Source organism: Micromonospora sp. NPDC049171, assembly GCF_040648275.1.
GTDB lineage: Bacteria > Actinomycetota > Actinomycetes > Mycobacteriales > Micromonosporaceae > Micromonospora.
In genome coordinates this window covers 519,043-570,236 of sequence record NZ_JBEZDJ010000001.1, presented here as the reverse complement: position 1 = coordinate 570,236, position 51,194 = coordinate 519,043, and the positions used below count along the sequence as shown (strand labels likewise).

General features: G+C 72.5%; 39 protein-coding genes (1 of these 39 running past the window's edge). 13 read left to right on the top strand and 26 right to left on the bottom strand.

Features of this window, described 5'->3' with window-relative positions:
• On the top strand, nucleotides 1–669 hold a 669-nt coding region (locus AB0B14_RS02245), incomplete at its 5' end, for a tetratricopeptide repeat protein (protein WP_357520731.1).
• Between the two features lie 473 nt (nucleotides 670–1,142).
• Here AB0B14_RS02245 and AB0B14_RS02240 read toward each other — a convergent pair.
• The 4 genes from AB0B14_RS02240 to AB0B14_RS02225 all read right to left on the bottom strand — a co-directional run bounded on the left by AB0B14_RS02240 (nucleotide 1,143) and on the right by AB0B14_RS02225 (nucleotide 7,111).
• Entirely contained in the window at nucleotides 1,143–3,524 is a 2,382-nt protein-coding gene (locus tag AB0B14_RS02240) for a discoidin domain-containing protein (protein WP_357520729.1), read from the bottom strand.
• A gap of 159 nt (nucleotides 3,525–3,683) precedes the next feature.
• Nucleotides 3,684–4,919: a putative sulfate exporter family transporter gene (locus tag AB0B14_RS02235; protein WP_357520727.1), complete on the bottom strand. Its 1,236-nt coding sequence runs from the start codon at nucleotides 4,917–4,919 to the stop codon at nucleotides 3,684–3,686.
• Nucleotides 4,919–5,065, bottom strand: coding sequence for a hypothetical protein (locus tag AB0B14_RS02230; RefSeq protein WP_354822298.1), 147 nt, complete (start codon nucleotides 5,063–5,065; stop codon nucleotides 4,919–4,921). Before AB0B14_RS02230 ends, AB0B14_RS02235 begins: the two co-directional genes overlap by 1 nt.
• Nucleotides 5,066–5,257: 192 nt before the next feature.
• Nucleotides 5,258–7,111, bottom strand: a complete 1,854-nt coding sequence (locus tag AB0B14_RS02225; RefSeq protein ID WP_357063755.1) for an adenylyl cyclase — start codon at nucleotides 7,109–7,111, stop codon at nucleotides 5,258–5,260.
• A 175-nt stretch (nucleotides 7,112–7,286) separates the two neighbouring features.
• Here AB0B14_RS02225 and AB0B14_RS02220 point away from each other — a divergent pair, with 175 nt between their 5' ends.
• A complete protein-coding gene (locus AB0B14_RS02220; RefSeq protein ID WP_357520725.1) occupies nucleotides 7,287–7,745 on the top strand; it encodes a hypothetical protein in 459 nt (152 codons plus the stop codon).
• 150 nt (nucleotides 7,746–7,895) lie between these two features.
• On the opposite strand, the gene AB0B14_RS02215 is transcribed toward AB0B14_RS02220, so the two are convergent.
• A complete protein-coding gene (locus AB0B14_RS02215; RefSeq protein ID WP_357063760.1) occupies nucleotides 7,896–8,651 on the bottom strand; it encodes an alpha/beta fold hydrolase in 756 nt (251 codons plus the stop codon).
• A 59-nt stretch (nucleotides 8,652–8,710) separates the two neighbouring features.
• On the opposite strand from AB0B14_RS02215, the gene AB0B14_RS02210 reads away from it, so the two are divergent.
• The gene (locus AB0B14_RS02210) at nucleotides 8,711–11,752 is read left to right on the top strand and encodes a BTAD domain-containing putative transcriptional regulator (protein WP_357520723.1); all 3,042 of its coding nucleotides are present in this window, start codon (nucleotides 8,711–8,713) and stop codon (nucleotides 11,750–11,752) included.
• Nucleotides 11,753–11,759: 7 nt separating this feature from the next.
• Here AB0B14_RS02210 and AB0B14_RS02205 read toward each other — a convergent pair whose 3' ends face one another.
• The 13 genes from AB0B14_RS02205 to AB0B14_RS02145 form a co-directional block, all read right to left on the bottom strand.
• The gene (locus AB0B14_RS02205) at nucleotides 11,760–12,314 is read right to left on the bottom strand and encodes a dihydrofolate reductase family protein (RefSeq protein WP_357063767.1); all 555 of its coding nucleotides are present in this window, start codon (nucleotides 12,312–12,314) and stop codon (nucleotides 11,760–11,762) included.
• 61 nt (nucleotides 12,315–12,375) lie between these two features.
• Nucleotides 12,376–12,936 carry a hypothetical protein gene (locus AB0B14_RS02200; protein ID WP_357520721.1) on the bottom strand — a complete coding sequence of 187 codons (561 nt, stop codon included), beginning with the start codon at nucleotides 12,934–12,936 and terminating at the stop codon, nucleotides 12,376–12,378.
• Nucleotides 12,937–12,953: 17 nt separating this feature from the next.
• On the bottom strand, nucleotides 12,954–14,798 hold the full coding sequence (locus AB0B14_RS02195) for a prolyl oligopeptidase family serine peptidase (RefSeq protein WP_357520719.1): 1,845 nt from the start codon (nucleotides 14,796–14,798) through the stop codon (nucleotides 12,954–12,956).
• On the bottom strand, nucleotides 14,799–16,577 hold the full coding sequence (locus tag AB0B14_RS02190) for an N-acetylglutaminylglutamine amidotransferase (protein WP_357063776.1): 1,779 nt from the start codon (nucleotides 16,575–16,577) through the stop codon (nucleotides 14,799–14,801).
• Between the two features lie 99 nt (nucleotides 16,578–16,676).
• The gene (locus AB0B14_RS02185; protein WP_357520717.1) at nucleotides 16,677–19,346 is read right to left on the bottom strand and encodes a carboxylate--amine ligase/circularly permuted type 2 ATP-grasp protein; all 2,670 of its coding nucleotides are present in this window, start codon (nucleotides 19,344–19,346) and stop codon (nucleotides 16,677–16,679) included.
• Between the two features lie 81 nt (nucleotides 19,347–19,427).
• Nucleotides 19,428–20,063 carry an aminotransferase class IV gene (locus AB0B14_RS02180; RefSeq protein WP_357063782.1) on the bottom strand — a complete coding sequence of 212 codons (636 nt, stop codon included), beginning with the start codon at nucleotides 20,061–20,063 and terminating at the stop codon, nucleotides 19,428–19,430.
• 12 nt (nucleotides 20,064–20,075) lie between these two features.
• The gene (locus tag AB0B14_RS02175) at nucleotides 20,076–21,479 is read right to left on the bottom strand and encodes a cellulase family glycosylhydrolase (protein WP_357520715.1); all 1,404 of its coding nucleotides are present in this window, start codon (nucleotides 21,477–21,479) and stop codon (nucleotides 20,076–20,078) included.
• Nucleotides 21,480–21,630: 151 nt separating this feature from the next.
• Nucleotides 21,631–22,863 carry a VWA-like domain-containing protein gene (locus tag AB0B14_RS02170; protein ID WP_357063786.1) on the bottom strand — a complete coding sequence of 411 codons (1,233 nt, stop codon included), beginning with the start codon at nucleotides 22,861–22,863 and terminating at the stop codon, nucleotides 21,631–21,633.
• On the bottom strand, nucleotides 22,860–24,086 hold the full coding sequence (locus AB0B14_RS02165; protein WP_357520713.1) for a MoxR family ATPase: 1,227 nt from the start codon (nucleotides 24,084–24,086) through the stop codon (nucleotides 22,860–22,862). Before AB0B14_RS02165 ends, AB0B14_RS02170 begins: the two co-directional genes overlap by 4 nt.
• Before the next feature lie 56 nt (nucleotides 24,087–24,142).
• Nucleotides 24,143–25,510: a hypothetical protein gene (locus tag AB0B14_RS02160; protein WP_357520712.1), complete on the bottom strand. Its 1,368-nt coding sequence runs from the start codon at nucleotides 25,508–25,510 to the stop codon at nucleotides 24,143–24,145.
• A 189-nt stretch (nucleotides 25,511–25,699) separates the two neighbouring features.
• Nucleotides 25,700–26,302 carry a dihydrofolate reductase family protein gene (locus AB0B14_RS02155; protein WP_357520710.1) on the bottom strand — a complete coding sequence of 201 codons (603 nt, stop codon included), beginning with the start codon at nucleotides 26,300–26,302 and terminating at the stop codon, nucleotides 25,700–25,702.
• A 129-nt stretch (nucleotides 26,303–26,431) separates the two neighbouring features.
• A complete protein-coding gene (locus AB0B14_RS02150) occupies nucleotides 26,432–26,779 on the bottom strand; it encodes a DUF1801 domain-containing protein (protein ID WP_357063797.1) in 348 nt (115 codons plus the stop codon).
• Nucleotides 26,780–26,810: 31 nt separating this feature from the next.
• A complete protein-coding gene (locus tag AB0B14_RS02145) occupies nucleotides 26,811–28,079 on the bottom strand; it encodes an SGNH/GDSL hydrolase family protein (protein WP_357520708.1) in 1,269 nt (422 codons plus the stop codon).
• Between the two features lie 182 nt (nucleotides 28,080–28,261).
• On the opposite strand from AB0B14_RS02145, the gene AB0B14_RS02140 reads away from it, so the two are divergent.
• The gene (locus AB0B14_RS02140; protein WP_357520706.1) at nucleotides 28,262–31,531 is read left to right on the top strand and encodes a BTAD domain-containing putative transcriptional regulator; all 3,270 of its coding nucleotides are present in this window, start codon (nucleotides 28,262–28,264) and stop codon (nucleotides 31,529–31,531) included.
• 42 nt (nucleotides 31,532–31,573) lie between these two features.
• Here the strand turns inward: AB0B14_RS02140 and AB0B14_RS02135 are convergent, their stop codons facing one another.
• On the bottom strand, nucleotides 31,574–32,185 hold the full coding sequence (locus AB0B14_RS02135; protein WP_357063804.1) for a dihydrofolate reductase family protein: 612 nt from the start codon (nucleotides 32,183–32,185) through the stop codon (nucleotides 31,574–31,576).
• A 109-nt stretch (nucleotides 32,186–32,294) separates the two neighbouring features.
• Between AB0B14_RS02135 and AB0B14_RS02130 the strand changes: the two genes are divergently transcribed.
• Nucleotides 32,295–33,272 carry an aldo/keto reductase gene (locus AB0B14_RS02130; protein WP_357063807.1) on the top strand — a complete coding sequence of 326 codons (978 nt, stop codon included), beginning with the start codon at nucleotides 32,295–32,297 and terminating at the stop codon, nucleotides 33,270–33,272.
• 22 nt (nucleotides 33,273–33,294) lie between these two features.
• Here AB0B14_RS02130 and AB0B14_RS02125 read toward each other — a convergent pair whose 3' ends face one another.
• Nucleotides 33,295–34,038 (bottom strand): DUF2071 domain-containing protein, encoded by a 744-nt coding sequence (locus AB0B14_RS02125; protein ID WP_357520704.1) that lies wholly within the window; start codon nucleotides 34,036–34,038, stop codon nucleotides 33,295–33,297.
• A gap of 14 nt (nucleotides 34,039–34,052) precedes the next feature.
• Nucleotides 34,053–35,255, bottom strand: coding sequence for a winged helix DNA-binding domain-containing protein (locus AB0B14_RS02120; protein WP_357520702.1), 1,203 nt, complete (start codon nucleotides 35,253–35,255; stop codon nucleotides 34,053–34,055).
• Between the two features lie 245 nt (nucleotides 35,256–35,500).
• On the opposite strand from AB0B14_RS02120, the gene AB0B14_RS02115 reads away from it, so the two are divergent.
• From AB0B14_RS02115 to AB0B14_RS02105, 3 genes are all read left to right on the top strand, one after another.
• On the top strand, nucleotides 35,501–36,424 hold the full coding sequence (locus AB0B14_RS02115; RefSeq protein ID WP_357520700.1) for a sigma-70 family RNA polymerase sigma factor: 924 nt from the start codon (nucleotides 35,501–35,503) through the stop codon (nucleotides 36,422–36,424).
• Between the two features lie 113 nt (nucleotides 36,425–36,537).
• Nucleotides 36,538–37,422 carry an alpha/beta hydrolase gene (locus tag AB0B14_RS02110; RefSeq protein WP_357520698.1) on the top strand — a complete coding sequence of 295 codons (885 nt, stop codon included), beginning with the start codon at nucleotides 36,538–36,540 and terminating at the stop codon, nucleotides 37,420–37,422.
• A 111-nt stretch (nucleotides 37,423–37,533) separates the two neighbouring features.
• On the top strand, nucleotides 37,534–37,995 hold the full coding sequence (locus AB0B14_RS02105; RefSeq protein ID WP_357063820.1) for a DUF5709 domain-containing protein: 462 nt from the start codon (nucleotides 37,534–37,536) through the stop codon (nucleotides 37,993–37,995).
• Between the two features lie 54 nt (nucleotides 37,996–38,049).
• Here AB0B14_RS02105 and AB0B14_RS02100 read toward each other — a convergent pair whose 3' ends face one another.
• Together AB0B14_RS02100 and AB0B14_RS02095 are read right to left on the bottom strand one after the other, a co-directional pair.
• Nucleotides 38,050–39,630, bottom strand: a complete 1,581-nt coding sequence (locus AB0B14_RS02100) for a DHA2 family efflux MFS transporter permease subunit (RefSeq protein ID WP_357063823.1) — start codon at nucleotides 39,628–39,630, stop codon at nucleotides 38,050–38,052.
• 211 nt (nucleotides 39,631–39,841) lie between these two features.
• Nucleotides 39,842–40,690: a LysR family transcriptional regulator gene (locus AB0B14_RS02095; protein ID WP_357063826.1), complete on the bottom strand. Its 849-nt coding sequence runs from the start codon at nucleotides 40,688–40,690 to the stop codon at nucleotides 39,842–39,844.
• Between the two features lie 144 nt (nucleotides 40,691–40,834).
• Here AB0B14_RS02095 and AB0B14_RS02090 point away from each other — a divergent pair, with 144 nt between their 5' ends.
• Nucleotides 40,835–41,566 carry an SDR family oxidoreductase gene (locus tag AB0B14_RS02090; RefSeq protein ID WP_357063828.1) on the top strand — a complete coding sequence of 244 codons (732 nt, stop codon included), beginning with the start codon at nucleotides 40,835–40,837 and terminating at the stop codon, nucleotides 41,564–41,566.
• Between the two features lie 315 nt (nucleotides 41,567–41,881).
• Here the strand turns inward: AB0B14_RS02090 and AB0B14_RS02085 are convergent, their stop codons facing one another.
• Entirely contained in the window at nucleotides 41,882–43,132 is a 1,251-nt protein-coding gene (locus AB0B14_RS02085; protein WP_357520696.1) for a DUF222 domain-containing protein, read from the bottom strand.
• 204 nt (nucleotides 43,133–43,336) lie between these two features.
• Between AB0B14_RS02085 and AB0B14_RS02080 the strand changes: the two genes are divergently transcribed.
• Nucleotides 43,337–44,170: a helix-turn-helix transcriptional regulator gene (locus tag AB0B14_RS02080; RefSeq protein ID WP_357520694.1), complete on the top strand. Its 834-nt coding sequence runs from the start codon at nucleotides 43,337–43,339 to the stop codon at nucleotides 44,168–44,170.
• 164 nt (nucleotides 44,171–44,334) lie between these two features.
• Nucleotides 44,335–45,945, top strand: a complete 1,611-nt coding sequence (locus AB0B14_RS02075) for a ricin-type beta-trefoil lectin domain protein (protein WP_357063837.1) — start codon at nucleotides 44,335–44,337, stop codon at nucleotides 45,943–45,945.
• A 56-nt stretch (nucleotides 45,946–46,001) separates the two neighbouring features.
• On the opposite strand, the gene AB0B14_RS02070 is transcribed toward AB0B14_RS02075, so the two are convergent.
• Nucleotides 46,002–48,521 (bottom strand): ABC transporter permease, encoded by a 2,520-nt coding sequence (locus AB0B14_RS02070; protein WP_357520692.1) that lies wholly within the window; start codon nucleotides 48,519–48,521, stop codon nucleotides 46,002–46,004.
• An 8-nt stretch (nucleotides 48,522–48,529) separates the two neighbouring features.
• The gene (locus tag AB0B14_RS02065; RefSeq protein WP_357520690.1) at nucleotides 48,530–49,288 is read right to left on the bottom strand and encodes an ABC transporter ATP-binding protein; all 759 of its coding nucleotides are present in this window, start codon (nucleotides 49,286–49,288) and stop codon (nucleotides 48,530–48,532) included.
• Nucleotides 49,289–49,488: 200 nt separating this feature from the next.
• Between AB0B14_RS02065 and AB0B14_RS02060 the strand changes: the two genes are divergently transcribed.
• Entirely contained in the window at nucleotides 49,489–50,682 is a 1,194-nt protein-coding gene (locus tag AB0B14_RS02060; protein ID WP_357520688.1) for a histidine kinase, read from the top strand.
• Nucleotides 50,679–51,194, top strand: the 5' portion of a protein-coding gene (locus AB0B14_RS02055) for a response regulator transcription factor (protein WP_357063846.1). It continues 123 nt past the right edge of the window; the window shows 516 of its 639 coding nt (coding positions 1–516); its start codon is at nucleotides 50,679–50,681; its stop codon lies off the right edge, out of view. The genes AB0B14_RS02060 and AB0B14_RS02055 overlap by 4 nt, the downstream gene beginning before the upstream one ends.

The window sequence follows — 51,194 nt, the reverse complement described above, 5'->3', positions numbered from 1 at the left end:
ACGTCGCTGAACAACCTGTCGCTGCGGCTGGGTGAGGTAGGCCGACGCGACGAGGCACTGACAGCGATCGAGGAAGCTACGACCACCTACCGCCGACTGGCCGAGACCAACCCCGCCGCCTACCTCCCCAACCTCGCCGCCTCGCTGAACAACCTGTCGCTGCGGCTGGGTAAGGTGGGTCGCCGGGACGAGGGATTAACAGCGATCGAAGAAGCCGTCACGATCCGCCGCCGACTGGCCGAGACCAACCCCGCCGCCTACCTCCCCGACCTCGCCATGTCGCTGAACAACCTGTCGCTGCGGCTGGGTGAGGTAGGCCGACGCGACGAGGCACTGACAGCGATCGAGGAAGCTACGACCACCTACCGCCGACTGACCAAGGCCAACCCCGCCGCCTACCTCCCCAACCTCGCCATCTCGCTGAACAACCTGTCGGTGCAGTTAGGTGAGCTGGGCCGGCGCGACGAGGCACTGACAGCGATCGAGGAAGCCGTCACGATCCGCCGCCGATTGGCCGAGGCCAACCCCGCCGCCTACCTCCCCAACCTCGCCATCTCGCTGAACAACCTGTCGGTGCGGTTGGGTGAGCTGGGCCGCGATACCGAAGCGGAGCAAGCCATGCTGGAAGCGGATCAAATCAGGTCGAAGTTGGGGTCGATCACGGCATGAATTGTATCGACGGATGAAGTCGAGGCTACGCAAGTTACACATAGACGGCCGGGAGTTCGTTTGGAGGGTCGACTTCCGATCCGCATCTGGCCCTGACGGCCGCCTGATTCGCTGCGTGAGGCTCCGTGCGTGGGGTGCAGGAAAAGCGGGTCGCGCCCTACAGGTCGACTTGACCGAGCGGCCCACCGCTGCCCCTGACTATCGGTACGTCGAGACCGACGTGCACGGCAGCGGGGAGTCGTATCCGTACCCGACAGCTGCGGACGTACTCGAACTTGTCCGTTACGGCCTGGGCACGGGATGGACACCGGAGGCGGTGGGTGGGACGTTCAAAATCACCCCGGCGGCAGAACTTGAGCTTTCGCGATTTGTCATCACTGATCTTCTGTGCGTCGTCGACCAGCACCGATAGGGTCTGGGACTCGACGGGATGGGCAGCCGCCGATCGGCGTCCGGCGGCCGCCCGCGCCCGGTCAGCTCGCATACACCTCCAGGCCCGACAACTGCCCTGCCGGCCAGCCGGTGTTACCAGTCACGGTGATCCGCACGTACCGTGTCTGCGCGGCGCTAAAGGTAAGCGCCACCTGATTGCCACTAGCCGGGTCGAACGTCCGCCCCGCCGCCCCGACCAACGTCCCGAAGCTCCCCCCGTCGACGCTCCCCTGCACCGCGAGAGTCTGCGTCCGGCGGCCCCACGCTGACGACGGCGGCAGCTTCAGCACCACCCGCCCGACCGTGCGCGCGGAACCCAGGTCGACCTGCACCCACTGCGGAAATGCGCCGTTCGCACTCTCCCAGTAGCTGTTCGCGTCACCGTCGACCACGTTCCCCGACCCGTAGCTCTGGACGTGACTGCTCTCCGAGGTGGACCGACCCCGGGCGAGGTCGGAGTTGGCCGCGGCGTCCGTGGTGACCGTGACCGCGGCGGACGCGCCGGAGGTGTTGCCGGCCGCGTCGCGTGCGGTGACCGTGAAGGTGTACGCGGTGGACGCGCTCAACCCACTGACGGTAGCCGTGGTGCCGGTGACGGTGGCGACGACAGTGGCGCCCTGGCGCACCTGGTAACCGGTCACCCCGTTGTCGTCGGTGGACACCGTCCAGGACAGGGACACACTGCTCGACGTCTTGCCGGTCACCGTGAGGCCGCTCGGGGCGGTCGGCGGGTTGTCCGTGGTGGCGCTTGAGGCGTACACCTCGACCTGGGAGAGCTGGCCCGCCGCCCAGCCGGTGTTGCCGGCGATGCTCAGCCGGAGGTGGCGGGCCGTGGTGGTCGTGAGCGTGCGCGTCACGGTGTTGCCGGTCGCCGGGTCGAAGGCGAACGCGGAGGCCCCGGCGATGGTCGAGAAGGAGCTGCCGTCGACGCTGCCCTGCACGGTGATGGTCTGGGTGCGCGCGCCCCAGCCGGCGGGCAGCCGCAGCACGAGCTTGTTGACCGGGTGGCTGGCGCCGAGGTCGACCTGCCACCAGTGCGGGAACGAGCCGCCGCCGCTCTCCCAGTAGCTGCCGGCGTCGGAGTCGACAGCGTTCGACGCCGCGAACGAGCCGTTCTGGCTGCTCGCCGAGGTGGACTTGCCGGCGGCGAGGTTTCCGGTGGCCGGCGGTGAGGTGCCGACCATCGGTGACGTCGGGCGTACGGCGGTCAGCGCGAGCTGCCCCTTGAGCATGCGGCCACCGTCGGCGGTGATGCGCAGGTAGTAGTCGGAGGAGCAGGCCACGCCGTCCTCGTCCAGGGCGCGGATGTTCGCCCCGGCCGGGGTGGTGGCCTGCGTCTCGGACGTCTTGGCGATCTGGTTGCCCTCGTTGTACTCGTCGAACATGGACACGTAGAGGCCCTGGGAACCGAGCCGGACCATGTTGTAGATGTGCCGCCAGTAGAAGTCGCCGTGCCGGCGGTGCCCACCGGCCAGGTCACCGGGCATCACGCAGGGCAGGTAGTCGATGCCACGCGCGGCGCAGTCGGCCAGGTCGCCGATGTTGACGTTGTTGTAGTACGAGTCGAGCCCTTCCAGGGTGTCGGTCCGGTAGACCATCCACGGCGAGATCGCGTGGAACGCGTGGTAGACGTCGAGGAAGCCGGGGCGGGAGTCCTCCCTGCCCAGCCGCCACCAGGTGGGCACGCCGCCGATGACGTAGCAGCCCTGCGCCTTGAACCAGTTGATGACCTCCAGGCAGGGCCCCGGGGTGAAGGGGCGGCTCGACTCGCTGAAGCCGAAGCCCCAGATGCAGACGACAGGCTTGCCGTTCTGCCGGGCGTACGCGCTGGACGCGGTGTGCGTGGACATCTTCGTCGTCCAGTCGGTCTTGATGTCCGACTGCATCGTCAACCAGTCGGTGACGTCGTACATGATGTAGAACTTGCGGTTGTAGCGCTCGGCCGCCGCACGGACCTTCAGCGTCATGGCGTCGCGGGTCGGCCCCTCGTCGCCCGTCGGGTTGAACCGTTGCAGCGCGGCGGTGTCGCAGCCATACTCCTGCATCCACCGGAAGTGGGTGTCCACCGTCTGCTGGTCGTAGGAGGAGAAGAGGGTGGCCGGCGAGCCGTTGCCCAGGTTGGGGTACGCGGTGGGGTAGCTACGCGTGTACTCGCGCATGTCCGGCCAGGACACGATCGTGGTGTTCGCGGGCGAGGGCGGCTGGAACCGGTCGCGGCTCCAGTGCCACCAGCCACCGATCGGCGCGGAGTCGCCGGGCGCGCTGAACCAGCCCTGGTAGCCGACCGTCACCTTGCCGACCACGTCCCCGGGGGGACTGGCGGCCTGTGCGGGGCTGGCGAAGAACTCGGTGGCGGAGGAGGTGGCGGCGAGGGCGGACCCGGCCAACACCGACGTGACGAACCTGCGGCGGGAGACCGCCATGACGACCACTCCTTCGGGACGGAAGGCATTGACGGCCATCGTGGCAGGAGTGGTTGCCGCACCGCAAGAGTACGACTGATCGATGAAATTATTCGTCAGCGAAGCGGAAGGAGTCGAGCGCCCCGCCCCCGGGCATCAAGGGGCGGGGCGCGGGCCCGGTCAGACCGAGAAGTTGCGGAACAGCAGGGACGCCAGGGCGAGCGCCAACGCCAGGTTGAACACGGTGGCACTGGCGAAGACCGCCACCGGCCGCCAACCGGCCTCCCGCAGCGACGCGACCCGCACCTCCAGGCCGATGCTGACGAACGCCAGGATCAGGAACCAGACGCGCAGGTCGTTGACGATGGCGATGGTGGCCTTGCCGTCCGCACCGGCCCCGTCGAGATACCAGGTGGCGATGACCGAGGCGGCGATGAAGCCCAGGACGAACTTGGGAAACCGGATCCACAACTCGCGCAGGCCCGGCCGTTCCGCGCCGGGCCGCCGCTCCACCCGCAGGGTGAAGTACGCGGTGAGCGCGACCGCGACCACACCCATCAGGGCGTTCTGGGTGACCTTGACGATGCTGGCGATCTGGAGCGCCTCCTCGCCGGCGATCGCCCCGGCGGCGGTGACCGCGGCGGTGGTGTCGATGTTGCCGCCGATCCAGGCGCCGGCCACCGCGTCGGACAGCCCGAACACGTCGGCCAGCCAGGGCAGGATGAAGATGGACGGCAGCGCGAAGATGATGACCAGGCTCGCCGTGTAGGCCAACTGCTCCCGCCGGGCCCGGACCGCGCCGGCGGCGGCGATCGCCGCGCTGACCCCGCAGATCGACACCGCGGAGGCGAGCAGCGCGCGCAGCTTGTCGTCGAGGCCGAACTTGCCGGCCAGCCACCAGGTGAAGAAGAAGACGCCGCTGATCAGCAGGATCGCCTGGGCGACCGCCGGGCCGGCGGCACTGGCGATGACGGCCAGGTTGATCGACGCGCCGAGCAGCACGAGGCCGGTCTTGATGAAGAACTCGGTGCGGAACGCGGCGGCGATCCGGTCGCGCCAGCCGAGCAGCGTGACGGCGACGTTGCCCAGCAGGCCGAGCAGGATGGCGTAGACCGGGTACTCGATCGCCGCCCCGATGTCCTCGACGGCGGTGCCCTCGGCCCACCCGGGGACGTTCTGCTCCAGGTAGCGGGTGAGCGCGCCGAGACCGACAACGATCACCAGACCGAGCAGCGTCCAGGCCCAGAACCGGCCGTCACGCGCCGTGCCGGTGGGGCCGGCCTGGTCGACTGTCGTCGGTGGCCCACTGACCGGCGCGGGATCAGCCGTGCCGTCAGGCGTGCGGGTGCCGTCGGTCGTGCGGGGCTCGACAGCCGTCGCGGCCGGGTCGGCCGTGCGGGTCTCGTCCGTGGCCATCAAGGCACCAGCCCGGCGGGGATGGCACCGAGCAGGACCAGGGCGAGCAGGGCGAGGCCGAGGATCGTCGCCACCCAGTCCTCGTTGAACGCGAGCCGGGACTCCCCGGCTGTTGGCGGGGTGGGCGGTGGCTGATCGGTTGTCATGGCGTACCTCCATGGGGGTGGACCGATCCGGCCGGGCCGGATCGGTGGACAGCGCGTGGACGGGGGGTGTGGAGCGACGCCGGCCAATTTTCCTACCTAACCGATAGGAATACAAGGGTGTGCGCGTGGCGGGGACGACAGCGGGGGTCGGAGCCTCCTCGGCTCCGACCCCCGTCCGCTCCACCAGACCTGTTACGGGGCCGGGTACCGCGCGAGGTAGACCGGCGCGCCGACCTTGGTCATGTCGGCCGCCGCGCCGACACCGTTGACCACGTGGTCGATCGTGCCGGCACTGAGGTTGACGGTCATGACGTGGTGCAGCCGCACCCCCGGCCGGTTTGGGACCTCGAAGCCGTTCTCGGTGTGGATCGACGGGTTGTTCTGGTTGAAGACGTACACCCCGCCGCCGTGCAGGGTGTGGTGCCGCACCCGGTCACCCACCTTGTAACCGGCCCACCCCCGCACCGCGCCGTTCATCCAGTCGGCCTGCGTCGGCGGGTCGTACGGCAGCTCGTTCTGGTACAGGATCGTGGTGCCGTGCTCGCCGTTCCAGACCGTGTTGTAGCGCTGGAAGTGCTCGACGAACAGGCCGGTCGCGGTCACGTGGTCGCCGTTGATGACGGCGCCGTAGCGACCGGTGTTGGTGCGCCAGCGGTCGGTGTCGCCGTTGACGCCCTCGGTGAAGCCCTCCACGCCGTGGTCGCCGCGCCAGACCCAGGTGTGGTCGATCAGCACGTTGTCGCTGTTGACCTCCAACGCGGTGTTCGTCCGCCCGATGTGCGGGCCACCGACCCGGAAGTACACGTCGGACAGCGTGGTCGGGTTGGTCGGGCTGCTGGCATTGTGACCGTGCTGGCGACCCACCCGCAGCAGCACCGGCGACTCGACCAGACCGGCGTCGATCGTGACGCCCGCGACGATCACGCCGGGGACACCGTCGATGTCCAGCGGGATGGCGCCGTTCACCGCGGTGAGGGTGGCGTGCCCGATGCCGAGCACCACGGTGCCGGGCCGCCGGACCTCGATGCTGCGGGCGATGTCGTACGTGCCGGGGGTGAGCAGCAGGTGCTTCCCGCGCGCGAGCTGGGCGTTGATGACGCGTACCGGGTCGGTCGGCTTGGCAATGAAGAAGTCACCGATGTCGAGGGTCCGCCCCGGCGTCATGCCGTCGGCCCAGGAGATGCCCCGGCTGTCCCGCTGCGCGGCCGGCACCCGTACCTGGTAGCGGCCCTTGCCGTCGACGAAGAGGTACGGCTTCTCCCGGCTGAGCGGGGTGGTCTCCAGGGTCGTATAGGGCGGGTCGGGGAACGCGGCGTCGTCCGGCGCCCCCTCGACGCCGGCGAAGACCTGGTTCCACACCGCGTTGGACCAACCGGCGACCTCGCTGTTGCGGGTCAGCCACTGCTGCTGCGAGCCGTTGGTGGTGGCCGGCAGCCGCGAGTCGGCGATGAAGCCGCCACTGGCGTACTGCGGGCCGGCGGTGCAGTAGTCCATCAGCGACAGACCACCGCCGCCGATGTTCAACCGGCGCATCGACACCGCCTGGGACACCGCCCAGAAGTTCGCCGTCGACCGGCAGTCGTCCTGGCCGGCGGCGTTGATGGTGAGCGACAGGTTGGACAGGGTGCGCCAGAAGTTGACCAGGGCGAGGCAGTTGCCGGTGCCGCCGTCGGCCAGGCAGCGGTTGTAGACCTCGAGTTTGCCGTTGACGGTGACGTCGGTCGGCGAGGCACCCAGGCCGGAGACCTCGGTGTAGTAACCGACCTTGGCCTGCAACGGTTGCTCGGCCGTGCCGTACGTGCCCGGCTTGAACAGGTAGGCGTGCCGCTCGGTGCCCATCTCGTTGTCGACCTGCCGGGCGTGCGCCGCGTCCAGGGTCTGCTGGATCTCGCCGACCGGCATGCTCGGGTCGAAGATCGTCACGTTGGGCCCGAAGTCGGGTGCGCCGTGCGTGGGTCGGCCGGCGGTGGCGGCCGTGCTCGTCGTCACGACCGCGGTGGTCACCAGAAGGGCAAGCAGGAGGGTACGTCGGGACGGGCTTGTCATGTGGTTCGTCCTCTCCGCTGACCGGAGGCGTACTGCCGGCACAGCTGGGGGCGGTGAGAGCGCTCTCTGACGGGTAGACATGTTTCTACCCGTTGGATCGACCACACGCCATGACCGGGGACGGCGAAGTTCGGCAGGGGCGGGTGAGAATGGAGGCCGACGCGAGGAGACGCTGATGCCCATCGACTCGTTGCCCCACCTGGACGAACACTCCACTCTCATCGCGACGGACACCGACCGGGCCTGGCCCCACCTGACCGACGTCGTCGAGCGGTCCTTCTCACGGCCGGGGATGACCGGGTACGCCCGGCTGGTGAGCGCCGCCGACCCCGTCACGTCCGGGCCACGACCACTCGTCACCGGCTCGACGCTCCCCGGGTTCCGGGTGACCACCGCGATCCCCGGCCGACAGTTGACTCTCCGGGGCAGCCACCGCTTCTCCACCTACGCGCTGATCTTCCGCCTCGAACCAGCCGGGCCGGGCCGATCCCGGCTCCGAGCCGAGACGTGCGCCGTCTTCCCCGGCCTGACCGGCGGCCTCTACCGACACATCCTGCTGGCCTCGGGCGGTCACGCCATCGGCATCCGCCGAATGCTGGCCACAGTCCGCCGCAAATCCGAACAAACCCCATAACCCCCCACCCCACCCTCCGCCCCGCTCGGCCCCGCGCCCCCGCCCCCGCCCCGCTCGGTCGATCATGGAGTTGTGGTGGTGCACAAAAGGGTATCGGGCCGACAAGGTGGGCACCATAAGTCCATGATCGACGCTGCGTGGGGGGCCGTTCTACTCCTCGGTCAGGAACTCGTCGATCATCGGTGCCAGCCAGTCGGCGCGCTGCGGGATCGAGGTGTGCGTGGTGCCGGGCAGGATGGCCAGCCGGCACACCGGCAGACCGGTCAGGTCGCCGGGCACCGCGCCGCCGAGCAGTCGGAACATCAGCACCGCGTGCTCGGGCTGGACGATGTCCGAGTCGGCCAGCACGATCATGGTGGGCGCGGCCAGCGCACGGATCTGCTCGGGCGTCCACTGCGGCAGGTTCGCGTCCAGCACCTTCATCTTGGTGACCAGGTTGGCCCAGCCCGCCGGGTCCGGCGCGGTCCGCAGATACTCCTCGTGGAACTCCGAGCCGTGCAGGTGCTCGGGTTGCAGGTCCTGGATCCCGTCCAGCAGGCCGGGGTGCAGGCCGTCGTCGTCGAAGCTCACCGAGGCGAGCACCAACCGCCCGACCCGATCGGGGTGATCGGTGCCGAGGCGCAGCGCGACCGCCGCACCCATGCTCCAGCCGAACACGTCCGCCCGCGCGATGCCCAGCCGGTCGAGCAACTCCACCACGTCGGCGGCGAAGTGCTCCACGGTCAGCGGACGGTCCACGTCGGGAGTACGGCCGTGTGCCTGCAACTCGACGGCGATCACCTGTCGGGTCTTCGCCAGCAGCGGCAGGATCGTGCCGAACGAGGTGTCGATGCCGGAGAGGGCGCCGTGGATCAGCACCAGCGGGCGACCCGGACCGTTGCCGTGTGTTTCGGAGTAGATGTCCATGACCACACGGTGCGCCGACGCGCTTACGGTTGACTTCCGGTCGCCTTACCGGCGCTAAGATGTCGGCCGTGCAGTTCGGGGTGCTCGGGCCGCTCGCCGTGACCACGGACGACGGCGAGCCAGTGGTGGTGCCCGGCACAAAGGTGCGCGCGTTGTTGGCCGACCTGCTGACCAACCGCAACCAGGTGGTCTCGGCGGACCGCCTCGTCGACGACCTGTGGGGTGACGACTCCCCCGCCAACCCGCTCGGCGCGCTCCAGGTGCGGGTGTCCCAGTTGCGCAAGGCACTCAACGACGCCGAGCCGGGGGCCCGCGAGTTGGTCGAGTCCCGGCCGCCCGGCTACCTGCTGCGTACCGCCGCGGTCGACGCCGACCGGTTCGCCGAGCTGGCCCGCGGCAGCGACGTCGACAGGTTGACCGAGGCGCTCGGGCTGTGGCGCGGCGAGGCGTACGCCGACGTGGCCGACGCCGAGTTCGTCCGCGCCGAGGCGGCCCGCCTCGCCGAGCAGCGCCTCGTCGTGCACGAGCGGCTGGCCGAGGCCCGGTTGGCCCGCGGTGAGCACGACCTGGTCGCCGCCGACCTCGCCGAGCTGATCGCCCGGCATCCGCTGCGCGAGGGTCTGCGGGCGGTGCAGCTGCGCGCGCTGTACGCGGCCGGCCGCCAGTCCGAGGCGCTGGACAGCTACACCGACCTGCGGGAACGCCTCGCCGAGGAGTTGGGTCTCGACCCCGGCCCGGAGCTGGTCGCCGTGCACCGCCGGATCCTCGAACAGGACGCCGGCCTGAGCGCACCGCCGAAGGCCGCGCTCATCCGCAACAGCCTGCCGGCGCAGCTCGACGAGCTGGTCGGCCGAGCCGAGGCGCTGGCCGAGCTGCGGGCGCTGCTGCCCCGGCAGCGGCTGGTCACGCTCGTCGGGCCGGGTGGGGTCGGCAAGACCAGGCTGGCCACCGAGGCGGCCCGGACCCAGTCCTTTCCGGATGGTGTCCAGTTGGTGGAGCTGGCCCCGCTGCCGGCCGGTGACCCGGGCGTCGCCGAGCAGGTGCTCGCCGTGCTGGGCGCCCACGAGGCCGCCGGCACGAGCCGGTCGGCCGCCGATCGCCTGGTCACGGCCCTGCAACACCGGCAGGTGCTCCTCGTCCTGGACAACTGCGAACACGTGGTCGAGCCGGCCGCCGAGTTGGTCGCCCGGCTGCTGCGCGACGTGCCGGGGGTACGCGTGCTGGCCACCAGCAGAGAGCCGCTCGGGTTGACCGGTGAGCTGCTCTGGGACGTACCCCCGCTGCCCGTGCCGGGCGACGGTGACCTGGACACGGTCCGGCGCTCGGCGGCGGCCCGGTTGTTCGCCGCCCGCGCCGCCGCGCAACAGCGCGGTTTCCGGCTCGACGAGCAGACCGCGCCGGCGGTGGCCCAGCTCTGTCGCCGCCTCGACGGGCTGCCGCTGGCACTGGAGTTGGCCGCGACCCGGGTCCGCGCGCTGGGTGTGCGGGGCGTGGTGGAACGGCTCGACGACCGTTTCCGGTTGCTCACCACCGCGCAACGGGACGTGCCGACGCGACAGCGGACGCTGACCGCGGTGATCGGCTGGAGCTGGGACCTCCTGGACGCGACCGACCGGGAGGTGCTGGCCCGGTTGGCGGTGTTCCGCGACGGCTGCACCCCGCAGGCCGCCGAGCGGGTCTGCCGCACCGACCTGGACACTCTCGCGCGGCTGGTGGACCGGTCGCTGGTGGTGCTCGACGACTCCGGTGCGCAGCCGCGCTACCGGCTGCTCGAATCGGTCGCCGCGTTCGGCCTGGCCCGGCTGACCGACGCCGACGAGGTACGCGCGCGGCACGCCGACTACTACACCGAGCTGGCCGAACGCGCCGACCCCGAGCTGCGCGGCGCCGACCAGCAACGATGGTTGGCGCTGCTGGACGCGGAGACGGCCAACCTGCGTTCGGCGCTGGTCAACGGTGGCGGGCTGCGGTTGGCGGTCGCACTGAGCTGGTACTGGTATCTGCGCGGACGGCTCACCGAGGCACGGCGGGCCCTGGCCGTGGCCGGTGACCCGGTGCAGGAGGCCCGCGCGACCCCGTGGCGGGTCGGCTTCGCCCTGTCGCAGGGCGAGGCGATCGCACCGGACGACGTCCGCGCCGCGGTAGCTGTCGAACCGGACGGCCACGCCGCCTGGTTCGCGGCCAACGCCGTGATCGAGCACGGCAACCTGGCTTTGGCCTCGGAGCTGCTGCCCACCGCCGTCGTCGACAGGTGGACCGAAGCCGCAGTGCTCACCTCCCGGGCACACCTCGCGCACGCCAACGGTGACCAGGCCACCCTGGAGCGCACCGCGACCCGCAGCGCGGCCCTCTTCGCCGACCTCGGCGACCGGTGGGGCCGGCTCCGGGCCACCGAGTGGGTGGGTGGGCTCGCCGACATGCGCGGCGAGCACGAACGCGCCGTCGCACTGCACCGGGAGGGGCTGCGCTGGGCCGAGGAGTTGGCGCTCTGGCCGCAGGTCTGCGCCGAGCTGTCCTGGTTGGCGTGGCTCGCCGTGCAGACCCGCGACTACACCCAGGGCCGGGAGCTGGCCGAACGCGCGTACGCGCTGGCGGTGGAGCAGGGCTCGCCCGGTGCGCTGGTCTTCGCGGAGATGAGCCTCGGGATGGCCGCCCGCCGTGACGGCAAGCTCGACCTGGCCGTCACGCACCTCACCCGACTCGTCGACCTGGGCCGTGGCGAGACGCAGCCGGCGCTCTACCTGCCCATGGTCCTGGTCGAGTTGGGCTACGCGGTCGAGCAGGGCGGCGACCCGGACGCGGCGCTGGTCCTGCACATCGAGGCGTTCGAGGCCGCCGAGGCGATGGCGACGATGCGCGACGCGGTCGGCCCCCTGGAGGGGATGGCGGCGGCGGTGCCCTCCCCCGAGGTCGCCGCCCGGCTGCTGGGCGCCGCGGCCGCCGCCCGACTCGCCACGCAGTCCCCCGCCGCGCCGGCCGAACGCGACGACACCGACCGGACGACCGCACGACTGCGGGCCGAACTCGGGCCGGAACGGTTCGACGCGCTGCTCGCCGAGGGCGCGAAGCTGAGCCCGGGCGAGGCCCGGGCCCAGCTCTGACCGACGCTCAGGCGGTCGCCTTCGGCGCGTACGAGGCGACGATCACGCCGCTCTTGTGCACCCGGGTGTCGACCAGGTCGAACGAGGCCTTGAAGTCGGTGAGCGCCACCGTCAGGTTGGCACCGCCCTCCAGCACGGGGTGGATCCAGAACCGGACCTCGTCCACCAGGCCCGCCTTGATCAGCTGCGCGGTGACCGAGCCGAAGCCGTACTGGATGATGTTCTTGCCCTCCTGGGCCTTGAGCGCGGTGACCGCCTCGACCAGGTCACCCTGGAGCACCTCGGTGTTCTTCCAGGTGGGGTCGGTGAGGGTGGTGGAGGCGACGTACTTCTTGACGTTGTTGAAGTACGCGGCGCCCGTGGTCGGGTCGCTCTCGTCCATGTTCGGCCAGGCGGCGGACATGCCGTCGTAGGTGGCCCGTCCCATCAGCATCGCGTCGGCCTCGGTGGTCTGCGCCCCGGCGAGGCTGGCGGCCTCCTCGTCGAAGTACGGCGCGGTCCACATCGGGTTCTCGATGACGCCGTCGAGGGTGAGGTAGGTCGAGTTGATGAGCTTGCGCATCGGGATCTCCTGGGTTTTCGTCGTGTTCTCCGGTGACACCCAGAACTCTGCCGATCTCCACTTACGATTCGCTTGCAATGCCCTTACCGTCGCCCGGGTCGGTCAGTGGCAGGGGCAGCGCCGGCGTGGCCACCGTGGCACCGCCTGTCGAGTGCGCCGGCGCGGGGCGGTCCCCGGTGCGGCTGTGCAGGCGTCCCCGCCCGGCGGGCCCGGCCCGCCGGGTCACCTCGACGGTCACCATCCGCACCGGCGGCGGCGGCGCGGTGAACCGCCCGACTCCCCACCGCACCCAGAGCGGGATGCGGCCGGCGTCCGCCTCGGCGCGCAGCTTCTGCACCGTACGGGCCCGGTCGGTGTGGTCGACCTCCACGACGACCGGCGGGCCGTCCGGGCGGGCACACGCCACGTCGAGGACCGAGTGCCGCTGCTGGAGCGGCGGTGGCAACGGCAGCACGCTTGGCGCGCGCCGGTAGACCCGCCAGCCCTGGGCCTCGGCCCACCCCACCACCGCGTCGATCACCCGGGCGGTGACCGCGTCGACGTCCAGGTTGACGAACGTCACCTCGGCCAGCCACCGACTGAGGTCCGCGGCCAACCGCTCGCCCTGCGTCGTGACCTCCACCGGCGCAGGATAACGCCTCAGCCGACGGTGGTCGCGGTCGCGGCGAGGTGCCGGGTGAGCCAGGCGGTGGTGGCCGTACGGGCCGCCTCCTGGTTGGCCCGGGCCAGGAAGTCGTGCCCCTCGCCGGCGAGCACCAGGTGCCCGTGCGGCACGTCCCGGGCGGCGAGGGCCCGCGCCACCTGGGCCGACTCGCCGGCCGGCACGTTCGTGTCGTTCGCGCCGTGGATGAGCAGCACCGGCACGTCCAGCCGGTCGATGTGGGTCAGCGGCGACAGGTCACGCAGCAGCTCGGCGTCCCGCTGCGGGTCGCCGTACTTGCTGACGGCGGCGGCGGCGATCCACGGCTCGGTGCCGGCGTAGAAGGTGTGGAAGTCGGAGATGCCGCACTCGGCGACCCCGGCGGCGAACAGCCCGGGGAAGTTCACCAGCACCGCGAGGACCAGGTAACCACCGTAGGAACGGCCCAGGCAGCCGAGCTGACCGGGCCGGGCGATGCCGGCGTCGACGAGGTACTCACCGCAGGCCGCCACGTCGGCGATCGCACCGTAGCGGCCGGCGAGGTTGTCGGCGGCGACGAAGGAGCGGCCGAACCCGGACGACCCCCGGACGTTGGGTGCGAAGACGGCCACGCCCTGCGCCACGAGGGCCTGGAACAGCGGGTGGTAACCGGGGCGCTCCTGCGCCTCCGGGCCACCGTGCAGGCTGATGGCGGTCGGCCAGGGACCCGGCCCGGCCGGGCGGTACAGCCAGCCGGACAGCGGTAACCCGTCGTGGGCGCGCAGGTCGACGAGTTGTGGCGCGACGCCGCTGCCGCTCGTAGAGGTGGTCGTGGTGCTCGGCCGCAGCGGGCGCGGCGCCGTGGTGGACGCGTCGACCAGCCAGACCTCCCGGGGCTGCACCGGCCCCTGCGCGGTCACGCAGAGCAGGTCGCCGCCGGCGGCGAAGACGGCGTCGTCGAGCACCTCCCCGGGGGCGGCGACGGCCCGTTGCACGCCGTCGGCCAGGTCGAGCAGGCTCAGCTCGCTGCGCCCGCCGTAGGTGTTCCACAGCAGCGCGGCACGGCGCCCGTCCCGGCTCGGCGCCACGTGCTCCAACTCGGCGTCCGGTCGCCCGGCGAGCCGGGTCGGCGTCCGCTCCGGTCGGGTCAGGTCGACCCGCACCAGCGCGGCCAGCTCCGAGAACGCGTCGGTGCGGGCCAGCACGGTCGTGCCGTCCGGGCCGAACCAGCCCTGGTCGGTGCTGCCTCGCCCGGTGTCCGGGAACAACCGCCGCCGCCCGCCCGTCGCCACGTCCAGCAACTCCAACCACCGGGCGTTACGGGGGCCCCGGCGCAGCAGCACGGCGCCGGCGTCCGGGGTCACGTCCAGGAGCGTGAGCAGGTCACCCTCGGCGAGCACCCGCCGGTGCCCGGTGTCCGCGTCGATCAGGACGGCCCGGCCGTGCTCGTCGGTCTCGGTGACCATCAGGACCGCGCCGCCGGGCAGCCAGCCGGCCAGCGCGGCGCTGCGCCGGCCGAACCCGGCGACCTGGCGGCGTCGCGTACCGTCCGGGCGCAGCACCCACAGCTCGGTGCGGGGCGCGCCACCGGGTGCGATGACGCAGGCCAGCCACCGCCCGTCCGGGGACCAGCTCAGCGCCAACACCGGCTCGTCGCCGGTGGGCAGCGCGACGGCCTCGGCGGTGTCGACGTCGCGAACCCAGACGCGCGGGCTGCCGCCCTGGTCGGAGAGGTACGCCACCCGGCGGCCGTCGGGCGACGGCGTGGGACGGTACTCCTCGACCACGGGCACCGGCATCGCCGGCCGAGGGCTGGCGGGTCGGGTCCGCCGGGTGGTACGCGGCACCTCGGTCCGTACGCTCATCTAAACCCCGATCCGCTGCAACCAGAGCTCCAGCAGCCCGAGCTGCCAGAGCGCGTTGGAACCCAGCGTGGTCCGCCGGGTGTTCGGTGCGTCCAGCAATTCCTCCAGGTAGTCCTTGCGGAACAGGCCCCGCTCGCGCGCCGGCTGGGCGGTCAGCGCGTCGCGGACGTCGTCGAGCAGTGGGCCGGACAGGTGCCGGATGGCGGGCACCGGGAAGTAGCCCTTCGGCCGGTCGATCACCTCGTCCGGGACGATGCCCCGGCTCGCCGCCTTGAGCACGCCCTTGCCGCCCTGGGCCAGCTTCAACGCGGGCGGGCAGGCGGCGGCCAGCTCGACCACCTCGTGGTCGAGGAACGGCACCCGGGCCTCCAGCCCCCAGGCCATCGTCATGTTGTCGACCCGTTTGACCGGATCGTCGACCAGCATGACCAGACTGTCCTGGCGCAGTGCCGCGTCCAGCGCGGTGTCCGCGCCGGGCGCGCCGAAGTGGGCGGTGACGAACTCCAGGCTCGCGTCGTGGTCGAGCATCCACTCGGGCGCCAGGTGCCCGGCGAGCGCGTCGTGCCGACGGTCGAAGAACACCCGGGCGTACGCCTCGACGGCGTCCGCGCGGGCCACGTTCGCCATCGGCGGGTACCAGTCGTAGCCGGCGAGGATCTCGTCGGCGCCCTGCCCGGACTGCACCACCGTGATCCGCTGCGAGACCTCCTCGGACAGCAGGTGGAACGCGACGCAGTCGTGGCTGACCATCGGCTCGCTCATCGCCGCGATGGCGTCGTGCACGGCGGGGACGAACCGGCTGGCACCGATGCGGATCTGGTGGTGGTCGGTGTCGAAGTGGCGGGCCACCAGGTCGGAGTAGTGGAACTCGTCGCCGCTCTCCCCCGCCGCCGCCTCGAACCCGATGCTGAAGGTGGCCAGCCCGGTCTGGCCCTGCTCGGCCAGCAACGCGACGATCAGGCTGGAGTCGAGCCCGCCGGAGAGCAGCACCCCGACCGGCACGTCGGCGACCATCCGTCGGCGTACGGCGGTGCGCAACGCCGCCATGATCCGTTCCTGCCACTCGTCGGCGGACATCGGATCGGCGGCGGCCCGGCTGAACTCCGGCTGCCAGTAGAGCGTGTCGGTGCTCCGGCCGTCCGCGGTGATCACCCGCACGGTGGCCGGCGGGAGTTTGCGGACCCCGGCGAGGATCGTGCGCGGTGCCGGCACCACCGAGTGGAAACTCATGTAGTGGTGCAGCGCCACCGGGTCGAGGTCGGTGTCCACGTCACCGGCGGCGAGCAACGCCGGCAGGGTCGAGGCGAACCGGATGCGGCCCGGCCCCTGGGCCAGGTAGAGCGGCTTGATGCCGAGCCGGTCGCGGGCCAGCACCAGGGTGTGCGTGGCCAGCTCGACCAGGGCGAACGCGAACATCCCGTAGAACCGTTCGACGCAGGCCGTGCCCCACCTGTGGTACGCCTTGAGGATCACCTCGGTGTCGGAGGTCGAGCGGAAGGAGTAGCCCAGGCCGGTCAGCTCGTCGCGCAGCTCTCGGTAGTTGTAGATGCAGCCGTTGAAGACCAGGGCCAGACCCAGCTCGGGGTCGACCATGGGCTGGGCTCCGCCGTCGGAGAGGTCGATGATGCGCAACCGGCGGTGCACCAGGGCCACCGGCCCGTGCTGCCACCGCCCCTCGCCGTCCGGACCCCGGGAGGCCAGGGCGGGGAGCATCCGCTCGACGGCGGCCAGGTCCGATGACGCCCCGTCGAGGCGTAACTCGCCTCCGATACCGCACATGGCACACACCTCTCATCGGCTCGGATCCGCTCGGGCCGCTGACCGGTCCAGGTTTGGCGGACCGGGTTGCGTACCGATGACGGGATGGTCAAGCGTGGGTTACACCGAATTCTGCTCGGCCGCGCCGAGCAACCAGGTGTCCTTCGACCCACCGCCTCGCGAAGAGTTGACGATCATGCTGCCGGCCGGGGCCACCCGGGTCAGCGCCACCGGCGCGACCTCGGCCTGCTCGCCGAGGAACACGAAGGCCCGCAGGTCGACGTGGCGGGGCGCGAGAGCCGTACCGTCGAAGACCGGGTGGGTGGTCAGCGACACCATCTCCTGGGCGATCCACCGGTGCGGGGCCGCGAGGATCTGCTCCCGGACGGCGTCCAACTCCTCCGCCTCGGCCCGTGGGCCGATCACCACCCGGTCGCCGCCGTACCCGTCGACGGGCTTGAGCACCAACTCATCGAGCCGGTCCAGCACCTCGGCCCGCTGCTCGGGCAGCCCGCACAGGTACGTCGGCACGTCTCCCAACAGGGGTTTCTCGCCCAGGTAGTACTCGATCAGTCGGGGCACGTACGCGTACAGCGCCTTGTCGTCGCCGACGCCGTTGCCCAGCGCGTTGGCGAGCGTGAGCCGCCCGGCGTGCACGGCGGCGAGCAACGGCCAGCCCAGCGGCACCCCGTCGGCGCCCGGCGCGTGCAGCAGGGCCTCCTCGTCCATCCGCAGGTAGATCACGTCGACCCGGCTGCGGCTGCCCGCGCGGACCAGCCAGACCCGGCCCTCCTCCACCAGCAGGTCGCTGGTCTCGGTCAGCGGCACACCCATCTCGTCGGCGAGCAGCCGATGCTCGAACCAGGCGGGATCACCCGGGCCACTGCTGAGCACCACCAGGGCGGGTTCGTCGGCCGCGGGGGGCGCGGCGGCGATCAGCGCCCGGTACAGCATCGCCGGCGTCTCGTCGGCGGACAGCAGGTCCTGCGGCACCGGCAGCTCCGGCAGCACCGCCTGGGTCAGCCGGCGGTTCTGCACCGCGTAGCCGATTCCGGAGGGCACCCGCAGGTTGTCCTCCAGGACGTACCAGCCGCCGTCCGGGTCCCGGACGAGGTCGGTCCCGGACACCTGGGCGCGGGTGCCCCGACGGCCCATCAGCGCGCCGGTCGGGCGCAGGCCGGGCGAGGACTCCACCACCCACGCCGGCACCACGCCGTCGGCCACCACGGCCCGGTCGGCGTAGACGTCGCACAGGAACGCGTCCAGGGCGCGGGCGCGTTGCACCAGGCCGGTGCGCAGCGTCCGCCAGTCGGCGGCCGGCACCACGCGGGGCACCAGGTCGACCGGGAAGAGCCGGGTGCTCGCCTCGCCGGCCACGCTGAACGTCACGCCGCGGGCGCGCTGTTCCTCGTCCCGGTCGTGCTCGCGCTGTCGGAGGGCGCCGGCACCGAGTCGGCGCAGGGCCGCCAGGATCGGGCCGTACGCCGGTGCCGGCCCGCTCGCTCCGAAGACCTCGTCACCGGCATCGGCGTACGTGGGCAGCACCGGCGGTGCGGACGCACCCGGCGGTGCCTCGCGGACCCGGCCCCGGGTCTCGTCGAGGAGCAGATCCACCACGTCGGCCAACCGGCCGCGACGCTCGTACGCCCGGCGCTGCCGCGCCGCGGAGCTGCCGCGCTCCAGGGCGTACCGGGTCAGCTCGTGGATCTGCTCCCAGTCGCCGGTCGCCTCCAACTGCGGGCGCAGGTCGGTCACCAGGCGGCGGACCGCCTCGGCGGCCGGCACCGGCCGGGCCGAGCGGGGCAGGTCGAGCAGGTCGCCCTCCAGCCCGGAGCGGGCCGCCCGCCAGACCGCGGCGCGCAGCACCGGTGGTCGCACGGCGGTGCGTTCCACCCCGGCACGCAGGGCGGCGACCTCCCGCCGGACCAGGGCCCGGAACAGGCCGGTGAGCAGGACGATGGTCTCCACGTCGGCGTTGGCGTCGGTGATCCGCAACTCCACGGTGGGCACGTGCGCCGACGGCCGGATATCGAAATAGATCATGGCAGGGTCGGTGATCGTTTCGGAGGAGATCAACTCGGCGACCAGCGCCTCGTGATCCGCCGCGCTCGTCACCTCGCCCGGGTCACCCGCCGTGGGCCAGCGCTGCCAGACCAGCGACCGGACGCTGGCGTAGCCGCTGTCCTGACCCATCCAGTACGGCGAGCTGGTGGACAGGGCGAGCAGCACCGGCAGCCACGGCTGGACCCGGCGGGTGACCGCGACGGCCAGGTCCCGGTCGGTCACCCCGACGTGCACCTGCGCACCGCAGATCAGCTGCTCCCGCGCGAGCAACTGGTACTCGTCGAGCATCCGCCGGTACCGGGACGTGGGGGTGACGCTCGGGTCGCCGTCGGCGCGCAGCGGCACCGTGCCGGCCGCCACGATGCCCAGCCCGGCCCGGTCGGCCACCTGGACGGCCAGCTGGCGCAGCCGGGTCAGCTCGGCGCGGATCTCGTCCAGGGTGCGGCAGACCGCGGTGTTGGTCTCCACCACGCTGCGGTGCAACTCCGCGGTGAACGAGTCGGCCGGCAGCCGGTCGAGCAACTCCCCGGCTCGGGGCACCAACTCCCGGGTGTGCAGGTCGACGACGTGGAACTCCTCCTCGACGCCGATCGTGGCCAGATCCGCCGGGTCGCCGTCGTCGAGGGTCACGGTCGGGTTGGCGCGTGGTGTGGGCAGGGCCCGGCCGTTGCCGGACCGGCCCATCGCCCCGTCGAACGTCGGCACGTTGGTGGTGTTGTCGGCCATGGTCACCCCGGTTCGCGTGTCGGTGGTCGTGGCTGTCCGACGAGCGTTCCCAGGTTTGGTACCGGGGGTGTTTCTGGCACGTTAAGGTGGCGGACCGTTCTGCTGGCATCCCGGCGACGCGCGGTGGGAGCAGGCGCGGTCGCGGGTCGGCGCAGAATGTGGACAAATACCGCCCGCCCCCCAGCGAGCTGGCCGGATCGGCTCCCGGTCGGCGACGTTCCAGACCGAGCCCTCAAGGAGGGAGCCGTCTCGGCCGGCGAACAGGACGTCGTCGAATCCGGCCTGGCGCGCCTGGCGGCGATGGAGGGTGAGACCCAGCGTGGCCAGGTGTTTGAGCTGCGGGAGCTCTCGCTCGTACCGGACAGTCCGGACTCGCAGCGGCGCACGTGCAGCGTCGTCGGCCGGTTCGTCGACCGAGACCATGATGTCGGTACTGGACCGCCGGGTGGGGTTGGGAAGGACCGTCACCTGGACGGAGGCGTCGTCCCGGCCGCCCAGCGCCTGGTCGATGAGGGTCCTGACCTGGTCGCCGGACGGCGGGACGGCGTCGGGAAACAGCACCGCCGAGGCCTCGTGCAGGCGACGGAGGTGCAGGGACAGGCCGGGCACGGCCGCGCCGCGCACCTGCATGGAGGTGAAGTGGCCGTAGTTCCACACGGCTGCCCGATGCAGGTCTTCGACGGTCGCCGGCTCGCCGTTGATGTCCACGCGCGTCACCGCGTCATGGTGTCACCTCATGTTCGCCACCACGAACGGCGCGTGGCCGTGCAGGTAGTTGGTCCACCCGCCGGTCACCGGCGCGCCGGGGCTGAGCAGGTTTGTGGTGTCGGTGCCGACGTCGAGCTTCCACGCCGTCCAGGAGATGCCGTTCGCCCTCATCCAGTCGATCCAGGACTGCGCCTCCGGCAGGCAGGCCCGGCCGTCGAGGCCGCCGTCGGCGTTGCTGGCGCCCCACTCGGTGACGAACAGCGCGAGGCCCGCACGGATCGCCGCGTCACCCTTGGCCCGCAGCGACGCGCCGTGGGTGCACGAGTAGAAGTGCAGGGTGTACATCAGGTTGGTACCGGTGACCGGGCTGGCCGCCGCCACGTCCACGTCCTGCGACCAGGTCGGGGTGCCGAGCACGACGATGTTGTCCGGGTCGGCGGCACGGATCGCGGAGACCACCGCCTGGTGGTACGGCTTGATGACGTTGGTCCAGCTCACCTGCAACGGCTCGTTGTACGGCTCCCAGATGACGTTGGGCAGGTGGCCGTAGCGGCGGGCCAGATCGCCGAAGAACGCCACCGCCTGGGACTGGTTGTTCTGTGCCTCGTGCGCGTGCCAGTCGACGATGACGTACACCCCGGCGCTGACCGCGTTGTTGATGATGGTCTCCACCTGCGCCCGCGCCTTGCCGGGGTTGCTCAGGTACGCGCCGGCCGGCTCCACGCCCATCGCCGCGCGGATCACCTGGAGGTTCCAGTTGTCGCGCATCCAGGTCAACGCGGAGAGGTTCTCGGCGTACGGGGCCGTCTCCCAGTTGAGCCACATGCTGCTGATGCCACGCAACTGCACCCGCGCACCGGACCTGTCGCACATCGTCGTGCCGCAGACCCGTAGCTGCCCGTGCCGCTCGACCGGAGTGCCGGTGGTCGGCGGCGGAGTCGTGGGAGGCGGAGTGGTCGGGGGCGGGGTGGTCGGGGGCGGGGTGGTCGGGGGCGGGGTGGTTGGCGGAGTCGTCGTCGGCGGTGTGCCGCCGGTGCAGGACACGCTGTCGCCGTTGACCGTGCAGTTCACCGGGGTGCCCGACCCGTTGACGAGGAAGCCGAACGAGGTCGACGCGCCGGCGCCGAGCGTGCCGTTCCACGACACGTTGCTGAAGGCGTAGTGGCTGCCGGAGGTCGTCTGCTGCGCGTTCCACGACTGGCTGATGCTCGACCCGGCAGGCAGGTCGAACTCGACCCGCCAGCTGCTGATCTGTGCGGAGGTGTTGTTGGTGACGGTGACCTGCCCCTGATAGCCACTGCCCCAGGTGTTCGTCACGGAGAACACGGCGGTCGCCGCGCTGGCCGGTGTGGTGGCGACTGTCGCCGCCGCACCGGCGAGCAGGCCGGCGACGGCCAGAGTCGTGACAAGTCTCAGTGTGCGCATGCTGAACCCGCTTCGGTCTATCGACGGTGATGGCCTGTGGCGGGGCGGCGCCTGCGGCAGACAATATCGATCTTCCGCTATGCGGTTCAAGGCCGCGCGGCTGATTTTCTGGCCGGCCGGAGCGTCGGTCGCGGGGTGCGGCAGGTCGAACTCAGCGTGGCCCGATGGTCACCACCCGCGCCCACTCCGGTGGCGTGACGGGGGCACGGTCCGCGTCCTCGCTCCACGACGCCCCGGCCCGGGGAAAGAGCCCCACCACCGTCCGCGCCACCGGACGGGCGCTCGGCCAGGGTGTCTGCCCGTCGGTCAGCGCCACGATGACGTCCGGCCGCACCCGCCGCGCACGGGCGAAGCCGGCCCGCAGATCCGTGCCTCCGCCGCCGATCAGCGGGATCTCCTGCGCGCGACACAGTGGGTGCACGATCCGGGCCGCCGCGTCGCACGGCAACACGCTCACCAGGTCACGCCGACCGCCCACCGCCCGGGATATCGCCGCCACCTCAAGCAGCGCACTACCCAACTCGGCGTCGCTGACCGACCCGGACGTGTCGACGATGACGCACACCGACGGAGGTCGGCGACGCAGGCTGGGCAGCACCACACCCGGCACGCCGTGGGATCGCCGCGACGGCCGGCCGTAGGTGTGCTCGGCGCCGGTCCCGGCCGCCACCGCCGCCGAGCGGACCGCCGCCCCCAGCAGGTCACGCCACGGCTGCGGTGGGTGGAACGCCTGTTCCGCCCACCGTCGCCACCCCTGCGGCACGGTTCCCGGGTGTCCGGCGATGCCCTCCGCCACCCGGAACCGGACCGCGTCGCGCTCCTGCTCGCTGAGGCCGTGCGCGCCGTCGGGTCCCAGGTCCCACTCCCGCGCCAGCCCGTCCGCGCCACTGCCACAGTCCAACCAGACCAGATCCTGGGTACGCGGACCCAGCCCGAACTGGCGCAGGTAGTCCTCCATCAACTCCCCCGGGCGCAGCCCCAGCGACGTCGGTTCGACGGCACCCTCGGGCATCGTCAGCCCGTCACCGAACACGTCGTCGTTGATCTCGCAGTCCGCGGCGATGTTCATGCGCAGCCGCTCCCCCGGGCCGCCGAGCCCCCGGTCCCGGGCGACCCGGTCACCCCGGCCGTGGTGGTCGCGCAACAGATGCGACACCTCATGCACCCACACCCCGGCGAGTTCCTCCAGCGGGGTGCGGTCCACGAACGTCGGCGAGACGTAGCAGCGCCAGTGCCGGTCCACGGCCATCGTCGGCACCCGCCGTGACGCCACCGGGTGCAGGGCGAACAACGCGGTCGCCAGGTAGGGGCGCACACGGGCGGCGTACAGGCGGGCGGCGTACAGCTTGTCGACGTCCATCGTCGCCGGGTCGCCCGCGCTCATCGTGCCGCACCGGCGGCGGCCGCGATCCGCGTCGCCGCCTGGTCGGCTCGCCGGGAGAGCGACACCACCCCGGCGAGGCGTTCGATCGTGGCGGGCACGTCCCAGTCCTCCCGGCGCAGGGTGGCCAGGGTGGTCGCGGGGACCACCACCAGATCCGGCGCGCCGGTCTCGACGGCCCGCGACAACAGCTCCCACGCGGCGTCCCACCGGGACCGCTCCGGGCGGTTGCGGACCGCCGCCACCACGGCGTCCAACACGGCCTGCCGCAGATCGCCCCGTTCGGGCAGCACCGCCGCCGCCGGGTCAGCCAGCAACTCCTCCGGATCGGGCAGGTCCATCCGATCGACGCTGGCCAGCAGTTCCAGCCCGGGGCCGTCGCCAACGGTCCCCCGCATCAGGAGCGACAGCACCTCGCGGGAGACGCCCGCCGCCGTGGCGAAGGCGGTCAGGCGCAGCGCCATCTCCCAGCTCCGCGGCGACGGCCACGGCCCACCGCGGGCGGCGTCGGTGGTGGGCAGCCGGTGTACGAGATCCGGGCGGACGGACAGCAGGCCGCACACCGCCCGGCGGGCGAAGGCGACGGCTTCCGGCACCAGGTCCGGGTTGAGCCGGGGCAACGCCGCGCGGGGCCAGGTGCCGCCAAGTCCGCGGACGACGACCTCGTGGTCGTAGGTCCACTGGAGATGGACGAAACGGTTGGCCAGCGGCGGACTCAGCTCCCACCCGTCGGCGGCCGACGACCGTGGATTGGCGGCGGCGACGATCCGGACACCTGGCGGCAGCCGCAGGGCACCGACGCGGCGCTCCAGGACGAGGCGCAGCAGGGCGGCCTGGACGGCGGGCGGCGCGGTGGACAACTCGTCGAGGAACAGCAGCCCTCGACCCGCCCGTACCAGGCGTACCGCCCAGTCCGGCGGGGCCATCGGAACGCCCTGGGTCGCCGGGTCGTCGCCGACGATCGGTAGTCCCGAGAAGTCGGACGGTTCGTGGACGCTGGCGACGACAGTCGTCAGCGGCAGATCCAGGGTTTCGGCCAGGTGGGTCAGGGCTGCCGTCTTGCCGATGCCGGGCGCCCCCCAGAGCAGGACGGGCAGGTCGGCGGCCACGGTCAGGGTCAGTGCCGACAACTGGGTGTCGGCGCGGGGCTCGGTGGTGGTCGCGCCGAGCAGTGCGAGCAGGTCGTCGGCGACATCGAGCTGAGAACCGGATGCGGGCATGGTCATCACCTTTGGGGTTCGTGTGCGGTGCGGAGGCCGTACCGCAGCGGTGGGGTCGGCGGTCAGCCGGATGTCGCGTGGCGCGTGCGCCGCCGGCGCGGGCCCGAGCGGCGAGGTGCGTCGGCGGTGGGGCCGCGCTCGGCCCCGATCAGGCCGGCCCGGAACAGGGCGTGGGTGATCCGCCGCTGTGCGGCGGTCTCGAGTTCGTCGCGCAGGGCACCGTCGCGCAGCAGCGCGTCGGGGCCGAGCAGGGCCTCGACGGTGGCCAGCGCGCCAGCGGTGTCGCCGTGGTCGAGCCGTGCCCGTACGTCGGGAAGGCACTCCGGTTGTCGGTGCGCCTCGTCGATGGCCCGCAGGCAGGGCAGCGGGGTCCCGGTGAGCGAGGCCAGCAACTCCTCCCGGCGGATCTCGGCCGGGCTGTGGTCGAACGTGGCGAGCACCCCGTCGACCAGGCCGATGCGATGGTGGGCGCCTCGGCACGACACCAGGCGTGGTGCCGCGGCCGGGTACGACGCCGCCGAACCGGGCACCAGCACCGGCCGCTCAGGCACAAGTGCCGCCGTGACCAGGGGATGCAGTCGGTCGGGCTCGACGAGCCCGGCGCGCAGCAGCGCCAGATCGGGCAGCACCCAGGTCGCCGCGTCGGGCAGCACCGGCAGCCCGGTCCCGCCCTCCCGCGTGCTGACCCGCGCCACGGGTGACCGACCGCCGTCCGCGCTCGCGGTGACGTCCAGGACCAGCCGACGTCGGGCGCCGAGACGCACCGCGACAGCACCGCTGGCCCGCCCGTCGGCCGCGAGCAGGAGCGCCGCCTCGGCTGGCCACCGGTCGGTCGCGCAGCCCGCTTCCACAGTGTCGGGGACGCCCTCGGGTGGGACGGCGGCCGACGACCGGCCCGCACCTGATCGGGCCCGCAACTCGGCGGTCCGGCGCGCGTCGAACAGGTGGCGGTGCAGGTCGAGGCGGAAGCGCTGGTCGGGGTGGGAACGCGGGCCGGACCCGCGACGGGACCGGTCCCACAGCCCGAGGCTGATCCGCTGACCGGCGTCAGCCCAGGCCGGCGCGGTGCGGGCCACCAGGTGCACCGCGTTGCCGTCGGGTTGCTCCGGGTCGTACCGGATCAGCGAGAGGGTGAGACCCGGACGCAGCAGACCATCGGGGGCGACCCTCGGTAGGTGCCACCGCAGCAGGTCAGGGGCCAGGTGACGGAGGTCGGCCCGGAGCCGTGCCGCCAGCTCTCGGCCGTGCTGGTTGGCGACCGCGCGCAGGCTGATGTCGGCATCGACGCGGGCGGCGGCGCACGCCCCGCCCCAGTCACCGACCCGGCGACGAGCGGTCGCTCGCTCGATCATGGATTGCGGCACGGCGAACTCGCGCACACGCCGCCAGAAGGACAGTCGAGAATCCGCATTCGCGGCCCGGGAGTGCATCAGCACTCACCGTTCGCGGATGGGACCCCCAATCTGAAACGAGAGGAAGTGATCATCGCGGCGGAGCATACCGCCCTGGGCCCGGAGTCCGCCAGAGCCGGGAGCGACCCGCCACGACCGGTGGACCCGGAACCTGAGGTACGCCGCGCTCGAGCGGGGACCGACCTGAATGGCCGGTCCCCGGGGCGCTCAGGCTGTTGGGCGTACCCGGTAGGCCAGGTGGGTGACGCCGTCGCCCTCGACGACGCGCAGGGGGCCGTCGAGCTGGAGTGGCGTGATCTTCAAATCGGCGAAGAGTGGGACGCCGGCGCCGAGCAGGACCGGCACAAGGTCGACGTGCACCTCGTCGAGCAGGCCGGCCTCGATGACCTGGGCGGCGATGGTGCCGCCGTTGACGCCGACCTCCTTGTCACCGGCGAGCGCCTTCGCCCGGTCGATGGCGCTGGCGATGCCGTCGGTGACGAACACGAAGGACTCACCCTCCGGCTCCCAGCCCTCCGGCACGTGGTGCGTGACGACCACCACCGGCACGTCCAACGGGTGCCGGCCGCCCCACCCGTTGGTCATGTCGAACAGCCGCCGGCCGACGACGAGCGCGCCGGTCCGCTCGGTGAGCTCCCGCAGGTGCCGGGCGCTCGCGGCGGACGTCCGGAACGTCATCTTCGGGTTGGCCGTCGGCGTCTCGACGTCGCCGTTGTTGTACCACTGGAAGAGGTACTCGAAGCCACCGTGGGACGCGTCCGCGATGTAGCCGTCCAACGACATCGTCGCCCCGGTCGTCACCTTCGTCATCGATCCACTCCTTGGTCCGTGCGGTGTCCGCCCGCGGGTGGGACCGGGTGTGCCCGGCCCTCACCCCGTGGTCGAAGCAGCGGCCCCCGCTCTCGACACGTGCGCCTGATTTTCTTCCGGCGCGGGCGCTCAGCCCTTGTCGAGCACCACTGCCTGGTGGACGTAGTCGCGCAGCGCCACACGGTCCAGGGTGCCGGCCGGCTTGAGTTTGACGTGCCGGGTTGCCTTTCCCACACCGGCGAGCAGTCCGTGGCGGTCGGTGAACTCGGCCCCCCGGGCGAACGCGAAGGTGACGTGGGTCTTGCTCAGGCTCAGGATCGCCAGGAGTTTGACACCCTGCCAGGCGAGCGAGCCCCGGCTGATCACCTCACGGGCGTCGGGGGCGCACTCCCGCATCACCTCACGCAGTGCGGCGACGATGTCGCGGTGCTCGACGGGCAGCCGACCCAGGTACTCGTCGACGTCATGGCTGGTCATGTTCGGGTCCCTCCGGGTGTGACTACTGGTTTCAGCGGATCTGGGTGGCGACGGCGGCAGCGGCGACGGTCGCCCCGGCGTCGTTGAGGTGCAGGAAGTCGACGTGGGCGTACGCGGGCCGCAGGGCGTCCCGGTCGGACGGATCGGCGAGGATCCGGTCGAGGTCGACGACGGCGTCGTACTCGCCGCTGGTGCGGATCCACCGGTTCACCTCGTCGCGGACCTCCTCCCTCTCGTCGGTGTAGCCGGCCGAGCCCTTCATCGGCGGCATCGTGGCGCCGACGACGGTGACCCGGTGGACCCGGGCGGCCCGGATCAGCGCCCGGTGGCCGTCGATGAGCGCGGCGGCGGTCACCACCGGCGAGGCGCCGCAGCCGAAGTCGGGGTAGCCGCCGCCGACGATGTCGTTGATGCCGACGAGGACGACGGCCGACCGCACCCCGGGCTGTGCGAGGACGTCGTGGCGGAACCGGCTGACGCCCCGCTCGCCGAAGCACGTCGAGTCGGCGAGCAGTTTGTTGCCGCCGATCCCGGCGTTGGCCACCGCCAGTGGGCGGCCGGCGGCGACCAGTCGTTCGGCCAACTGGTCCGGGTAACGGTTGTCGGCACCGGGAGTGGAGCCGTATCCGTCGGTGTGCGAGTCACCGAACGTCACCACCGTGCCCCGGGTACGCGGCGACCCGGTGACGTCCACCCCCGTCAGGTGATACCACGACTGACTCGTCTCGCCGGAGAAGGCGGCGGCGCGGTGGTCGAAGCGGTGATCGCCGGTCGCGCGGTAGGTGCTGGTGAGCCCGTCCTGGTGGTAGGTGGCCGGGCCGGTCGCACCGGCGAAGTACAGCGTCACGGTCACCGCGTCCAGCGCCCGTACCGGCAGGAACACCGGGTCGGAGGTGGCCTCGGTGCCGGCGGGCACGGTGGCCGAGCGCCGCCGGTCGAAGGTGACCGGCAGCAGGGTGCCGGGGCGCACCGCCGCTCCGGTGTCCGGACGGCCCACGGTGGCGCCGGTCAGGCGCAGCGGTTGGCTGCCGTACCGGTTGGACACCCGGATCCGGATCTGGGAGCCGGCCGCGCTGACCCGCACCACCTGCCGAACCGACTCGTCGGCGAAGCCGGTCATGGACCAGTTGGTGCCGAACCAGTCGCTGCCCGGCACGGGGTGGTGGTGGGCGGCCGACCAGGCCGCCGACCAGGCCCCCGGGGCGTCGCGGTCGGTGGTCGCGGCGCTGGCCGGGGCGGCCGGCGCCAGCAGGCACAGGGCGGTGAGTACGGGCAGGATGCAGCGGTTCGACGTCGACATGGGAGTGCCCCTTCGGGAAACGACTGTGGGTGGCTGGTTGGGGCCGGCTCGCGCCGGCCGTCCGATGGGATTCACCCTGCCGGGGCGGCCTTACCGTTTCTTTACGGTGTGCTGCCACCCCCCGGCCGCGTGGTCTGCGCGCCGGCCCTCGTGACGCAGGTCGGGGCCGTATCCTGGCCGCCATGCGGTTCGGGGTGCTGGGCCCGTTGACGGTGTGGACCACGCACGGTGGCGTGGTGGCCGTCCCGGGGTTGAAGGTCCGGGCCCTGCTCGCCGCGTTGCTGCTGCACGAGGGGCAGCCGGTGCCGGCGGATCGGCTCATCGACTATCTGTGGGGTGACAGCCCGCCGGCGAACGCCGCCGGCGCGCTGTCGGTGAAGGTGTCGCAGCTGCGCCGGGTGCTGGCCGAGGCCGAGCCCGGCGGTCGGGAGTTGGTGCGGTCACCGCCACCCGGTTACCGGCTCCTGGTCGATCACGACGACGTGGACTCCCGCCGTTTCCACCGGATGGTGGCGGAGGCGCGAGCCACGCGGGACGTTCGATCTCGGGTGGCGCTCTTCGCGGCGGCGCTGGCCCTGTGGCGGGGTCCGGCCTTCGCCGACTTCCGCGACGAGCCGTTCACCGCCGCCGTGGTCGCCGGGCTGGAGGAGCAACGGCTCCTCGCCCTGGAGGACTGTCTCGACGACCGGCTGTCACTCGGCGAGCACGGTGCCGTGGTCGGTGACCTCGGCGACCTGCTGGCCCGGCAGCCGCTGCGCGAACGCGCACGGGGGCTGCACATGCTCGCCCTGTACCGGGCGGGGCGCCAGGCCGAGGCGTTGAGCAGCTACGACGAGCTGCGGGTCCGACTCCGCGAGGAGTTGGGGCTTGATCCCGGCCCCGAACTGGTCGCGCTACAGCGGGCCATCCTCGCGCACGATCCGACGCTCACCACACCACCGGCAGCCGTCGGCGCGGCAGAGCACGTCGCTCCCGCGCGGACGAACCTGCCGACCCCGTTGACCGAGCTGATCGGTCGCGAGACGGCCGTCACCGAGCTGACCGCGGAGTTGGCGCACAACCGGTTGGTGACCCTGGTCGGCATCGGTGGGGTCGGCAAGACCCGGCTCGCCCTGGAGGTCGCCCGCGGCCGGACGGCCGCGTACCCGGACGGGGCGGTGTTGGTCGAGTTGGCGGGCATCGCCCGGTCCGACGCGCCCGAAACGGTGGACGCGTTGGCGGAGCTGGTGCTGGCGGTGCTCGACGTCCGCGACGCCGCCGAGGCGGGCCCGGCCAGCGCGCCGACCGACCGGCTCGCCCGGGTGCTGGGCGACCGACGGCTCCTGCTCGTGCTGGACAACTGCGAGCATCTGGTGGAACCGGTCGCCGAGGTGACCGCCGTGTTGTTGCGGGCGGCACCCGGGGTGCACGTGCTGGCGACCAGCCGGGAGCCGCTCGGGCTGTCCGGCGAGGTCGTGTGGGTCGTCCCGCCGCTGCCGGTCCCCGAGGAGAGCGGCGGTACGGAGCTGGCTGCCCTGCACCTCTCCAGCTCGGTGCGGCTCTTCGTGGCCAGGGCGGCCGCCGCGGACCGGGGGTTCGCGCTCAGCGTGGTGAACGCGGGCGCCGTCGCCACCCTGTGTCGTCGGCTCGACGGGATCCCGCTGGCGCTGGAGCTGGCCGCCACCCAGGTCCGTGGGCTGGGCGTGCCAGGTCTGGTCGCCGGGCTCGAAGACAGGTTCCGGTTGCTGGGGGCCCGGCACCGGGGCGTACCTCCCCGCCAGCGCACGCTACTGGCGATGCTCGACTGGAGCTGGCAGCTGCTCACCGAGCCGGAACGGGTGGTGTTGCGGCGGCTGGCCGCGTACGCCGACGGGGGTCGGATCGACGCGGTGCGGGCCGTCTGCGCGCCCGACGGCGTGCCCGCCGCGAGCGTCGCGGATCTGCTGGCCCGCCTCGTCGACCGGTCGCTTGTCGTCGTCGCACCGCGCGACGGCAGCCCGCACTACCGGCTGCTGGAATCCGTCGCCGCTTTCGGCCTGGAGCAGATGCGCACGGCCGGTGAGGTGGACCAGATCCGCACGCGCGCCCACCGGCACCTCGCCGAGCTGGCCGAGCGGGCACGGGACCACCTGCACGGTCCGGGTCAACGCCTGTGGTTGCGGCGGCTCGACGCCGAGTCCGCCAATCTGCGCGGCGCGTTGGACGCCGCGGTCCGCCAGCACGACGGGGACCTCGCGCTGCGCCTGGCCAACGCGCTGAGCTGGTACTGGTTCCTCCGGGGCCGGTTCACCGAGGCCCGCCGGCGGCTCGGGGCGGCACTGGGGTGTTCGCCGGACGGGCCCACCGCCGAGCGAGCCCGCGCCACGGCGTGGCACCTGGGTTTCGCTCTTCTGTCCGGCGACGTCGCGGACTGGGCAACACGCCACCACGCGGCGATCCGGCGGCACGAGGGCATCGACGACCCGCACGGCCGGCTCCGGGCGCAGTGGTTTCTCGCCTACGCGCAGATCGACCTCGGTGACGTGGCGGCCACCGGCGAGTTGCTCGACCGCGTCCTCGCCGAGGCACGCGGGCTGGGCGACGAGTGGATCGTGGCCGCCACCCTGGGCCTGCGCGCCAAGCACGCGTACGCCCGGGGCGACGGGTCGATGGTGGCGCGCGACGGAGCGGAGAGCGCGACGCTGTTCCGCCGGCTCGGCGACCGGTGGGGGTTGTTGCAGGCCACGGAGTGGCTCGGCGCCCAGGCGGGCATGACCGGGGACTACGAGCAGGCCGATCGGTTGTACCAGGAGGGCCTGCGCGTCGCGGAGGACCTGGGCCTCTGGTTCGAGCTGGCCGGTCACCTGTGTTGGCTGGGCTGGGTGGCCCTGCAACGGGGCGACTACCCGCGGGCGCGGCAGCTCAGCGGTCGTGGGCTGCGGCTGGCCACCGAGCAGGGGACGCCGCTCGGCATCGTGTTCGCCGAGCTGTGTCTCGCCGCCGCGGCGCGGCGGGAGGGTCTGCTCGACCTGGCGGAGGCCCACCTGCGCAACCTGCTGGACGCGGCCGCACGGCAGCAGGACGGCCCCGGGCAGCCTCTCTACCTGACCGGAGTCCTCGGCGAGCTGGGGTACGTCGCCGAGCTGCGCGGCGACCCGGCGGCAGCCCTGGGTTGGCACCTGCGGGCCGCCGAGGTCGCCGCGGACCTCGGTGCCGACCAGGACCCGTGGCAGATCCTGGTCGGTGTGGCCGCCGCCGGTGACCGCCCACAGGACGCGGCCCGGTTGCTCGGCGCGGCGGCGGCGAGCCGGGAGGCGACCGGCCTCCCGCTGGCGCCGGCCGACCGACCCGACGTCGAGCGGGCGACCGCGCTGGCCGTGGCGGGGTTGGGTGTCGAGGACTTCGCCGTGGCCTACGAGCAGGGACGGCGACTGTCGCCCGAGGAGATCCGTCGCGTCGTTCGGGGCACGGGCCTGGCGGCCCTGCGCGGTTGAGAAGGGCGCAGTGCGCCGAGCACGCACAGACCTACGTCCGCCTCAGTGCAGGACGGTGCCGTACGACGGCTGGCCCGCCACCTCGTAGGTGGCGTAGACGACGCCCGCCGTGGTGGTGCGTGACCCGGTCAGTCTCAGCCCCGCCGGGGCGGTGCCCTCGGCGAAGAGCCGTTTTCCCTGGCCGAGGACGACCGGGAAGATCAGCAGGCGGTACTCGTCGACCAGCCCGGCGGTCTGCAGCGTACGCAGCAGGTCGCTGCTGCCCTGCACGAGCAGCTCGCCGTCGGTGCGCTGCTTGAGCGCGGCGACCGTCTCGGCGGCCGCACCCACCAGGACCTCGGTGTTGCGCCAGTCGGCGGTCATCGGGCTGCGCGTCGCCACGTACTTCGGCATGCTGTTGATCTTTGCCCCGCCGTCCTCGTCGGAGACGTCGGGCCAGTGCCCGGCGAGGGTGTCGTAGGACTTCCGGCCGAGCAGCATGCCGTCCGCCCGGTCGAACACCCCACCCATGATCTCGCCGAAATCCTCGTCCACGTGCGGCGGCAGCCACCCGCCGTGCGGAAACCCAAACGAGTCGTCCTCGCCGGGCCCGCCGGGGCCCTGCATCACACCGTCGAGGGACAGGAACGTCCCCACCACCAGTCTGCTCGCCACGTGGCAGCTCCAATCGTGTGCCGGAGGCGGTGCTCCCCACAATGGACCGACCCTACTGGCCGGTGACGCCGGGTGCGGGTCGGCCGCGCCGGGTCGTAGCGTAGGGCGCATGCGAACCACCACACTGGGCAACGCAGGTCCCGACGTCGGCGTCATCGGCCTCGGGTGCATGGGCATGACCCACGCGTACGACGTCACCGGCCCGCGCGACGACGACACCTCGATCTCGGTCATCCACCAGGCTCTCGACCTGGGCGCCACCCTGATCGACACGTCGGACGTGTACGGGCCGTACACCAACGAGGAGTTGGTCGGGCGGGCGCTGGCCGGGGGTCACCGCGAGCGGGCCGTCCTGGCGACGAAGGCCGGCCTGGTGGTCACCTCCCCCACCGGCGGTCCCGGCAACCTCGCGAAGATCGGCAACAACGGCCGCCCGGAGCACATCCGCGCGGCGATCGACGACAGCCTGCGTCGGCTCGGCACCGACCACGTGGACCTCTACCAGCTACACCGCGTCGACCCGGAGGTGCCGATCGAGGAGTCCTGGGGTGCGATGGCCGAGGCCGTGGCGGCGGGCAAGGCACGCCAGCTCGGGCTGTCCGAGGTGACGGTGGCCCAGATCGCGCGGGCCCAGGCGGTGCACCCGGTGGCGTCGGTGCAGTCCGAGCTGTCGCTGTGGACCCGCGACCCGCTGGCCGAGGTGTTGCCGTACTGCGTCGAGCAGGGCATCGCCTTCCTGCCGTTCTCCCCGCTCGGTCGCGGTTTCCTCGCCGGCCGGTTCGCCTCGTTCGACGACCTGCCCGCCGACGACTTCCGTCGTGGCCTGCCCCGTTTCCAGCAGGACGCGCTGCGCGCCAACCTCGCCATCGTCGCCCGGGTCCGGGAGATCGCCGACCGCGCCGGGGTCAGCCCCGCGCAGGTGGCCCTCGCCTGGGTGGTCGCGCAGGGTGACCAGGTCATCCCGATCCCGGGCACCAAGACCCCGAAGTACCTGGTGGACAACTGCGCCGCCGGCGACGTGCGGCTCAGCGCCGAGGACCTGGCCGACCTGGACGCGCTGCCCGCACCGGAGGGCGGTCGCTACTGAGGCCGCGGCGGCCCGGCACCGCTCAGCCGGGCCGCCGCAGTGCCACCGGTGGGCCGAACCTGACCCCGACGCCGGGCGAGTAGAGCACGCTGACCGGCGGCCCGACCGGCGCCGGCAACCCGGCGGCGGTGACCAACTCGTCGTCCAGGTGCAGCAGCTCGGCCCGGTGCAGCGGCCAGCGCGGATGCCAGTTCGGCAGGTGCAGTGTGCGCCCGTGCGCCCGCGTGTGCAGCCCCCAGCGCGCGGTGACGAAGTGCTCAAGGGGGCTCGGCTCGTCGATCCGCTCCCCCACCCGCACCACCATCCGGCTCGTCGCACCCGCCGGGCCGGGCCAGCGTCGACGGCACCGGTAGTCGCGGCGGTCACCGTCGCGGTCCAACCGCATCGACGACCAGAGGTACGGCAGGCGCAGCGTCACCCGGGCCACCAGCACCGGCACCAGGCGGGACGCGTCCAGCGAGCGGAACACCACGGCTCGCCGGCCGGTGTCGTCGACGGAGTACAACCGGACGTTGGTCTCGGCGAAGGTGCCGAAATAGGGCACACCCGGACCGCGGCCGAAGCCCAGCCCGACCATCCGGAAGCCGATCAGGCCGACGAAGCTCACGCCGTCCACCGTGTCCGGACGGGTGCCGGCCGGCAGCAGCGGCGCGACGACCTCCGGGGCGACGGCCCAGTGCAGGAAGGTGAGATCTTCCCAGCGTTGTCGCAGGATCGCCCGGGGGAACGCCTGCCGGGGTGCGTGGTCGACCGGTTCGATGTGCACGCCCTCATCCTGACTCAGGCGTGCGGGCCGACGTCCACAGTTCCGACTGTCAACGACGCCTTGCCTTGCAGAATGTGGCCGACCCGCTCGACCTGCTCGTCCAACGCCCGGCGGCGACCGGCGCCGAGCGCCCGCAACGGCTCGACGGTGATGCGGATCGTGCGCCCGGAGCGACGCTGGTGCCACACCCCGGCGACCCTCCCGTCCACGAGCAGCACCGGAAAGTTGCCGGCCTGCCCACCGGCCAGCGCCCGCTCGGCGGCGGCACCGGGAAAGAGCTGCTCGCGGGGGTGCCAGCCGACCGCGTACGCGTCGAAGTAGGGCAGGAGTCGCAACCCGGACGGCGGATCGTCCGGGAAGTCGGTGTCGCCGGCCACCACCCACGCCCGCGTGCCGGCGACGGTGACCTCGGTGAGATCCTGCGACCGGAACACCTCGGTCGCCCACCGCTCGGTCACCGACAGCCACTTGGCGAACTGGGCCGGGGTGGCCGGCCCGTACGCGTACAGGTAGCGGCGGACGAGGTCGGCCAGCGCCGCCGGGCCGGCCAGCGGCGTGAACCCGGGTAGCCAGCGGGCCGGGCTGGTGTAGGTGGTGGCGCGTCCCCGGGCCGGGCCGTGGCACATCACCCCGCACCGGGTGGCGGCCGACATCGCGGCCATCCACCTTGGCCACCGGTCCTGGAACGCCTCCATGACCCGCTCGCCCGCCCACGCACCGGTGCGGGCGACGACCTCCTCGGTCAGCTCGGCCGTGGTCAGCTCGGCCTCCGCCAACGCGTCGGCGATGGCCCCGAGGACCTGCTCGTGCTGCTCGGGAGTCAACAGGCCGCGGCTCTGCTCCCACGGCGGGGCGGGCATCGCACTCAACGCGCCGGTCCACATCGGCAGGTCCGCGGCGGCGAGCAGGTGCACCGTCCCGCGCGGCCCACGGGTCTTGACCAGGGTGCGGTCCTCCCAGAGCGCCTGGCGTACCAGCGCACGGGTCGCGCCGGGGACGCGTAGGCCGACGGACAGCTCGGCGGCGGAGGCGACCTGGGCATGCGCGCCGCACATCGTCGACACCACGTCGGCGACACGGTCGGCGGCTGGGTCGGCGGCTGGCGTGGCGGCCGGGTCGGCGGCTGGCGTGGCGGCTGGGTCGGACGGCGCCGGTGCCGAGAGCCCGTGTCGCGCCAGCCGCCGGGCGGACACCTGCGCCCAGCTCAGCTCGGTCACGACAGGCGCCCGTCGGCCGTGACCGAGGATGGGGCTTCGACAGCGCGTCTGGTCATGTCGCCCACGCTACGACCGACGTACGTCACTTTCCGGCAGCCGCCGCCGGCGTCGGGGCTGTGCCCGGTGCCGGCTCCGGGGATCGGCATCCTTACCCGTCGTAGGCTGGGTAGCGGCGACAGGCACCACACCAAACCGATCAGACCGCCGCGAACAGGACACCTCGGGACGTGCAGGAGGCCGTACGCGTGACGCAGGGTGACATGGAGCTGGTGCTGCTCGCGCAGGCGGGAGACGCGGCGGCGCTCGGTGCGCTGCTGGCCCGCCACGAGGCCGAGATGCGGGCCGTGGCGCTGGGCGTCCTCGGCTACGGACCGGACGCCGAGGACGCGGTGCAGGACGCGATGGTGGTGGCGTTGCGCCGGATCGGCGAGGTCCGCGACCCGGCCGCCGTCGGCCCGTGGTTGCGCGCCATCGTGCGCAACAACAGTCGGATGACGGTGCGCGGGCACCGAGCCGTCCCGGTCGCCGAGCCGGAGTGGTTCGCCGGCCCCGCCGACACGCCAACCCCGGAGGAGGCGCTGGACCGGGCCGCGATGCGGGACTGGGTGTGGCACGCCATCGGGCAGCTCTCCGAGCCGGACCGGCTGGTCACGCTGCTGCGGTACTTCAGCGACGCGTCCTCGTACGAACAGATCGCGGCCGTGTGCGGCGTGCCGGTCGGCACCGTCCGCAGCCGCCTCAGCCACGCCCGCCGTGCCCTCACCGGCGGCCTGCGGGCGGCGGCGGGCGCGGCGCACACCGACGTCACCGCGACGAACGCGGCCCGGTGGCGGGAGGGTCGCGACATGATCGCCACGGCGATGGCCGGCGACTTCGACCGGGTGGTCCGCGAGAGCTGGTGGCCGGACGCCGAGATGATCGTGCCAGGTGGCCCGCGCGGCGGCCGTGACCTGGCCGTCGCGGGCATGGACCACGACCTGACGGCCGGGGTACGCCAGCGGCTGCGCAACGTCGTCGCCAGCGGCGACGTGCTGATCTGGGAAACCGACCTGATCAGCCCGCCCGACGACCCGGAGCACTGCCCACCGGCGGCGCTGTGGTTGCAGGTGCTGCGCGAGGGCCGGGTGCGCCAACTCACCCTCTTCCACCCCGTGCCCGCACTGCGCTGAAAAGACCTCCCCGACCCAGCGAACTTTCCCGTCGTCCCGCGCATCTGGTTCGCGTCATGCACCAGTCGCCGTGTCGGCAAACGCCGCACGGGTCGCGGATCGGGAGATAGTTCATGGGTTCCACCAGCCACGACGTCAGCGCCCTCGCACCGGGTGCCCACACGTTCCTCGTCGACGGCGTCCGGCAGGTCTACCACGTCGCCGGCAGCGGCCCGGTGTGCGTGGCGCACTCCGGCGGCCCCGGCATCGAGTGGGCGTATCTGCGGACGCCCAGCCTGGAAGAGCACTTCACGATGGTGTACGTCGAACCCGTCGGCACGGGCGCCTCGGGACGGCTCGACGATCCCACTGGCTACCGTCTCGACACGTATGTCCGGTTCCTCGACGCCGTCGTCCAACACCTCGGCGAACCCCGGGTGTACCTGCTCGGGCACTCGCACGGCGGTTTCGTCATCCAGCGCTACGCGCTCGCACACCCGGACCGGGTCGCCGGTCTCGCCCTGTACGACACCTCACCCGTCACCGGGGCCGAGTTCTGGGCCGAGGCGATGGCCGGGCTCGCCGCGTACCCGCAGCGGCACCCGGACCGGCCGGAGGCAGCGGCGGTGCCGGCCGCCTTCGGGCAGATCGGCGCTGCCACCGACGACGAGTCGTTGGCGACCGCCCTGCGCGCCGCCCTTCCGGTCTACTTCGCGGACTTCTGGGCCCGGCAGGACGAATTCGCACCACTTCAGGCCGCTGTCCGGATCTCGTTGGCGCCGGCGACCGCGCAGGATCCGGCGCCCTTCGACGTGCGGGAGAACCTGGCTGAGATCACCGCTCCCGCCGTGGTGATCGTCGGCGCGTACGACTTCATCTGCCCTCCGCACCGCGCCGAGGAGCTGCACGCGGGCCTGAAGGACTCGCGGCTGGTGCTGCTGGAGCGCAGCGGGCACTTCGCGCACGTCGAGCAGCCGGTGGAGTTCACCGAGGCCGTGGCGGAGCTGCTCAGGCGCTGAACCGGTGCGGCCCCCGGTTGGTTCGTCACAGCGGGCAGGCCTCGGGGTGCGTTCGCGTTGCACGGTCATAGGCTGGGCACTTTGGTGCACCGTGACGAAGAGGAGACCGCCGTGAGCCAGACCGAGCGGATGGATTCCGTCGACGAGTGGAACGTGGCCGAGGACGACGGCGTCCTGGACGCCTCCGACACCCTCGACGACGACCGGGTCGGTGACCCCCTGGACACCGGCATCATCGCCGAGGATCACTGGACCGCGGCCAACCGGTTCGGCACCACGCCGGCCGAGGAGCGCGCCGGGGAGTCCCTGGCACAGCACCTCGCCCAGGAGGTGCCGGATGTCGACCCGTACGCCGAGGGCGGCGACGACGAGGACGAGCTGACCCGCCGGGGGTACGAGAGCGAGGCGCGCGCCGGCCGTCTCGTCGCCTACGACGAGGGCGTCCGCGAGGACGACGAGGCCGAGTCGGTCGCCTGGGACGCCGGGATCGACGCGGGCGCCGCCAGCGCCGAGGAAGCGGCGATCCACGTGGTCGAGGAGCCGGACGGACCCGGCGACGGCCCGTTGCGCTGATGTCGTACCCGCCGCGCTCGGCACCTCGCGGGGTGCCGAGCCCGGCGGGGTCGGTCAGTGGATGATGACTGGCGTCTTGGCCTGCTCGCCCGGCACGTCGTCGTGCCGCGCCGGCTGACGTCGGCGCGGCAGCAGGGCCGCCGGGACGAACGTCAGCACGACCAGCGCGAACGCGACCCAGAACGTGGTGGCGAACGACTTGGCCGCGAAGTCGAGCCCGCGTTCGATGATCGACGGGTCCACCGGCATCTGCTGGAGCAGCTCCGGCCGCTGCTGGGAGGCGATGGCCAGCCCGGCCTCGGTGATCGGCTTGCCGCTCTCGTCGACCAGGCCGGGGATCGGCCGGGAACCGTTCAGCTCGTTGGTGAGGATCACCGACATGACGGCGGCGCCGACCGAGCCGCCGATCTGCTGGAGAATGTTGACAAGCGTCGAGCCGCGCGCCACGTCGTTGGCCGACAATGTCCGCAGCGCCGACGTCATGATCGGCATCATCGTGCCGCCCATGCCCAGGCCCATCACGAACAGCGACCCGCCGAGCAGCCAGTACGAGGTCTGCGGGTCGACCTGGGTGAAGCTGAAGAACCCGGCGACGATGAGCGCCAGCGCGAACGGGACGGTCCGCCCGATCGGCACCCGGTCGGCCAGCGTGCCGGCGATCGGCATGGTGATCATCGCGCCGATGCCCTGCGGGGCCATCAGCAGGCCGGCGGTCAGCGTCGTCTCGCCACGCACCTGCAGGAAGTAGCTCGGGAACAGCAGCCCGGCGCCCATGAACGCGATGATGAACACGAACAGCGTCAGCGACGCGACGGTCAGGCTGCGGTTGCGGAACAGCCGCAGGTCGAGCAGCGGGTGCCGGGGCTTGAACGAGTAGAGCACGAACGCCACCACAAGTGCCCCGCCGACAAGCATCGGAGCCCACACCTTGGCCGCGGCGAAGGTGCCCGCCTCCGGCAGCGACGACACGCCGTAGAGGAAGAGTGCCAGGCCCGGCGAGAGCATCAGCATGCCGACGAAGTCGAACGACTCGGACGGCTCGGGGGCGTCCTTCGGCAGCGCCATCTGCGCGTAGATCAGGCCGACGACACCGATCGGCAGGTTGATCAGGAAGATCCAGTGCCAGCTCGCGGTGTCGATCAGCCAGCCGCCGAGGATCGGGCCGCCGATCGGCCCGAGCAGCATCGGGATGCCCAGGACGGCCATCAGTCGGCCGATCCGGTGCGGCCCCGCCGCGCGGGTCATGATGGTCATGCCCAGCGGCATGAGCATGCCGCCGCCGAGGCCCTGGAGCACGCGGTAGCCGATCAGCTCGCCGATCGTGTCGGCCGTGGCGCAGAGCCCCGACCCGATGGTGAACAGGGCCAGCGCCACCATGTAGAGGCGCTTGGTGCCGAACCGGTCGGCCGCCCAGCCGCTGAGCGGGATCACGGTGGCCAGCGCGAGGGTGTAGGCGGTCATCGTCCACGCGACGCGGGCGTAGGACGCGTCGAACTCGCTCTGGAATTTGGGCAGCGCCACGCTGACCACCGTCACGTCGAGGATCGACATGATGGCGCCGAGGACGACGACGCCGGCCACCTTGAGCACCGCGCCGTCGAGTTTGTCCGATGTCGCGACGGATTGCTGTGTCACTAACTCTCCTGAAGTCGATTGAGCGCCGGATGGTGGGCGGTGGCGACGTGCCGCGCCTGCACCGGCGCGTGACGCGACGTACTCGGGGACGACGCGCGCTGGCAGACTAACCGTCAGTTGTGACGGTTCGCCGCCAGGTTTCGTGACCGCCCGACGGCGAAAACGCGATCGGCCGTCCGGTTGCGGCCGGCCAGGGGCTTTGACACTGGCCCTACAGGTGGATCGCGGTCCGGATCAGCCCGGCGAGGGCCAGGGATCGACTGTGCGGCGGCCACGCGATCACCGTCGTCACGGTTGGCGCGTCCAGCACCGGCACGGCGACGAGATCGCGGCGCAGGTCGGCCCGGCACGACTCGGGCAGGACCGCCGACGCTCGGCCGAGCGCGATCAGCTGGTACAGCTGCGTGCTGTCCCGTACCTGCGGACCGGGTCCGTCCGGGTACGTGCCGTCGGGGCCGGGGCGGCGGGGCGGCGGCAGGTCGGGCAGCGCGGTGACGTCGGCCATCCGCACCTGGGCCTGGGCGGCGAGGGGGTGCCCGGCCGGCAGGACCACAACCTGCCCCTCCGTGCGCAGCTCCTCGGTGTCCAGTCCGACCGTCGAGTCGAACGGCAGGTGCAGCAGCGCCACGTCCGCCCGCCCGTCGCGCAACAGTCGCTCTTGCTCGCCGATCCCGCACAGCAGCACGTCGACGGAGACCGCGCCAGGCTCGCAGGCGTACGCGTCGAGCAGCTTCGACAGCAACTCGCCGGACGCTCCAGCCTTCGTGACGAGGACCAGGCCGGGATGGCCGGCCCCGACGAGGGCCGCGCGGCGGGTACGGCGCTCGGCGGCCTCGACCGCGTCGAGGGCCGCCCGACCCTCGACCAGTAACACCGAGCCGGCCTCGGTCAGTGCGACGGTGCGGCTGGTGCGTTCCAGCAGCGCCACCCCGAGCCGCCGTTCCAGCTGCGCGACCGCCCGCGACAGTGGCGGCTGCGCGATCCCGAGCCGCTGCGCGGCGCGCCCGAAGTGCAACTCCTCGGCGACCGCGACGAAATACCGCAGCTCACGCGTCTCCATGCCGCAACGGTACCGACGGCACGGCACGGCACGGCCCCGTCCCGCTCGGGCGCCTACGGCATGGCCTCGATGGATACCCGGGAGGTATCGACGCCCACTCAAGCGGTGTTGGCGGCCCGCTGGGTCGCGGACAGGATCGGATGCATGAGCCAAACGACAATCGCGCTGGTCACCGGCGCGAACAAGGGAATCGGGTACGAGATCGCGGCCGGCCTGGGCGCCCTCGGGTGGAGCGTCGGGGTCGGCGCTCGGGACGACACGCGCCGAGAAGCCGCGGTGGAGAAGTTGCGCGTGGCCGGCGTCGACGCGTTCGGTGTGCCACTGGACGTGACCGACGACACGAGCGTGGCCGCCGCCGTCCGGCTGGTCGAGAAACGTGCCGGCGGCCTCGACGTACTCGTCAACAACGCCGGCGTCACCGGCGGTGTGCCGCAGCAGCCGACCACGGTCAACCTCGCGGTCGTACGAACGGCGGTGGAGACCAACGTGATCGGCGTCATCCGCGTCACCAACGCGATGCTGCCCCTGCTGCGTCGCTCGGCGTCGCCGCGGATCGTGAACATGTCCAGCGGCGTCGGCTCCCTCACCCGGCAGAGCGGCTCCACCGACGAGTTGGCGACAGGCCCGCTCGCCGTCGCGTACGCGCCGTCGAAGACGTTCCTCAACGCCGTCACCGTCCAGTACGCCAAGGAGCTTCGCGACACGAACATCCTGATCAACGCCGCCTGCCCCGGCTTCGTCGCGACCGACCTCAACGGCTTCCGCGGCGTCCGTACCCCGGAACAGGGCGCGGCGATCGCGGTCCGACTCGCGACCCTGCCCGACGACGGGCCTACCGGCGGGTTCTTCGAGGACGCCGGTGTGGTGCCCTGGTGATCAATCGGTCCGCCGACACCAGTAGCTGAGCGGGCGTGGGAGTGCCGAACCCTGGTTGCACGCCGCTCACCGCCTCGCATCCGGGCAGGCGCGGGGGCGTGCCGGCCCGTGGCCGCGCGCCCTCGCACCGCCGCGCAGCCGGCAAGCAGGGCGTGCCAGACCCTGACCGCGCACCGCCTCGGTAGTAGCTGGTCGGCCGTGCCGGATGCTGGTCGCGCGCCGCTCTCCGCCTCGGTGGCGCGTGGAATGAGGGCGTGCTGTGTTGGCCACTCGGTCGGCCTGCTGATCGGGGTGACAGTTGTGTGCAGGTGGTGCTCACGTTCGTCGGTGGTAGTGGTTGCGGCGGGGGAGTTGGTCGGGGTCGAGCCAGGCGGGTGGGACGAATTCGGGGTGGCCGTCGCCGCCGAGTCGCACTGTCCAGTCGCTGTGGTGCAGGTGTCGGTGGTGGTGGCCGCAGAGTAGGACGGCGTTGGTCAGGGTGGTGGTGCCGCCGTCGGCCCAGTGGTGGATGTGGTGGGCGTCGCACCAGCGGGGTGGGCGGTCGCAGCCGGGGAAGGCGCAGCCGCGGTCGCGTAGGACGAGGGCGCGGCGGAGGGGGCCGGTGATGAGGCGGCGTTGTCGGGCGAGGTCGAGTGGTTGGCTGGCGCTGCCGAGGACGGCGGGGAGGATGGCGGCGTCGCAGGCGAGTCGGCGGACGGTCTCGGGGGTGAGGTGTAGGCCGGTGTCCAGGGTGCCGCTGCCCAGTTGCCGGGTCAGACCGTCGTAGCTGGTGATGACGACGATCTGGGCGGCATCCCCGCCGTGCTCGGGCAACTCGTCGGTGCGCAGGGCGAGGCGGCACACGTCACCGAGGGCGTCGTGGCGGCGTTGCCCGGGGGAACGCTGGTCATCGGGGCCCGAGGGTGCGCTGAGGGGGTCGATGGCGGCGCGGAGCAGGCCGGCGGTCTCGGTGTCGAGGATGCCGGTGAGTCGCAGCCGGCCGTCGGTGAGGGCGGAGAGGGTGAGGTGGCGGTCGCGGCTGGCGCGGCGGGCCTCGGCTTCCAGGGCGGCTTGGGCGGCGGCGTCGGCGATGTCGGGGGCGACGTGGTCGAGGATGCGGGTGCCGAGCTTGCGTAAGAGGGCGGGGTCGAATTGCCCGGCCCACCCGACCAAAACGCCGACGGCCTTGTCTGCTGCTTGCGCGTCGGCGGCCGTGTGCACGGTGGCGACGGTGTCGGCGATGACCCGGGCCTGGTCGACCGTGATGTCCCCGTTTGCCAGAGCGGCGCGTATCCCGGGGTTGCCGGCATCCAGAGCGGCGGCGAGGTCGACGAGCCGGCGGGCGGTGGAGATGGTGAGGTGGAGTCGCTCGCGCAGCCAGACCGCCGTGCTGGACGCGCCTTGAGCGCGGGCGGTGCCGCGACCGTCGATCTCGCGGACCAAGGCGAGCTTGACGGCGGCGAGGCGTTGCTCAAGGCGGTGCGCGGCGTCGAGTGCCGCGATCAGCTCATCTTCGGCGAGGGCCCAGCTGGCGTCGTCAACGCAGGCGGCGACCGCGTCGCCTGCCTGCGTCAACTCCTCGACCATGACCAGATATTAGAACAGGTGTACGACACTTTCGGTCGTCATGATCCATCCGCTGCAGCCCGCGCGCTGACCCGCCGGGCGGCCCGGAACACGCCGGTGGTCCGGGCAGTCCGTCGGCGGAACATCGGCCCCCTGCCCGCCTGTTGCACCCGATGTGCCGACTACCGCCGGCACGCACCAGTCCGGGTGGAAGGATGAGGCATCGTGGACCGCGCCCCGCTCGCCAGTTTTCTGCGCACCCGCCGCGAGGCCCTTCAGCCCGAGGACGTCGGGTTGCCCCGGGGCCCGCGTCGGCGCACCGGTGGGCTTCGGCGCGAGGAAGTCGCCACGTTGAGCGGAATGTCCACCGACTACTACAGCCGCCTGGAGCAGCAACGCGGGCCGCGCCCCTCGGAGCAGATGCTCACCGCGCTGGCTCGTGGCCTGCGGCTCTCCCTGGCCGAACGGGACCACCTGTTCCAGCTCGCCGGCCACGCCGTCCCGCACCGGACGATACGGGCCGAGCACGTCAACCCCGGCATGATGCGAATCCTCGACCGGATGCACGACACCCCCGCACAGGTGGTGAACCACCTCGGGGAGACCCTGGCGCAGACCGCACCGGCCGTCGCCCTGCTCGGCGACGAGACCCGGCACACCGGGTTGGCCCGCAGCGCGCACCACCGCTGGTTCACCGACCCGACGGCACGGCACCTGCGCCCGGAGGAGGACCACCCCACGCAGAGCCGGCTGCTCGTGGCGAGCCTGCACGCCGCGTACACCCGCGACGGCCGGGGGTCGCGGGCGGCGGCGCTCGTCGCCGACCTGTTGGCCCGCAGCGCGGAGTTCGCCCAGCTGTGGCGGGAGCACCCGGTGCCGGCCGGCCAGTGCCCGCCGAAGCGCTTCCTGCACCCGGAGGTCGGTGCGTTGGAGCTGCACTGTCAAACCCTGGTGGACCCCGACGAGTCCCAGACGCTGCTGGTCTTCACCGCCGTGCCCGACTCGGCGAGCGACGAGAAACTGCGGCTGCTCGCCGTCGTCGGCGGCCAGCTGGTCTGATCGCGGTCAGCCAAGCCGTGCGCAACGTGGTGGACAAGGCGCTCAGGGGTGCGTCCATGCACCCGTAACGGCATCCGTGGCGACGAAGACATTGATATCGGTGCACACGACTGTAATGATTAACACACTTTACAGTTGGCTTCGCCGCCCCGGAAGGACCCCACATGGCGCGACGATTGGCCGGGCCCACGCCCCGCCGCCCCCGCATCAGACTGACCGCCGCGCTCGCGGCGGCCCTGCTCGCCGTACCGACCGCCCTGGTGGTCGGCGTCGCACCCGCCGTGGCGGCCGCGACGGGCGCCATCACCGGGTACGGCGGCAAGTGCGTCGACGTGGCCGCCGCGAACCCGGCCAACAACACAGCGGTCCAGCTCTACGCCTGCAACGGCTCGACCGCGCAACAGTGGACGGTCGGCGACGACGGCACGATCCGGGCGCTGGGCAAGTGCCTGGACATCGCCGCCGCCGGCACCGCCAACGGCGCCCGGGTGCAGATCTACGACTGCAACGGCACCGGGGCGCAGCAGTGGTCGTCCAGTGCCGGGCAGGTGGTCAACCCGACCTCCGGCAAGTGCCTCGACGCGACCGGCCAGAGCTCCGCCGACGGCACCCCGCTCCAGATCTGGAGTTGCACCGGCACCGCCAACCAGACCTGGACGCTGCCCACCGGCGGCACCACACCACCCCCGTCCGGTGGCTTCACGCACCCCGGCGTGTTGGTCAGCCGGGGTCAGCTCGACTTCGTCCGCGCCCGGGTGCAGGCCGGCGCGCAGCCGTGGGCGTCGGCCTACAACCAGATGATGAGCAGCCGGTACGCGTCCCTGTCGCGCACCCCGGCACCCCGGTCGGTGGTCGAGTGCGGGTCGTACTCCAACCCGAACAACGGCTGCACCGACGAGCGCGAGGACGCGATCGCCGCGTACACCGACGCTCTCGCCTGGTACCTCACCGGCGACGCCCGGTACGCGCAGAAGTCGATCCAGCTCATGGACGCCTGGTCGGCCACGATCACCGCGCACACCGGCAGCAACGGCCCGTTGCAGACCGGCTGGGCCGCCTCGGTCTGGCCCCGCGCCGCCGAGATCATCAAGTACACGTACACCGGCTGGCCCAACGCCAACCGCTTCGCCACCATGCTGCGCACCGTCTACCTGCCGGTGGTGCGCAACGGCTCGAACAGCAACGGCAACTGGGAACTGACCATGATGGAGGCCGCCGTCGGCATCGCCGTCTTCCTGGAGGACCGCAGCGCCTACGACGCGGCGGTCACCCGTTTCCTCAACCGCACCCGGGCCTTCGTCTACCTGCCCAGCGACGGCGCGCTGCCGTACACGGTGCCCGGCAGTGGCCTGGACACCAGCTCGGAGATCATCGGCTACTGGCAGGGCCAGTCCACCTTCGTCGCCGGCCTCGCCCAGGAGACCTGCCGCGACTTCGTCCACACCGGGTACGGGATCTCCGCCATCTCGCACGTCGCGGAGACCTCCCGGATCCAGGGCCGCGACCTGTACCCGCAGGTCGGTGAGCGGTTGCGGCAGGCGCTCGGCTTGCACTCGCGCTACCAGCTCGGCGAGGCGCCGCCCTCCTGGCTCTGCGGCGGCAGCCTCACCCGGGGCCTCGGCCCGATCACCGAGGTCGGCTTCAACGCGATGAGCACCCGGCTGGGCAACGTCATGACCAACACGCAGACCCTCACACTGCAACAGCGCCCGGCCGGCACCAACAACCTCTTCGTCGCCTGGGAGACGCTGACCCACGCCAACAACCCCAACTGAGTCCCGGCCCACCGTGGGTCGACGCCGTGGTCCCGGGCGTCGACCCACGGTGGTGGTCAGCCGTCCACGCCCAGCGCCGCCACCGGGCTGACCCTCGATGCTCGCCGGGCCGGCAGCACCCCGGCCAGCGCGGTCAGCCCGACCAGCACCACGAACAGCCCGGCCAGCGGCAGCAGCGGCGCGGTCAGTGGTGCCTCGATCCCGAGGGCCTGCACCGCCAACCAGGCGTACGGGATGCCGAGCACCAGGCCGATGGTCGCGCCGATCACCCCGTACAGGCCGGACTCGACGGTCAGCATCGTGCGCAGGCCGGTCCGGGACAGGCCGATCGCGCGGAGCAACCCGGACTCACGGACCCGCTCCACCACCGACAGCGCGGTCGTGGAGCCCACGCCGACGACCGCGATCAGCACGGTCAGGCCGACCAGGCCGACGGCGATCCAGACCAGGGTGCGCACCAACGAGTCGTTGCGGTCCCGTTCGTCGGCGAGCACCGCGAGCCCCACCCCGTCGGTGCCCGCGATCGCCTGTCGCAGGGCCCGCACACCGGCGGTGCGGCCGTCCTCACCGGTGCCGGCCGCGTCGGCCAGCAGACCGGTGTACGCGGCCGGCACGCCGAGCCGGTCCAGGTCGGCCGGATCGGCGAGGATGCCCGCGTGCAGCGGCCCGTCACCGGGTAGGACGGCGGCCACCCGCACGTCGACCCGGCGGCTGCCGACGGCGAGCGTGACGGTGTCGCCGACCCGCAGACCCGCGTCCCGCGCGACCCAGCTGTTGAGCACGATCCGGCCGGGCCCACGATCGGCCAGGCTGCCCTGGGCCACGTCCAGGTCACCGGTGGTGGGCAGCACCGCCAGGTCCAGGTCGCTCGTCGGGTAACCGGACTCGACGTCGCCGAGCCGGTCGGCACCGCGCAGCAGCGTGGCGTCGCCGACCATCCGGTACGGCACCACCCTCGCCAACGCGGCGTGTGCCGCCTCGGCCCGGGTCACCACGGCCGGCGGCAGCGTCCCGCCGTTGCTGGTCACCTCGAAGTCGGTCGGTGCCGACAGCGCCATCTCGCGGTCGGCGAGGACCTGCAGCGACGCACCGCCGATCAGCACCCCGGAGATCAGGGTCACGCCGAGCGCGACCACGACGGAGACCGCCGCCGCCCGGCGTGGCGTCCCGCCGATCCCACCGACCGACATCCGCCCGAGCGGCCCGAACTGGCGCAGCGGCCACCCCACCACGGCCAACACCGGGCGCACCAGCAGCGGCCCGAGGGCCACCAGCGCAAAGAACGCCAACGTGCCGGACGCGACAAGCAGGAACAGGGGCCTCGACGGGTCGTAGTTCGACTGGTCCGGTTTCGGCAGCCGGCTGATCGTGGCGACCGCCGCCAGGACCGCGCCGACGGCCAGCAGCAGCCCGACGACCAGACGTGGCACGCCGATACCGCGCCGGCCGGCGGTGGTGCTCGCCGTGCGCAGTGCCTCCAGCGGGGAGACCCGGGCGGCGGAGAGCGCCGGTGCCAGCACGGCCAGCACGGTGATCACGACGGCGCCGATCACCACCGCGACCGCCGCCGTCAGGGGCAGACCCGGCGAGGAGACCGCCCTGCCGGACGCACGCAGGATGGCCGGCAGGGCGTGCCCGAGGGCCAGGGCGCTGGCGACCCCGACGACACCGGCGACCAACCCGGTCAGGGCGCCCTCGGCGGTCAACGCGCCCACCAGGGTGCCCCGGTTCGCGCCGACCGCCCGCAGCAGCGCGAGCTGCCGCATCCGCTGGGCGAAGACGATGCGGAAGGTCGAGGTGACCACCAGCGCCGCGGCGACGACCGCGATCGAGACGAACATGCCGACCAGGACGAAGAGCTTCCCGACCTCGTCGGCCGCGGCGTTCGCCTCCGCCTGGCGCACCTCGGCGCCCGAGCGGATCGGCTGGCCGGCCACCGCCGCGGTCACCCGTTGCCGGGCGCTCTCCGTCGACGTGCCGGGGGCGACGCGCACGTCGACGCGCTCCACGGACGTCAGGCGCGCCCAGCCGATCACGGCGCTGTCCGGGGCGTACGCGTCGTAGCCGGCGTCGGTGCCGGCGTTCACCACACCGGTCACGGTCAGTGGGGTCGGCGTGGTGAGTTCGCCACCCATACCGCTGGTGGTGGTGCCGACCGACAGCCCGAGCCGCTCGGCGGTACGCGGGGTGATGGCGATCTCGCCGGGCTGGTCCGGGTAGCTGCCCTCGGTCACCCGGACCGTGCTCAGCGGGCCGGTGCCCGGATCGGACTGGAGGTTGAGGTACCCCTCGCCGATCGAGACGCCGGTCGACACCCGGGCGACCGCCTCGGCCACCCCGGGTACGGCCCGGATCCGCCGCAGGTCCGTGACGGTGGGTGACGGCACGTCGACGCTGCCGATCACCAGGTCGGTGACGGCCGGGGTGCCGCTCAGGTTGTCCCGCACGGTCCGTTCGGTGATCTGCTGCACCAGCACCGTGCCGAAGACGACGAACGACGCGACCAGGATCGCCAGGCCGGTCAGGATCAGCCGCCCGGGCCGCCGGGCGGCGGCGCTCGTCTGGGTACGCAGCACTGTCGCCCTCATCGGCGGGCCGCCAGGTCCCGCAGCGCGTCGGTGACCGACACCTGGTTGGGCTTGTCGATCTCGCCGGCCACCCGCCCGTCGGCGAGCAGCACCACCCGGTCGGCGTACGCGGCGGCGATCGGATCGTGGGTGACCATGACGACGGTCTGGCCGAGGTCGCGTACCGAGTCGCGCAGGATGGTGAGCACCTCCGCGCCGGAGCGGGAGTCGAGGTTGCCGGTCGGCTCGTCGGCGAAGACCACCTCGGGTCGCGCCACCAGGGCGCGGGCCAACGCGACCCGCTGTTGCTGGCCGCCGGACAGCTCACTGGGCCGGTGGTTCAGCCGGTCACCGAGGCCGAGCACCCGCACCAGGTGCGCGAGGAGTTCGGCGTCGGGGTGCCGCCCGGCGAGGTCCAGCGGCAGGGTGATGTTCTGTGCGGCGGTGAGCTGCGGCAGCAGGTTGAAGGACTGGAAGACGAACCCGATCCGTTCCCGGCGTACCCGGGTCAGTGTCCGGTCCGACTGGCCGGTCAGCTCGGTGCCGCCGAGCAGGACGCGGCCGGAGCTGGCGGTGTCGAGACCGGCGAGGCAGTGCATCAGTGTCGACTTGCCGGACCCGGACGAGCCCATGATGGCGGTGAACTCGGCCCGGCCGAAGCCGACCGAGACCCCGTCCAGGGCACGGACGGCGGTGTCGCCGCTGCCGTACACCTTCACCAGGTCGACCGCGGCGACCGCGGCGTGGCTGGTCTCCGGCGGGGCGTGCGTTGTCATTGTTGTTCCTCCAGTGGCTGCGGTGTGGCTGGGCAGCCGGTGGCTGCGGTGTGGCTGGGCAGCCGGTGGCTGCGGTGTGGCCCGGAAAGCGTCGCCGCGGCCGGCGGGTGGGCGCATCGGCCGGTGGCCGGGTATCGGCAGGGCGGGGTCTGTCTTTCGGCCGATCTGCCCGCGCCTCCCGCTGGCTACGCTGGGTCACCATGAGCACGCCGGATCTTCGACGTTGGTGGGTACGCCTGGCCCAGGCCGCCGGCCTGCTGGCCATGGGCCTGCTGGCCCTCTTCGACCTCCGGTTCGGCGCGCCGGAGAGCCTGGCCGCTCTCCTGTTCCTGCTGGTGCGCATGGGGCTGGCGGTGGCGACGGTGCCGCTCTGGCTGCCGGTGCACCGGCTGGGTTCGCGGCTGCTGCCGCTGGCCGCGCTGGGGCTCGCCGTCGTCTCACTGGCCGTGACCGCGGCCGTCGTGCTCTTCTCCAACGGCAGCTACCTGTTCAGCAGCAGCTGGGGGCTCGCCGAGTCGGCCGGGCTGATCGGGGTGGTCTTCGTGGTCACCCGCTGGGGCGCGCCCCGGCTCGCCCCGTGGGCGGCGGTGGCCGTCGGGCTGGCCGTGGCCGCGTTGCCACTGCGCTCCGGCACCGAGAGCCTGCTGGTGATCTTCGGACTGCTCCAGGTGCTCGCCGCGGCCGGCGCCGCCGGGGTGGGGCTCTACCTGCGGATCGTGGCCGCCGGTCGGGAGCGGGCGATCGCGCTGGTCCGGGCCGAGCAGCGCGCGGAGTTCGCCCGTGACCTGCACGACTTCATCGCCCACCACGTGACAGGCATCGTGGTGCAGGCACAGGGTGCCCGGTTCGTCGCCGAGCAGGACCCGCAGCGGGTGATCGTCGCCCTGGCGCAGATCGAGCGGGCCGGTGCGGAGACGATGGCCTCGATGCGGCGGATGGTCGGGATCCTGCGTGACCCGGACGCCCCGCCGGACGCGCCGCTGGCCCCGCTGGCCGGGGTGACCGAGCTGGAGCCGCTGCTGACCGGGTTCAACGGCACGGCGAACACGCCGGCACACCTGCACGTCGACGGCGACCTGCACGGGCTGCCGGTGGAGGTCTCGACGTCGGCGTACCGGGTGGTGATGGAGGGGCTGACCAACACCCGCCAGCACGCGCCGGACGCCCGGTCGGTGCACGTGGCCGTGCGGCGTACCCCGGACTGGTTGCTGGTCCGGGTCGCCGACGACGGGGCGTCGCCGCGCACCGCGCCGGCCCGGGGGCACGGCTTCGGCCTGATCGGCCTGACCGAGCGGGTACGCGCCCTCGGCGGCACGATCACCGCCGGGCCCGGCGTCGCGGGTGGCTGGGTGCTCGACGCGGCGTTCCCGCTGCGGGTGGCGGTGGCGCGGTGATCCGGGTGCTGATCGCCGACGACCAGGCCATGGTCCGGACCGGCTTCGGCATGATCATCGGAGCCCAGTCGGACATGGAGGTGGTCGGCGAGGCCGCCGACGGCGTCCAGGCGGTCGAGGTGGCCCGGCGACTGCGCCCGGACGTGGTGCTGCTGGACATCCGGATGCCCCGCCTCGACGGGCTCGAAGCACTGCGACTGCTCGCCGGGCCGGGCGTCGCCGACCCGCTGCGGGTGGTCGTGGTGACGACCTTCGACCTCGACGAGTACGTGCACACCGCACTCTCCAACGGCGCCTGCGGCTTCCTGCTCAAGGACTCCGGCCCGGCCCTGCTGGTGGAGGCGGTCCGCGCGGCCGTGTCCGGCGACGCGCTGATCAGCCCGTCGATCACGGTACGGCTGTTGGAGCACCTCAGCTCACCCGCCCCGGCGCGCGACGACGGCGGGCTGTCACCGCGGGAACTCGACGTGGTGAAGCTCGTCGCCCGGGGCCTGACCAACGCCGAGATCGCC

What these genes read in the sequence shown, in the direction of transcription:
- AB0B14_RS02240 (WP_357520729.1), bottom strand. Translation starts at nt 3,524, where the DNA reads ATGGCGGTCTCCCGCCGCAGGTTCGTCACGTCGGTGTTGGCCGGGTCC.
- AB0B14_RS02235 (WP_357520727.1), bottom strand. Translation starts at nt 4,919, where the DNA reads ATGGCCACGGACGAGACCCGCACGGCCGACCCGGCCGCGACGGCTGTC.
- AB0B14_RS02230 (WP_354822298.1), bottom strand. Translation starts at nt 5,065, where the DNA reads ATGACAACCGATCAGCCACCGCCCACCCCGCCAACAGCCGGGGAGTCC.
- AB0B14_RS02225 (WP_357063755.1), bottom strand. Translation starts at nt 7,111, where the DNA reads ATGACAAGCCCGTCCCGACGTACCCTCCTGCTTGCCCTTCTGGTGACC.
- AB0B14_RS02220 (WP_357520725.1), top strand. Translation starts at nt 7,287, where the DNA reads ATGCCCATCGACTCGTTGCCCCACCTGGACGAACACTCCACTCTCATC.
- AB0B14_RS02215 (WP_357063760.1), bottom strand. Translation starts at nt 8,651, where the DNA reads ATGGACATCTACTCCGAAACACACGGCAACGGTCCGGGTCGCCCGCTG.
- AB0B14_RS02210 (WP_357520723.1), top strand. Translation starts at nt 8,711, where the DNA reads ATGTCGGCCGTGCAGTTCGGGGTGCTCGGGCCGCTCGCCGTGACCACG.
- AB0B14_RS02205 (WP_357063767.1), bottom strand. Translation starts at nt 12,314, where the DNA reads ATGCGCAAGCTCATCAACTCGACCTACCTCACCCTCGACGGCGTCATC.
- AB0B14_RS02195 (WP_357520719.1), bottom strand. Translation starts at nt 14,798, where the DNA reads ATGAGCGTACGGACCGAGGTGCCGCGTACCACCCGGCGGACCCGACCC.
- AB0B14_RS02190 (WP_357063776.1), bottom strand. Translation starts at nt 16,577, where the DNA reads ATGTGCGGTATCGGAGGCGAGTTACGCCTCGACGGGGCGTCATCGGAC.
- AB0B14_RS02185 (WP_357520717.1), bottom strand. Translation starts at nt 19,346, where the DNA reads ATGGCCGACAACACCACCAACGTGCCGACGTTCGACGGGGCGATGGGC.
- AB0B14_RS02175 (WP_357520715.1), bottom strand. Translation starts at nt 21,479, where the DNA reads ATGCGCACACTGAGACTTGTCACGACTCTGGCCGTCGCCGGCCTGCTC.
- AB0B14_RS02170 (WP_357063786.1), bottom strand. Translation starts at nt 22,863, where the DNA reads ATGAGCGCGGGCGACCCGGCGACGATGGACGTCGACAAGCTGTACGCC.
- AB0B14_RS02165 (WP_357520713.1), bottom strand. Translation starts at nt 24,086, where the DNA reads ATGACCATGCCCGCATCCGGTTCTCAGCTCGATGTCGCCGACGACCTG.
- AB0B14_RS02160 (WP_357520712.1), bottom strand. Translation starts at nt 25,510, where the DNA reads ATGCACTCCCGGGCCGCGAATGCGGATTCTCGACTGTCCTTCTGGCGG.
- AB0B14_RS02155 (WP_357520710.1), bottom strand. Translation starts at nt 26,302, where the DNA reads ATGACGAAGGTGACGACCGGGGCGACGATGTCGTTGGACGGCTACATC.
- AB0B14_RS02150 (WP_357063797.1), bottom strand. Translation starts at nt 26,779, where the DNA reads ATGACCAGCCATGACGTCGACGAGTACCTGGGTCGGCTGCCCGTCGAG.
- AB0B14_RS02145 (WP_357520708.1), bottom strand. Translation starts at nt 28,079, where the DNA reads ATGTCGACGTCGAACCGCTGCATCCTGCCCGTACTCACCGCCCTGTGC.
- AB0B14_RS02140 (WP_357520706.1), top strand. Translation starts at nt 28,262, where the DNA reads ATGCGGTTCGGGGTGCTGGGCCCGTTGACGGTGTGGACCACGCACGGT.
- AB0B14_RS02130 (WP_357063807.1), top strand. Translation starts at nt 32,295, where the DNA reads ATGCGAACCACCACACTGGGCAACGCAGGTCCCGACGTCGGCGTCATC.
- AB0B14_RS02110 (WP_357520698.1), top strand. Translation starts at nt 36,538, where the DNA reads ATGGGTTCCACCAGCCACGACGTCAGCGCCCTCGCACCGGGTGCCCAC.
- AB0B14_RS02095 (WP_357063826.1), bottom strand. Translation starts at nt 40,690, where the DNA reads ATGGAGACGCGTGAGCTGCGGTATTTCGTCGCGGTCGCCGAGGAGTTG.
- AB0B14_RS02090 (WP_357063828.1), top strand. Translation starts at nt 40,835, where the DNA reads ATGAGCCAAACGACAATCGCGCTGGTCACCGGCGCGAACAAGGGAATC.
- AB0B14_RS02085 (WP_357520696.1), bottom strand. Translation starts at nt 43,132, where the DNA reads ATGGTCGAGGAGTTGACGCAGGCAGGCGACGCGGTCGCCGCCTGCGTT.
- AB0B14_RS02075 (WP_357063837.1), top strand. Translation starts at nt 44,335, where the DNA reads ATGGCGCGACGATTGGCCGGGCCCACGCCCCGCCGCCCCCGCATCAGA.
- AB0B14_RS02065 (WP_357520690.1), bottom strand. Translation starts at nt 49,288, where the DNA reads ATGACAACGCACGCCCCGCCGGAGACCAGCCACGCCGCGGTCGCCGCG.
- AB0B14_RS02060 (WP_357520688.1), top strand. Translation starts at nt 49,489, where the DNA reads ATGAGCACGCCGGATCTTCGACGTTGGTGGGTACGCCTGGCCCAGGCC.